The organism is Marinifilum sp. N1E240 (assembly GCF_009295825.1).
In the GTDB taxonomy this organism is placed as follows: Bacteria; Bacteroidota; Bacteroidia; order Bacteroidales; family Marinifilaceae; genus Marinifilum_A; species Marinifilum_A sediminis.
On sequence record NZ_WHKF01000006.1, the window covers coordinates 1 to 57,671 of the forward strand.

General features: G+C 33.7%; 61 protein-coding genes (1 of these 61 running past the window's edge). 39 read left to right on the top strand and 22 right to left on the bottom strand.

Annotation, left to right across the window (positions count from 1 at the left end; translation table 11 throughout):
- Positions 1-142 precede the first annotated feature (142 nt).
- On the top strand, positions 143-655 hold the full coding sequence (locus GCQ56_RS14610; protein WP_152735237.1) for a hypothetical protein: 513 nt from the start codon (positions 143-145) through the stop codon (positions 653-655).
- A gap of 610 nt (positions 656-1,265) precedes the next feature.
- Here GCQ56_RS14610 and GCQ56_RS14615 read toward each other — a convergent pair.
- Together GCQ56_RS14615 and GCQ56_RS14620 are read right to left on the bottom strand one after the other, a co-directional pair.
- Complete coding sequence (locus tag GCQ56_RS14615; protein WP_152735239.1) at positions 1,266-1,976, bottom strand: LytTR family DNA-binding domain-containing protein; 711 nt, start codon at positions 1,974-1,976, stop codon at positions 1,266-1,268.
- 4 nt (positions 1,977-1,980) lie between these two features.
- The gene (locus GCQ56_RS14620) at positions 1,981-3,024 is read right to left on the bottom strand and encodes a sensor histidine kinase (protein WP_152735240.1); all 1,044 of its coding nucleotides are present in this window, start codon (positions 3,022-3,024) and stop codon (positions 1,981-1,983) included.
- Positions 3,025-3,256: 232 nt separating this feature from the next.
- Here GCQ56_RS14620 and GCQ56_RS14625 point away from each other — a divergent pair, with 232 nt between their 5' ends.
- Both GCQ56_RS14625 and GCQ56_RS14630 read left to right on the top strand, forming a co-directional pair.
- Positions 3,257-4,162 carry an ABC transporter ATP-binding protein gene (locus GCQ56_RS14625; protein ID WP_152735242.1) on the top strand — a complete coding sequence of 302 codons (906 nt, stop codon included), beginning with the start codon at positions 3,257-3,259 and terminating at the stop codon, positions 4,160-4,162.
- A gap of 83 nt (positions 4,163-4,245) precedes the next feature.
- Positions 4,246-5,025 carry an ABC transporter permease gene (locus tag GCQ56_RS14630; protein ID WP_152735243.1) on the top strand — a complete coding sequence of 260 codons (780 nt, stop codon included), beginning with the start codon at positions 4,246-4,248 and terminating at the stop codon, positions 5,023-5,025.
- Positions 5,026-5,113: 88 nt separating this feature from the next.
- Here the strand turns inward: GCQ56_RS14630 and trpA are convergent, their stop codons facing one another.
- The 6 genes from trpA to GCQ56_RS14660 form a co-directional block, all read right to left on the bottom strand.
- The gene (gene trpA / locus GCQ56_RS14635) at positions 5,114-5,863 is read right to left on the bottom strand and encodes a tryptophan synthase subunit alpha (RefSeq protein WP_152735245.1); all 750 of its coding nucleotides are present in this window, start codon (positions 5,861-5,863) and stop codon (positions 5,114-5,116) included.
- Positions 5,864-5,918: 55 nt separating this feature from the next.
- The gene (locus GCQ56_RS14640) at positions 5,919-7,826 is read right to left on the bottom strand and encodes a bifunctional phosphoribosylanthranilate isomerase/tryptophan synthase subunit beta (RefSeq protein WP_366139716.1); all 1,908 of its coding nucleotides are present in this window, start codon (positions 7,824-7,826) and stop codon (positions 5,919-5,921) included.
- Positions 7,792-8,586 carry an indole-3-glycerol phosphate synthase TrpC gene (trpC, locus tag GCQ56_RS14645; RefSeq protein ID WP_152735248.1) on the bottom strand — a complete coding sequence of 265 codons (795 nt, stop codon included), beginning with the start codon at positions 8,584-8,586 and terminating at the stop codon, positions 7,792-7,794. The genes GCQ56_RS14640 and trpC overlap by 35 nt, the downstream gene beginning before the upstream one ends.
- A gap of 7 nt (positions 8,587-8,593) precedes the next feature.
- A complete protein-coding gene (trpD, locus tag GCQ56_RS14650) occupies positions 8,594-9,580 on the bottom strand; it encodes an anthranilate phosphoribosyltransferase (protein WP_152735250.1) in 987 nt (328 codons plus the stop codon).
- A gap of 77 nt (positions 9,581-9,657) precedes the next feature.
- A complete protein-coding gene (locus tag GCQ56_RS14655) occupies positions 9,658-10,227 on the bottom strand; it encodes an aminodeoxychorismate/anthranilate synthase component II (RefSeq protein WP_152735252.1) in 570 nt (189 codons plus the stop codon).
- A 3-nt stretch (positions 10,228-10,230) separates the two neighbouring features.
- Positions 10,231-11,631 carry an anthranilate synthase component I family protein gene (locus tag GCQ56_RS14660; protein WP_152735254.1) on the bottom strand — a complete coding sequence of 467 codons (1,401 nt, stop codon included), beginning with the start codon at positions 11,629-11,631 and terminating at the stop codon, positions 10,231-10,233.
- A gap of 960 nt (positions 11,632-12,591) precedes the next feature.
- On the opposite strand from GCQ56_RS14660, the gene GCQ56_RS14665 reads away from it, so the two are divergent.
- From GCQ56_RS14665 to GCQ56_RS14705, 9 genes are all read left to right on the top strand, one after another.
- A complete protein-coding gene (locus tag GCQ56_RS14665; RefSeq protein ID WP_152735256.1) occupies positions 12,592-13,746 on the top strand; it encodes a pyridoxal phosphate-dependent aminotransferase in 1,155 nt (384 codons plus the stop codon).
- A 93-nt stretch (positions 13,747-13,839) separates the two neighbouring features.
- On the top strand, positions 13,840-14,736 hold the full coding sequence (locus GCQ56_RS14670) for a prephenate dehydrogenase (protein ID WP_152735258.1): 897 nt from the start codon (positions 13,840-13,842) through the stop codon (positions 14,734-14,736).
- 116 nt (positions 14,737-14,852) lie between these two features.
- Positions 14,853-15,941: a bifunctional 3-deoxy-7-phosphoheptulonate synthase/chorismate mutase type II gene (locus GCQ56_RS14675; protein ID WP_152735259.1), complete on the top strand. Its 1,089-nt coding sequence runs from the start codon at positions 14,853-14,855 to the stop codon at positions 15,939-15,941.
- Positions 15,942-16,020: 79 nt separating this feature from the next.
- Positions 16,021-17,079 carry a 3-dehydroquinate synthase gene (gene aroB, locus GCQ56_RS14680; protein ID WP_152735262.1) on the top strand — a complete coding sequence of 353 codons (1,059 nt, stop codon included), beginning with the start codon at positions 16,021-16,023 and terminating at the stop codon, positions 17,077-17,079.
- Entirely contained in the window at positions 17,076-18,353 is a 1,278-nt protein-coding gene (aroA, locus tag GCQ56_RS14685) for a 3-phosphoshikimate 1-carboxyvinyltransferase (protein WP_152735264.1), read from the top strand. The genes aroB and aroA overlap by 4 nt, the downstream gene beginning before the upstream one ends.
- A gap of 12 nt (positions 18,354-18,365) precedes the next feature.
- The gene (locus tag GCQ56_RS14690) at positions 18,366-18,785 is read left to right on the top strand and encodes a DUF523 domain-containing protein (protein ID WP_152735266.1); all 420 of its coding nucleotides are present in this window, start codon (positions 18,366-18,368) and stop codon (positions 18,783-18,785) included.
- Between the two features lie 17 nt (positions 18,786-18,802).
- Positions 18,803-19,351 (top strand): GNAT family N-acetyltransferase, encoded by a 549-nt coding sequence (locus GCQ56_RS14695; protein ID WP_152735268.1) that lies wholly within the window; start codon positions 18,803-18,805, stop codon positions 19,349-19,351.
- A 34-nt stretch (positions 19,352-19,385) separates the two neighbouring features.
- Positions 19,386-20,369: a chorismate synthase gene (locus GCQ56_RS14700; RefSeq protein ID WP_152735270.1), complete on the top strand. Its 984-nt coding sequence runs from the start codon at positions 19,386-19,388 to the stop codon at positions 20,367-20,369.
- 612 nt (positions 20,370-20,981) lie between these two features.
- Entirely contained in the window at positions 20,982-21,908 is a 927-nt protein-coding gene (locus GCQ56_RS14705; protein ID WP_152735272.1) for a CsgG/HfaB family protein, read from the top strand.
- A gap of 55 nt (positions 21,909-21,963) precedes the next feature.
- Here the strand turns inward: GCQ56_RS14705 and GCQ56_RS14710 are convergent, their stop codons facing one another.
- Together GCQ56_RS14710 and ppgK are read right to left on the bottom strand one after the other, a co-directional pair.
- Positions 21,964-22,593 carry an NUDIX hydrolase gene (locus GCQ56_RS14710; RefSeq protein WP_152735274.1) on the bottom strand — a complete coding sequence of 210 codons (630 nt, stop codon included), beginning with the start codon at positions 22,591-22,593 and terminating at the stop codon, positions 21,964-21,966.
- A gap of 50 nt (positions 22,594-22,643) precedes the next feature.
- Entirely contained in the window at positions 22,644-23,384 is a 741-nt protein-coding gene (ppgK, locus tag GCQ56_RS14715; RefSeq protein ID WP_152735276.1) for a polyphosphate--glucose phosphotransferase, read from the bottom strand.
- Between the two features lie 141 nt (positions 23,385-23,525).
- Between ppgK and GCQ56_RS14720 the strand changes: the two genes are divergently transcribed.
- The 9 genes from GCQ56_RS14720 to GCQ56_RS14760 all read left to right on the top strand — a co-directional run bounded on the left by GCQ56_RS14720 (position 23,526) and on the right by GCQ56_RS14760 (position 28,599).
- On the top strand, positions 23,526-24,062 hold the full coding sequence (locus GCQ56_RS14720; protein WP_152735278.1) for a DUF1697 domain-containing protein: 537 nt from the start codon (positions 23,526-23,528) through the stop codon (positions 24,060-24,062).
- Between the two features lie 90 nt (positions 24,063-24,152).
- Entirely contained in the window at positions 24,153-24,467 is a 315-nt protein-coding gene (locus GCQ56_RS14725) for a hypothetical protein (RefSeq protein ID WP_152735280.1), read from the top strand.
- Positions 24,468-25,043, top strand: coding sequence for a hypothetical protein (locus GCQ56_RS14730; RefSeq protein ID WP_152735282.1), 576 nt, complete (start codon positions 24,468-24,470; stop codon positions 25,041-25,043).
- 28 nt (positions 25,044-25,071) lie between these two features.
- Entirely contained in the window at positions 25,072-25,353 is a 282-nt protein-coding gene (locus GCQ56_RS14735) for a DUF3634 family protein (protein ID WP_152735284.1), read from the top strand.
- Between the two features lie 84 nt (positions 25,354-25,437).
- Positions 25,438-26,340 (top strand): hypothetical protein, encoded by a 903-nt coding sequence (locus tag GCQ56_RS14740; protein ID WP_152735286.1) that lies wholly within the window; start codon positions 25,438-25,440, stop codon positions 26,338-26,340.
- 47 nt (positions 26,341-26,387) lie between these two features.
- Positions 26,388-26,879, top strand: a complete 492-nt coding sequence (locus tag GCQ56_RS14745; protein WP_152735288.1) for a hypothetical protein — start codon at positions 26,388-26,390, stop codon at positions 26,877-26,879.
- 114 nt (positions 26,880-26,993) lie between these two features.
- On the top strand, positions 26,994-27,533 hold the full coding sequence (locus tag GCQ56_RS14750; protein ID WP_152735290.1) for a hypothetical protein: 540 nt from the start codon (positions 26,994-26,996) through the stop codon (positions 27,531-27,533).
- A gap of 34 nt (positions 27,534-27,567) precedes the next feature.
- A complete protein-coding gene (locus tag GCQ56_RS14755; RefSeq protein WP_152735292.1) occupies positions 27,568-28,116 on the top strand; it encodes a hypothetical protein in 549 nt (182 codons plus the stop codon).
- A 30-nt stretch (positions 28,117-28,146) separates the two neighbouring features.
- The gene (locus GCQ56_RS14760) at positions 28,147-28,599 is read left to right on the top strand and encodes a DUF3795 domain-containing protein (protein WP_152735294.1); all 453 of its coding nucleotides are present in this window, start codon (positions 28,147-28,149) and stop codon (positions 28,597-28,599) included.
- 98 nt (positions 28,600-28,697) lie between these two features.
- Here GCQ56_RS14760 and GCQ56_RS14765 read toward each other — a convergent pair whose 3' ends face one another.
- On the bottom strand, positions 28,698-29,330 hold the full coding sequence (locus GCQ56_RS14765) for a hypothetical protein (RefSeq protein ID WP_152735296.1): 633 nt from the start codon (positions 29,328-29,330) through the stop codon (positions 28,698-28,700).
- Between the two features lie 1,161 nt (positions 29,331-30,491).
- Between GCQ56_RS14765 and GCQ56_RS14770 the strand changes: the two genes are divergently transcribed.
- The 18 genes from GCQ56_RS14770 to GCQ56_RS14855 all read left to right on the top strand — a co-directional run bounded on the left by GCQ56_RS14770 (position 30,492) and on the right by GCQ56_RS14855 (position 45,690).
- Positions 30,492-30,683: a hypothetical protein gene (locus GCQ56_RS14770; RefSeq protein ID WP_152735298.1), complete on the top strand. Its 192-nt coding sequence runs from the start codon at positions 30,492-30,494 to the stop codon at positions 30,681-30,683.
- Between the two features lie 99 nt (positions 30,684-30,782).
- A complete protein-coding gene (locus GCQ56_RS14775; RefSeq protein ID WP_152735300.1) occupies positions 30,783-31,238 on the top strand; it encodes a DUF6756 family protein in 456 nt (151 codons plus the stop codon).
- 261 nt (positions 31,239-31,499) lie between these two features.
- Positions 31,500-32,366: a hypothetical protein gene (locus GCQ56_RS14780; protein WP_152735302.1), complete on the top strand. Its 867-nt coding sequence runs from the start codon at positions 31,500-31,502 to the stop codon at positions 32,364-32,366.
- A gap of 327 nt (positions 32,367-32,693) precedes the next feature.
- Positions 32,694-33,317: a hypothetical protein gene (locus GCQ56_RS14785; RefSeq protein ID WP_152735303.1), complete on the top strand. Its 624-nt coding sequence runs from the start codon at positions 32,694-32,696 to the stop codon at positions 33,315-33,317.
- Positions 33,318-33,552: 235 nt separating this feature from the next.
- Positions 33,553-33,849 (top strand): SEC-C metal-binding domain-containing protein, encoded by a 297-nt coding sequence (locus GCQ56_RS14790; protein ID WP_152735305.1) that lies wholly within the window; start codon positions 33,553-33,555, stop codon positions 33,847-33,849.
- 318 nt (positions 33,850-34,167) lie between these two features.
- Entirely contained in the window at positions 34,168-34,638 is a 471-nt protein-coding gene (locus GCQ56_RS14795) for a hypothetical protein (RefSeq protein ID WP_152735307.1), read from the top strand.
- Positions 34,639-34,890: 252 nt separating this feature from the next.
- The gene (locus tag GCQ56_RS14800; protein WP_152735308.1) at positions 34,891-35,337 is read left to right on the top strand and encodes a hypothetical protein; all 447 of its coding nucleotides are present in this window, start codon (positions 34,891-34,893) and stop codon (positions 35,335-35,337) included.
- A gap of 152 nt (positions 35,338-35,489) precedes the next feature.
- A complete protein-coding gene (locus tag GCQ56_RS14805; protein ID WP_152735309.1) occupies positions 35,490-36,083 on the top strand; it encodes a hypothetical protein in 594 nt (197 codons plus the stop codon).
- Between the two features lie 208 nt (positions 36,084-36,291).
- A complete protein-coding gene (locus tag GCQ56_RS14810) occupies positions 36,292-36,981 on the top strand; it encodes a DUF2695 domain-containing protein (RefSeq protein WP_152735310.1) in 690 nt (229 codons plus the stop codon).
- A 389-nt stretch (positions 36,982-37,370) separates the two neighbouring features.
- The gene (locus GCQ56_RS14815) at positions 37,371-38,243 is read left to right on the top strand and encodes a DUF5694 domain-containing protein (protein WP_152735311.1); all 873 of its coding nucleotides are present in this window, start codon (positions 37,371-37,373) and stop codon (positions 38,241-38,243) included.
- Positions 38,244-38,347: 104 nt separating this feature from the next.
- Complete coding sequence (locus tag GCQ56_RS14820; protein WP_152735312.1) at positions 38,348-39,169, top strand: DUF695 domain-containing protein; 822 nt, start codon at positions 38,348-38,350, stop codon at positions 39,167-39,169.
- A gap of 552 nt (positions 39,170-39,721) precedes the next feature.
- Positions 39,722-40,093: a VOC family protein gene (locus tag GCQ56_RS14825; protein ID WP_152735313.1), complete on the top strand. Its 372-nt coding sequence runs from the start codon at positions 39,722-39,724 to the stop codon at positions 40,091-40,093.
- A gap of 139 nt (positions 40,094-40,232) precedes the next feature.
- The gene (locus tag GCQ56_RS14830; RefSeq protein WP_193323799.1) at positions 40,233-42,050 is read left to right on the top strand and encodes a serine hydrolase domain-containing protein; all 1,818 of its coding nucleotides are present in this window, start codon (positions 40,233-40,235) and stop codon (positions 42,048-42,050) included.
- Positions 42,051-42,221: 171 nt separating this feature from the next.
- On the top strand, positions 42,222-42,545 hold the full coding sequence (locus tag GCQ56_RS14835; protein WP_152735315.1) for a hypothetical protein: 324 nt from the start codon (positions 42,222-42,224) through the stop codon (positions 42,543-42,545).
- A 516-nt stretch (positions 42,546-43,061) separates the two neighbouring features.
- Positions 43,062-43,529, top strand: a complete 468-nt coding sequence (locus GCQ56_RS14840) for a hypothetical protein (protein WP_152735316.1) — start codon at positions 43,062-43,064, stop codon at positions 43,527-43,529.
- A gap of 16 nt (positions 43,530-43,545) precedes the next feature.
- Positions 43,546-44,268: a hypothetical protein gene (locus GCQ56_RS14845; protein WP_193323800.1), complete on the top strand. Its 723-nt coding sequence runs from the start codon at positions 43,546-43,548 to the stop codon at positions 44,266-44,268.
- A 17-nt stretch (positions 44,269-44,285) separates the two neighbouring features.
- Complete coding sequence (locus tag GCQ56_RS14850) at positions 44,286-44,678, top strand: hypothetical protein (protein WP_152735317.1); 393 nt, start codon at positions 44,286-44,288, stop codon at positions 44,676-44,678.
- Between the two features lie 424 nt (positions 44,679-45,102).
- Entirely contained in the window at positions 45,103-45,690 is a 588-nt protein-coding gene (locus GCQ56_RS14855) for a porin family protein (protein ID WP_152735318.1), read from the top strand.
- Between the two features lie 69 nt (positions 45,691-45,759).
- Here the strand turns inward: GCQ56_RS14855 and GCQ56_RS14860 are convergent, their stop codons facing one another.
- The 11 genes from GCQ56_RS14860 to GCQ56_RS14910 form a co-directional block, all read right to left on the bottom strand.
- The gene (locus tag GCQ56_RS14860; RefSeq protein WP_152735319.1) at positions 45,760-46,215 is read right to left on the bottom strand and encodes a 3-oxoacyl-ACP synthase; all 456 of its coding nucleotides are present in this window, start codon (positions 46,213-46,215) and stop codon (positions 45,760-45,762) included.
- A gap of 134 nt (positions 46,216-46,349) precedes the next feature.
- Positions 46,350-48,746, bottom strand: a complete 2,397-nt coding sequence (locus GCQ56_RS14865) for an exopolysaccharide transport family protein (RefSeq protein ID WP_152735320.1) — start codon at positions 48,744-48,746, stop codon at positions 46,350-46,352.
- 36 nt (positions 48,747-48,782) lie between these two features.
- On the bottom strand, positions 48,783-49,913 hold the full coding sequence (locus GCQ56_RS14870) for a sugar transferase (RefSeq protein ID WP_152735321.1): 1,131 nt from the start codon (positions 49,911-49,913) through the stop codon (positions 48,783-48,785).
- A 19-nt stretch (positions 49,914-49,932) separates the two neighbouring features.
- The gene (locus GCQ56_RS14875) at positions 49,933-50,760 is read right to left on the bottom strand and encodes a hypothetical protein (RefSeq protein ID WP_152735322.1); all 828 of its coding nucleotides are present in this window, start codon (positions 50,758-50,760) and stop codon (positions 49,933-49,935) included.
- A complete protein-coding gene (locus GCQ56_RS14880; RefSeq protein ID WP_152735323.1) occupies positions 50,753-51,859 on the bottom strand; it encodes a peptidoglycan bridge formation glycyltransferase FemA/FemB family protein in 1,107 nt (368 codons plus the stop codon). Before GCQ56_RS14880 ends, GCQ56_RS14875 begins: the two co-directional genes overlap by 8 nt.
- The gene (locus GCQ56_RS14885) at positions 51,856-52,950 is read right to left on the bottom strand and encodes a glycosyltransferase family 4 protein (RefSeq protein WP_152735324.1); all 1,095 of its coding nucleotides are present in this window, start codon (positions 52,948-52,950) and stop codon (positions 51,856-51,858) included. The genes GCQ56_RS14880 and GCQ56_RS14885 overlap by 4 nt, the downstream gene beginning before the upstream one ends.
- Before the next feature lie 5 nt (positions 52,951-52,955).
- Positions 52,956-54,107, bottom strand: a complete 1,152-nt coding sequence (locus GCQ56_RS14890; RefSeq protein WP_193323801.1) for a glycosyltransferase family 4 protein — start codon at positions 54,105-54,107, stop codon at positions 52,956-52,958.
- A 47-nt stretch (positions 54,108-54,154) separates the two neighbouring features.
- A complete protein-coding gene (locus GCQ56_RS14895) occupies positions 54,155-55,435 on the bottom strand; it encodes a hypothetical protein (RefSeq protein WP_152735326.1) in 1,281 nt (426 codons plus the stop codon).
- The gene (locus GCQ56_RS14900) at positions 55,428-56,507 is read right to left on the bottom strand and encodes a glycosyltransferase (RefSeq protein WP_152735327.1); all 1,080 of its coding nucleotides are present in this window, start codon (positions 56,505-56,507) and stop codon (positions 55,428-55,430) included. The genes GCQ56_RS14895 and GCQ56_RS14900 overlap by 8 nt, the downstream gene beginning before the upstream one ends.
- Positions 56,508-56,538: 31 nt before the next feature.
- Positions 56,539-57,609 carry a glycosyltransferase gene (locus tag GCQ56_RS14905; RefSeq protein ID WP_152735328.1) on the bottom strand — a complete coding sequence of 357 codons (1,071 nt, stop codon included), beginning with the start codon at positions 57,607-57,609 and terminating at the stop codon, positions 56,539-56,541.
- Positions 57,610-57,618: 9 nt separating this feature from the next.
- Positions 57,619-57,671, bottom strand: partial view of a lipopolysaccharide biosynthesis protein gene (locus GCQ56_RS14910; protein ID WP_152735329.1) — the end only. 1,408 nt of this gene lie beyond the right edge of the window; the window shows 53 of its 1,461 coding nt (coding positions 1,409-1,461); the start codon falls outside the window, past its right edge; the stop codon is at positions 57,619-57,621.

Consider the following 57,671-nt stretch of genomic DNA (forward strand, 5'->3'; position numbering starts at 1 on the left):
TTTGGCTCAAATAAGAACCTCAATTCTATTTCAAATTAAAAGGATTTTCAATTTTTATGTATCCTTAAAACTGCTATATTTAAAGCTTAATTGAGCAGTTTAATCAGTTTTTAGACAAACTGCCGTTACCTACAAGCTTTAAATGACAAAACTTAAGCAAAATAAAATTCTTGGATTTACACTCTTACTGTTCCTAATCCCATCCGTTGTATTTGCCAATGCAGGCTCACCGATGATGTGGTTTGGTCTTCTCCATATATTAATATTGAATGCTTTTATTGGAATTATTGAAAGTGCTATTATTAAGAAGTTTGGATTTGAAAATAAAGATTGGAAAATAATCGTGGGCAATTATGTATCAATGATCATTGGGCTTTATTATATAGCGCCATATTTTTCAAAAGCCTTCGGTAATAATGATTTTTGGGGTGGACAGACTTATTACGGTCATTATGATCTTAATGGTTTCGTTGCAGGAATGATAATTTCATACTTTGCAACTCTCATTATTGAATATCCTTTCTCTTATTGGGCGCTAAAAAATAAAGAGAAAACACAAAAATTTACAAAAGCATTTTTGATTGCCAATACAATTACAAACGTTGTGATGTTTTTAATTTATTTTTGGATTAATAGTAGTGGTGGACATTGGTAGTTGAAAAGCCAGTAGGTAACATACGCTATATACCATAGGCGGGCAGCGGGTTTGCGAAGGTTTTGTGCTTTTAATGATCAACGGCAAGGTAGCAATTTTAGAATAGTTATAGTTAAATGTAATCCTAAAATAGCTACCTTGCCTTTTTATAAAATTTAAAACATAAATCAACTAAGGCGCCTACGTTACATAGCGCCATCCGTTACAAGCAAGCTTGGTATGGTAAAGGGACATAGTTTACAAAGTTAAAGGCACATAGTTTACACTTTTTAGGTTGTAATTTGGGTTAAAAACAAATTGCTATGCCTTACAAAGAAATAACAATTATGGAACAAGAAGAAATAGTGAAAAAGCTGGTACCCTTTGCAAAACAGAATAAGAATCCATTTTATTCTTGTTTCGACAATGAATACAAATTTCAAATAAAGCAAAGGTAATGCACTAGGGAGACGGAATTTGCGGTATCACATGTCAAACATTTTGAAGATGCTAGACATGTTTAAACTAATATTGAAAAAACTGCAAGCTTGAATAACTTCCATCTTTTCTTATCTAAATCGATCCAAATAATCGGCAGTATTCCCCTGCTCTAGTACTTTTATAAAGTGATTTACACATGAATTTGTTGAAAGAACTCTTCTTTATAGGTATCACCTATTGGGATGTATTTGTCATCAATTCTAATTCTGTTTTTCTCGATACAATCTATGCTATTCATGCTCACAATAAAAGATCGGTGAACGCGAAAAAACTGTTTTTGAGGCAGTAATTCTAATATATTCCTAAAACTCATTAGTGTTAAAATGTGCCCCTCTTTTGTTACAATTTTAAGATAATCTTTTAACCCTTCAATATATAGCACCGAATCGGTCTTAATCTTCACAATTTTATGCTCCGATTTTACAAAGAAGAAATTATTGGCACTCTCCTTTACAGGATGTTCTGCTATTACATGTCTATCCTGATACATTTCTAAAATTTTGTTTATGGCCTTGTAAAACTGATCGAAACCGAATGGTTTAAGCAGGTAATCCATGGTTTTAAATTCGTATCCCTGAATGGCATATTTATCGTAAGCTGTTGTAAAAATAACAAAGGGTTCCTTGTTGAGAATTTTCAGAAAATCTATTCCATTTAAATCTGGCATTTGAATATCTGTAATAATCAGATCAACACAATTGTCTTTCATATACTTAAGAGCTTCAATAGCTGTTTCAAAAGTTTGTTCGAGTTCTAAAGATTCAATCTTATCGGAATAATCCTTAATAATATCCAGTGCAAGAGGTTCATCATCAATTGCTATTGCTCTTATTTTGTTCATATTATCAAACATTTTCAATTTTTAACTCCACACTGTAATCGGTATCGCTTTTTTCGATGTTTAATTTGTGCTTATCAGGGTAAATTAAATCGAGTCGGCGTTGAACATTGTTTAAACCTATACCCCCACATGAATCAACCGATTTGTACTTTTCGGATAACTTATTGCTAACCTTTAAACTGATAGTTTCTGAAGTGAAGTTAATATCAATATCGATAGGTTGTTGACTGGCTGAATGCTTAAAAGCATTTTCGACAAATGGCACAAATAGCATGGGTGCAATTTTTAAACTGTCGTAGTCGCCACTTACCTTATAATTAATCAGGTCTTTGTTAACCATTCTGAGCAATTCAAGTTCAATATAACTGTTCAGGTAATTGATCTCATCTTTGCAATCTACAAAATCGGTATTGCTTTCATAGAGCATATATCGCATAATTCCCGATAATTTAAGAATAGAATCAGCCGTATTATCTGACTTTTTATAAGCCAATGAGTAGATGTTATTGAGTGTGTTAAATAAAAAATGAGGATTAATTTGCTGTCGCAGCAGTGCCATTTCACTTACAAAATTCTGATGTTTTAGTGCATCTTTCTGTTTCTCACTTCGGAACCATTCTACAATAAAGCGGGTAATCACACCGATAAAAGCGAACAAACCTGTTTTAAAAAATGTTAAGAGTGCAAAATCTGAAAACTTTATCTCGCTAATGTTCTTAAATAGTATAATGGAATCATTAAAAAGATATTCGAATAAATAGGCAATAGGAACTTTAATAATCATTAATGTGACTAATGCCAAACTGGAATAAACTACAAAGAGTTTAAAACTTCGCTTTCGCAAAGCGACATTCATAATAAAAATATAATAGAAGTAGATCTGGAATAAAGTAAAGCTAAAGCTTATGATCTTTTTCACATCCCAATAGTAGGTAATGCTTCTATTCTCATCAAGTAAGAGGTAAGGTACTATCATCACCATTAAAATAGCTATCCACACAATAATATGGACCAATATTTCATTCTTATTCCGTTTAATGATATTCATTCTTCTAGCCTACTACTGTTTTATTAAATATTTCTGTTTACCAGTAACAAAGCTAACATTTGCTATCATATTATCATGATATGATCAGATCAAATCTACCAACTCCCTTTTTTAATCTACCAACTGGCAACACCTATTTTGTCGATAAATTATGACCCTTGGTATATCATTTTTTCAGATGGTTTATCAACATGATATACTTGCATAAAAAATAACCAACAAATCATCTTCAATGGAATATTTAATAGAAACCAAAGAACTTAGCTATAGCTATAAAAACAAAGAAGTACTGAACAATGTATCTATACAAGTACCTAAAAATAGTATTTATGGTTTTATTGGTGCAAACGGAGCTGGTAAAACAACGACTATACGGATTCTGCTTAGTCTGTTAAAAGTATCGCAAGGTAAAGTGTCCATATTTGGAAAAGATATCACCTCAGATAGAATCAATATTCTATCACGTATTGGTGCTCTAATCGAAGAGCCATCGGTTTACCAACATTTATCGGGCTACGACAATTTAAAGGTGACTTGCAGGTATTTGGGATTACCCTATTCAAGAATAGATGAAGTGTTGACCATTACTGATTTACTTGCTGATAAAAATCGTAGAGTAAAAGAATATTCCTTAGGAATGCGTCAGCGTTTAAGCATCGCAATGGTTTTGCTTAACGATCCAGACCTGTTGATTTTAGATGAGCCAACCAATGGTCTCGATCCTTCGGGAATTCATGATATGAGAATGCTAATGCAACGCCTTTGCAAGGAACATGGTAAAACCATTTTTGTATCCTCACACTTGCTATCGGAATTGGAAAAAACGGTCACTCATATCGCCGTGATTCACAACAAACAAATTGCATTCCAAGGCTCTATTGATCAGCTCCAACATCAAAGTGAATCGAACCTTATTATTCGAACGTCGAATAATAAGAAAACGCTTAAAACACTTGTTGATTTTGGATATACCGTATTTCTAACTCAGGATGATACATTACGTATCAGTCCCAATTCCGACAGTAATGCCAGTAAAATTAGTAAGGCTGTGATTGAATCTGGCATTGATCTGTATCAATTAACTCACCATCGCGACAACCTCGAAGAAGTCTTCATGGATATTATTGGTCAGAAATAGATAAGCAATAACATTATAAACAACCAAATCAAATACAAATCCTGTCTGAATACAATCGCTAAGACAAGTAAATATAAAATCACATGAAAAATATATTATTAGATATAAGCAGAAGTTACAGAGCCGATTTATTAAAGTTTAAAAATTCAAAAGTTTTATTTATTGCACTTGGCGCACCCCTATTTTTGGTTGCATTATTTTTCACCATCTTACTCTTTAAAGCCAATCAAATAATAGGCGATGCCGACAATGGTTGGATTGTAATGCTCAATCAACTTACAAAAACGGGTTTGGCTCTTTTTTTTCCTCTGTTTATTGTTCTAATTACCTCGTTAATAAGTAGAATTGAATATGATGCCAATGCCTGGAAACAAATTTATACTCTTCCTCTGCATCGAGGAGCTATCTATCTGAGTAAAGTACTAATGACTTCTTCAATAGTTCTGCTTAGCCTGATCTCATTCGGTATATTTTACTATCTGTTTGCCAGTATTCTAACTTTTATTTACCCTGAGATGTTCATCTATAAACCTGAGGTTTTATCCACCTTAATCAATGTTTTACTAATGAGTGGCATAACATCAATCGCTTGGGTTGGCATTCAATTTTGGGCATCCTATCGTTGGAAAAATATGGTTTTACCTCTTGCTTTGGGTATAGTTGGTTTTGTAGCGGGTGCCATTTTATTCAGATGGGAACATGCTACTTACGTGCCCTTCACTCATCTTCTATTTGCATCGAAAGCATTACAAACCGAAACATTTACCTTGATGAACAAAGTCTCCTATTTAAGTGTTGCCTACGGTTCTCTGTTTTTATTAATTGGTTATTTGGAACTAACATTTAAAAAGAGATTTAGCTAAACGTAGAAGTGTTTCCACTATCCGAATAAACAATTGCTCAATATAAACTTATTAACAAAAGCCACCTCTCGGTGGCTTTCTTCATTTCTTAAAACAATGCATCAATAAAGTCCGCAGCATTCCCCTGCTCCAATGCTTTTATAAAAGCAGTGCCGATAATCGCACCATTGGCAAAGCGTGAAGCATGCTGAAAACTGGCTTTATCGTGTATACCAAAGCCAATTAGAGAAGGTATATCTAGCTGAGATACTTTCTGAAAATAGGATTCTCGCTCTTTGCTAGCTTGCAATGCACCACCTGTTGTTGCAGCTGTTGATACCATATACAAAAACCCAGATGCAGCTTTCTCTATTTTCGCCAAACGTTTGTCGGTAGTTTGTGGCGTAACCAACAAAATGTTGTGTACACCTACATCCTCAAATTTAGTTTTGTAATTCTCCTCATATTCCTCCAATGGCAAATCAGGTAAAATTACCCCATCAATTCCCACCTTTTGACATTGTTCCAAAAAGGCATTTACCCCAAACTTGAACACGGTATTCCAGTAGCCCATGAGTATAAGAGGCATTGTAACAGATTTTCTAGCATCCAGTAACTGCTTAAACAAAAGCTGAAGATTCATACCCTTGTCCAGAGCTTGTTTGGCAGCCATTTGTATCACTGGTCCATCGGCCAAAGGATCGGAAAAAGGAATACCAATTTCCACCAAATCCACTCCTTTATCTTGCAAAAGTTGAAGGTTCGGTACTGTATCATTAAGATTCGGATATCCTGCAGGATAATAAATGGAGAGAATATCCCTTTTTTTATTTTGAAATAGTTGATCAATTCTGTTCATAGTTATATTTGTTAGAGACGCACTGCCGTGCGTCTGTACAAAATCCAATTTGCAATTAAGAAAAATGTTTCATGTAGGTTTCCATATCCTTATCGCCTCGCCCAGATAAGTTAAGCACAACGACATCATCGGATTTGAATTCCATTTTTTCAAGAACAGCGAGGGCATGCGCCGATTCCAATGCGGGGATAATCCCTTCCGTTTCAGCCAATACTTTTGCAGCATCCAGTGCTTCCTTGTCGGTTGCCGATAGAAATTCTGCTCTTCCTGATACCGCCAAATGAGCATGTAAAGGACCTACTCCCGGATAATCCAGACCTGCAGAAATGGAGTAAGGTTCGGTAATTTGTCCGTCGTCATCCTGCATCAGCATAGTTTTACTGCCATGAATAAAGCCCACATCGCCAATGGTAATGGTAGCAGCAGTTTCACCACTCTCCACTCCCATTCCTGAAGCCTCAACAGCAACCAGCTTCACATCTTTCTCATCCAGATAATGATAAAATGCCCCGGCAGCATTGCTTCCACCGCCTACGCAGGCAATCATATAGTTGGGATTCGGATTACCATTCTCTTTTTCCAATTGCTCGCGAATTTCTTCGGATATAATGGATTGCAAACGAGTTACCAAATCAGGATATGGATGCGGACCCACCACGGAACCAATCAGGTAAAAGGATTCCGGATTGGCAATCCAGTCACGAATGGCTTCGTTAGTAGCATCTTTCAGGGTTTGATTGCCCGAAATTGCAGGAACTACCTTCGCACCCAGCATTTTCATGCGAGCCACATTTGGTGCCTGACGTTCCACATCTAAAGCACCCATATAGACAATGCATTCCAGGTTAAAGAGGGCACAAACCGTAGCGGTTGCAACACCGTGCTGTCCTGCACCTGTTTCCGCAATAATACGTTTCTTACCCATGTATTTAGCCAGCAAGATTTGCCCAATGGTATTGTTGATTTTATGTGCCCCGGTATGGGTTAAATCTTCTCGCTTCAGGTAGATATTTGTTCCATATCGTTTTGACAAGTTCCCTGCTTTAGTCAATGGAGTTGGTCGTCCCACATAATTATCAAGCAGTCGACTGTAGTCCTTTTTAAACTGCTCCGAGTTTAAAATCTTCAGGTAATTCTCTTGTAATTCATCAACATTGGCTCTCAACAATTCGGGAATGTAAGCTCCACCAAACTCTCCGTAATATCCTCTCTCGTCAACCGCATATTTTGTTTTACTCATCTTAATATTTTCTATTTTCTCTACGAATTTCTCTAGCTGCTCGGCATTCTTCACTGCTGGTTGAATTTCAAAACCTGAGTTCACATCTAAGGCATATAACTTATCGTGAGTGAATTTATTGATTCGTTCATTGTCCTGTGCACCGATTCCACCACTCAGGAAAAATTGGGTCTTCCCTTTGTAATTCTTTAAAATATTCCAATTGAATTTTCGCCCACTACCTCCGTAATTTTTTGTCTTAGTATCAAACAAGAAATAATTGCAGCCCTCTTCATATGTTTTCAAGTTCTCAAACTGAAAGTTCTCATCCACCTGAAATGCTTTAATCACCTCAAAACCTGCACTTTTTACTTGCTTACAAAATTTAGGGGTTTCATTACCGTGTAGTTGTATGGCATCCAGCTGATACTGCTCTCCTATTTGTAGCAATTCATCCAATTCCGTATTCACAAACACCCCAACTTTATGAACGGACTTTGGCAATGCACTTGCACTCTCTGTATTGAATTCAGTGCCAACATATCTCGGTGATTTCGGATAAAATATAAAGCCTGCATAATCGATTGGCAATTGCGACAACTCCTGAATGTTCTTCTTGTATTTTAAACCACAAACTTTAATTTTCATTGCTTTTGATTTTATATGGACACGACATGTCCTATTTTTGAGGACACGCCGTGGCATGTCCCTACGAAATTTGTTTGATGAATTCGGTGCAGGCATCACCAGGTGATTCCTGTTTCATAAAATGTTCGCCCATTAAAAATGCATGGAAACCTTTATTTCTCATTTCTTTTACGATTTTGGCACTGCTCAATCCACTTTCTGCTACTCGAATCATATCTTCGGGTAATTTTGCTGCCAACTGAATCGATTTTTCAGTATCTACGGTAAAATCCTTTAAATTTCGATTGTTGATTCCAACCAAATCGACAAACTTATTGACATGCTCCAACTCCGATTCATCATGTAATTCCAAGAGAACTTCCATGCCCAATTCTTTAGCTATAAAAGCAAAATCCTTACATCGTTGCGGACTTAAAATGGCAGCAATTAACAAAATCACATCGGCACCCATAGCTTTTGATTGATAGATCTGATAAGGATCTACTATGAACTCTTTTCTCAGCAATGGAATGTTCAATTCATTTCTTGCAGCGCTGAAATCCTGAGGTTTAGCACCGAAGAAACTCTCATCGGTCAATACTGAAACCATTGATGCACCAGCTGCCTGGTATTTCTCTACCACATCCTTTGGTTTCGAAAGTCCATTAATCACACCCTTTGATGGCGATTGACGCTTGAATTCGGCTATCACACCTGATGCTCCTTTTTGAGTAATCGATTTCTTTGCAGAATAGCATTTGCGTTTGAAGTTTGGCTCCGTCATCAACTGAAAAATAGGATTTTCCATCTTCTCCACTGCCACTTCAGCCAGCTTACGCTGCACAATTCGATCTAATATATTTGGCTTACTACTCATCACTCTCCTAATTTGTCAAATTCTTTAAAACCTGGTAGGCACTTCCCGAATCCAAGGATTCAACAGCTCTACCCATAGCATCTTCGCGATTGATCTCGGGATGCAAACAATGAATGGCTAATCCTGCATTTCTGGTCACCACAGCATTCTGAGCTTCGTTACCATTCCCCTTCAGGATATCCGTAAAGATTTTTGCCGCCTCTGCAACTGTTTCTCCACCATACAATTCCTCTGGTTGCAACCTTCTTTTCCCCAAATCCTCTGGCTCGAGTAACTCTTCAATTCCATTTCCAATCAACTTTACCTTATCGGTCAGGGAAACCTCATCGTAACCATCAATTCCGTGAATAATCATATACTTTGAATCGGTCTTCTGTAAAAGATACTGGTATAATCTGGCTAGCTCCAAATCAAATACGCCAACAATCTGATGCTTTGGATTTGATGGATTCACTAGTGGTCCCAACATATTAAAGAAGGTTCTCACGCCCAAATCGCGACGAATGGGCGCAATATTCTTCATAGCAGGATTGAACAATGGTGCATGCAAAAAGCAAATCCCAGACCTATCTAAATCACGCTTTAAATCTTCTTCCTTGCTCTTGAATTGATAACCCAAATGTTCAATTACGTTTGATGATCCACAGAATGAAGAAACACCATAGTTACCATGCTTAGTCACCATCTCTCCTGCTCCGGCAACTACAAATGATGCTAGTGTTGAAATATTAAAGGTATTTTTTCCATCACCTCCGGTTCCACACAAATCCACACCATTGTATTCCGAAAGATCTACTGGAATACACAGTTCGAGCAAAGCCTCTCTAAATCCTGTTAGTTCATCAACCGTGATACTTCTCATCATGAAAACGGTTAGAAAAGATGTGATTTGAAATTCGTTAAATTCTCCCTGAGCAATTTGGATCAGCACTTCTTTGGCTTCTTCTCTTTTTAAGGTTTTGTATTCGAATAGATGTTGTAATATATTTTTCATTTTAATTCTAGATTTTTAGATATGAGATTTGAGATATAAGACTAAAAACTTGAAGCTTGAGATTTGGAGCTTGAAGCTTACTTTTTCATCCAATTCTCCATCATCTTCATTCCATCAGGGGTTAACACCGATTCAGGATGAAACTGAACGCCTTCTACATCCAATTCTTTGTGCCGAATTCCCATAATTGCTCCTTCCGAATCACGACAAGTAATCTCTAAACAGTCTGGCAAGTCTTTTTCAACTACATTCCAGGAATGATATCTACCTGCTTTAAATTCAGGTTCAATTCCTTCCAAAACTCCTTTATTCAATTCTGTTCGGTACACCGAGGTACTCACTCCATGATAAACCTGATTCAAATTCTCTATGCTTCCTCCAAAAACCTCAGCTATTGCCTGTTCTCCCAAACACACACCCAGTATCGATTTCGTAGCTGCGTATTCACGAATCACATCTTTCAACACACCAGCTTCATCAGGAATTCCAGGTCCGGGTGATAGCAAAATCTTGTCATATTTAGCAACTTCTCTCAATTCAATTTCACGGTTTCGATACACATCAATATCCTTAGCTCCAAGCTTACGCAGATATTCCACCAAATTGTAGGTAAACGAATCGTAATTGTCTAATACCAATATCCTCATAGCTTAAATGTTTTGTGCCAATTCCATTGCCTTGCGCAATGCAGCCAGTTTGTTACTCACTTCGTTTAACTCACTCTCTTCGTTCGATTTTTCAACCACACCAGCCCCAGCCTGATAGTAAAGTGTATTGTCCTTGCTCATGAAACTTCTGATCATGATGGCTTGGTTCACTTCACCGTTAAATCCCATGGCACCTATACAACCACCGTAAAATCCTCGAGCTGTTGGTTCATATTTATCTATCAGCTCCATTGCGCGGTATTTTGGTGCTCCCGATAAGGTTCCTGCAGGAAAAGTGTCTCCCATCAATTGGAATGGATTGTAATCTGCTGGCAGTTCTCCAGACACCTTAGAAACCAGATGAATCACATGCGAGAAATACTGTACCTCTTTAAAGGTCTCCACTTTAATATTTTGAGCATCTCTACTCAAATCATTTCGAGCCAAATCCACCAACATAACGTGCTCACTTTGCTCTTTTTCATCATTCAATAATTCTTGAGCCAATTGAGCATCTTTTACCGAGTCGCCGGTACGTTTAAAAGTTCCGGCAATAGGATGAATGTAGGCTTTCTGATTTTTGATTTCAATCTGAGCCTCAGGAGATGAACCCATAATTCGGTAAGAACCATAATCGAAATAAAACAAATAAGGCGATGGATTTACTGATCGCAAAGCACGATACAAGTTAAAATCATCACCTTTATAGTTCTGTGAAAACTGACGAGATAAAACAATTTGAAATACATCACCTCTTCTGCAATGCTGTTTGCCCTTGCTTACCATTTCCATATACGATTGATCATCCATATTCGATTGCTCATCACCTTCCAAAGCAAATGTGAAAGCAGGTAGGTTTCTATTTCTCAACAAATCAGAAACTTCACGAATACGCGGCTCTTCCCCATTAGTAACCAACTCAATAATCTTCAAGGTATTGTTGAAGTGATTCACCTCAATAATAAAGCGATACAATGCATAACGCATTTGTGGAATACCTGACTGTTTTTTCTCGGTATTGAATTTTAAATCTTCAAAGTAAGGAACAGAATCATAGGTAGTATAGCCAAAAAGAGCATTGGCTTTCGAAACTTTCTCCTTGTCTTCCAAATCAAATTGATTCACAAAGTTTTTCAGTCTGTTCGAAACAAATCGTTTGCCTTTTCCTATTGCGTCAATATTTGTTTTATCACCAAAGATTTCCTCAGTAAGTATTCCATCTTTCAACTGAATGCTGGCAATTGGATCGAGAGCGATAAATGAACTTGCATTTTCGGGACTATGGTAATCAGAACTTTCCAAAAGAATCGCTCCAGGAAAGCGATCTCTTAATTTCAGATACATACTCACCGGTGTGATGACATCGGCAAGAAGCTCTTTTTTCAGGTATTTAAACTTTATCATGGCTAATGGTTATTTTCAAAATTTGGTATAAAAAAAGCGGTCTACTGAGTTTCAGTAGACCGCTTGCTAGTTCTTTATGTATTTTCGAACTAAATTTTGCACATACGGAGGACACTTCTGCTCATGTTATTTGAGAGATTACAGATGTGCCACCAATATTTGCTATTCAATCCGAACATTATTTTCCGTATTTGTCTTTACAAATCTAATGAATAATTTTTCCAATTTCCAAACCCAATTTTGCAAAACCTACTATTTCATCTGAATTAAACTTAGCTTAATCCATTGATTTTACTGAACATTCAAGACAATATTTTTTTTTTGTAAATTCATTATTTTACAAGTTTCATATCTGTATAAGATAATAAAAATTACCTGGTCTAATGAGGGGTGTGATTTTTGAAAATAGCATTTTTACCATCCTACCATCTCAGATTAGCACCTATTCTAATTATTTTTTTATAAATATTCCGAACACCCTCTTAAGCCCCATGTCAACTGAGAATTCAGATTCTAAATAAAAACTTCTCAAACGTTAACATTACATTAAGATCAAAAAAGAAATTTGCTGGTTAAGAAATAATTCATACATTTGGAACAGAATTAACGCACAAAACAGCGATGAATACAGTAACTACATACATTTCTAACTTTTATTATTTCTGGTTTTACTTTTATCCAAACAGATAACGGCAAGAATTGATATGTAAGGAAACGAACAAAATAAATCAAAAGGTCTTGCCAAACAGGTAAGACCTTTTTTTTATATAAAAAACACTATGAGCAGTACAGCATTCGCATACCGATTTTATTTTTATTATTTCTGGTTTTACACAAATCGGGCGGGATGCCTTATACCTAAACTCAAGTAGAAAAGTATAAAAATCCTGCCCATAACGAGCAGGATTTTTTTTTGATATTAACCACAACCGAAACCAAAATTTTTAACAAAAAAATAAAATGATTCAACCCGCAAACAGAACCCAGGGAGTTAAGGAGTACTATTTCTCAGTTAAACTGAAGGAAATAGCGCGCCTTAACGAGGGGGAAGTAAAAGTTCTCAATCTGGGAATAGGTGATCCGGATCTATCTCCTTCGGAAGATACATGGAACTCATTAAAAGAAGCATGTGTTCATCCAAAGAGTCACGGATATCAAAGTTATCAGGGAATTCCAGCCTTACGTGAAGGTTTTTCAAAATGGTACAAGACGTATTTCGATGTGGAAATCAATCCAGCAAATGAAGTTTTGCCATTAATGGGCTCGAAGGAAGGTATCATGATCACTTCATTGGCATATTTAAACGAAGGCGACGAAATATTAATTCCTGATCCATCCTACCCGACTTATAAGTCTGTGACCAATTTGTTGGGTAGTAAAATTGTTACTTACTCTTTAAATGAAGAGCAAAAATGGCAACCAGATCTGGAAGCTTTGGAACAAAGAGACCTGAGTAAGGTAAAAATGATGTGGATCAATTATCCACACATGCCAACCGGAGCGAGAGCTAGCAGAGAATTATTGGAAAGAATTGTAGCCTTTGGTAGAAAGCACAACATTTTAATTGTAAACGACAATCCTTACAGTTTCATTCTGAACGATGAACCTATGAGTATTATGAGCATTGAAGGAGCAAAAGATTGTTGCCTAGAGCTTAATTCGTTAAGCAAATCACACAATATGCCGGGTTGGAGAGTTGGAATGATTTGTGGAAGTGCTGAAATGCTGGAACCTGTATTGAAAGTAAAAACCAATATGGACTCAGGCATGTTTTATCCGGTTCAACAGGCAGCCATCAAAGCTTTAAATCAGGATAAATCTTGGTACGAAAGCATCAATAAGGTTTACAAAAGCAGAAGAGAATTGGTTTTTAAGCTAATGGATTTAATAGACTGTAAACCGAGTGAAGACCAGAGTGGCATGTTTGTTTGGGCTGCCATTCCCGAAAAGTACAAAGATTGTTACGAGCTAAGTGATGACATTCTGAACAAAGCTAAAGTGTTTATCACACCAGGAGGAATTTTTGGAGAGCAAGGATTAAAGTATATCAGAGTTTCACTTTGTAGTAGTGAAGCAGTACTTGAGGAAGCAATAGAAAGAATTAAAAGAATGTAACAAGCCTCAAGCTACAAGTAACAAGAAAACAAAATATTTTCGCTCTTGAAACTTGACGCATGGAACTTGACGCTATAAATAATAATAATAACAATGATAGTATCAGTAATAGGACTAGGTTTGATAGGAGGATCGATTGCTCTTGATTTAAAGAAAAATGGATTCGCTGATAAGGTGATTGGAGTTGACAACAACCCAATGCATGCTCATACTGCAAAAAAAATGGGTTTAGCTGATGAGATTCAGGATTTGAAAACCGCCGTTACATCATCACATTTGGTGATATTAGCTGTTCCTGTAAATGCCTGTATCCATAGCTTACCTGAAGTTATGGATCTAATTGATCAACAAATTGTAACCGACTTGGGTTCTACTAAAGAGCAGCTGATCAAAACCATAGCCAATCATCCCAAAAGAAAGCATTTTGTGCCAGCCCATCCTATGGCGGGAACAGAATTCTCGGGACCGCAGGCAGCTCACTCAGGATTATTCGATGGGAAATGTTCCATCATCTGTAATCCTGAAGATTCGAACAAAGAAGCAGTAGATATTGTAACCGATATGTTTCATACACTAAACATGAGATGCGTGTATATGGATGCAGAAGTCCACGATAGACAGACAGCATATGTTTCGCACCTGTCGCACATTAGTGCTTTTGCATTATCTTTAACAGTTCTGCACAAAGAGAAGAAAGACAAACACATTTTTGAACTGGCAAGTGGAGGTTTCGACTCAACAGTTCGTTTGGCAAAGAGTTCCGCTGAAATGTGGACTCCTATCTTTCATCAGAACAAGAAAAATGTAGGTAAAGTATTGCAGAAATATATTGATAGCCTTCAACAGTTTAAAGATTTGATTGAAAATGATGATCACGAAGGGGTTGATGATTTAATTAATGAAGCAAATGGTATCAGAAGAGTTTTGGATCAAAAAGAAAGAAACGAACTGGAAACTCTAAAGAACGCGAAAAAAATAAGAAGGGCTTAGATCAAAAGGAGAAAGCAATAAGAACCAATCTTCAAGTATCAAAACTCAAGAAAAAACATAAAAACCAAATAAACCAAATTTTTAATCACTCGACAAAGAGTAAATAAGATTGTAACATGAGCAAAGAATTAAATATAGCAGATCTAAGTAGCTGGCCAATCGAAAATGTGGACAGACCTCTAATCATAGGTGGACCATGTAGCGCTGAAACAGAAGAGCAAGTTTTGGAGACTGCCAAAGGAATTAAAGCAGCTGGAATTCCAATTTTCCGTGCTGGTATCTGGAAACCACGTACTCGTCCGAACAGTTTCGAAGGAATTGGAGCACAAGGGCTAATCTGGTTGCAAAAAGTAAAGGCTGAGACCGGAATGCTAACTGCAACTGAGGTTGCCAATGCAAAGCATGTAGAGTTGGCACTTGGTGCTGGTGTTGACATTCTTTGGATTGGAGCAAGAACCACCGTTAATCCGTTTGCTGTTCAGGAAATTGCTGATGCACTTAGAGGAAAAGATATTCCAGTTTTAGTAAAAAATCCGATCAACCCGGATTTGGAACTTTGGATTGGTGCTATTGAACGTTTAAGTGCTGTTGGAATTACCAAATTGGCTGCCATTCACCGTGGATTCTCAACCTACCAAAAACTGAAGTACAGAAACGATCCTCAGTGGCAAATTCCTATCGAGATGAAACGTAGATTGCCTAATTTGCCAATGTTCTGCGATCCTAGTCATATTACTGGCGACAGAAGTCTTTTAGACGAGGTGACACAAAAGTCCATGGATTTGAACTATGAAGGTTTAATCATTGAATCACACTGCAATCCAACAGAGGCATGGAGTGATGCAAAACAACAGTTAACGCCTAAGTCACTTGAAGAACTTTTAGCTAACTTAGTACTTCGTGATCCGGAAGCTGACAATGAGGTGATCAATAATACATTGGGAGAATTGAGACACTTAATTGATGATTTCGATCAGAAATTACTTGAATTGTTGGAAAACAGAATGCAGGTTGCCAAAACAATCGGACATTACAAAAAGGAAAACAACATTACAGTATTACAAAACAAACGTTGGGGAAATATTCTTGAAAAAAGCCTTGATATTGGAAAAAAGAAAGGATTCAGCGAACAGTTTATCAATAGCTTGTTCAAAGCAATTCACCAGGAATCAATCAACCAGCAGGAAGATATAATGAACGCATAAGAACAGGAACAATGGATATGGGATTCGAGATCAATTCTCCAATCTCATATCTATAATCTGACATCTAAATCTCTTAAGAATGAAAAGCATACACATCGAAAATCAGAACAGTACTATTTTAATTGGTGAATCGTTCCAAAACATTAAAAAGTATTTACCAGAGAAAAAATGTTTCTTGATTTGTGATGAAAATATCTATCATCATTACTCCGATTTCATCAATCAATTCGATTACATTATAATGGGCTGTGGAGAAGGCATTAAAACATGGTCATCTGTAGAGATGATTGCAGAAAAATTGCTTGACAAAGGTGCCGATAGAAACAGTTTTTTGCTTGGAATGGGTGGCGGACTGGTTAGTGATGTAACTGGTTTTGTAGCTTCTATTTTTATGAGAGGATTAGAGTTTGGGTTTATATCAAGTTCTCTGCTATCGCAAGTGGATGCCAGTGTTGGAGGCAAGAATGGGATCAATTTCGGAAAATTGAAAAACATGATTGGCGTGTTTAATCCGCCAAAATTTGTGATTTGTGATCCAATGCTACTTCAGACACTTCCAAAAAGAGAGGTTCGCAGCGGATTTGGAGAAGTAATCAAGCATGCCTTTATCAAAGATGAAAATCTGTTTCAGTTTTTGAAGGCAAACAGAGAAGCTCTACTGAATTTGGACGCTGATTTAATGGAAGATCTGATTTATCGTGCAGTTTCAATCAAAACCAATGTGGTTGAAAGTGATCCTTTTGAAAAAGGAGAACGAAAGAAATTGAATTTCGGTCACACCATTGGTCATACCATTGAGAACAACTCTGATTTAACACACGGAGAAGCAATATCTGTAGGAATGATAATGGCTACTCAACTTTCAGAGAGCATGTGTGATTTATCAGAAGCTGACTCTAAAGAAATTCGAGACATGTTGGAAAGTTTTGAATTGCCTGTTACTACAGAAGTTACGGCAGAAACTATTAACGAATATCTGATTAAAGACAAAAAGAAAAATCGTTCCTCTATCGATTTTATCCTTCTGAACCAAATTGGAGAGGCATGTATAAAAACCATTCCAATTGAAGAACTAAAAACCAAAGTGATTCGCCTTTGTGCCGATCAAAAAAACAAGCCAATAACCACAAAACCATGAGAGTACGAATTCAATCCTCAAAAATAAACGGAAACCTCACTCCTCCCAGCTCCAAAAGCATGATGCAAAGAGCCTTGGCTGCAGCAGCTCTAAGTAAGGGAACTACCATTATTCACAATCCTTGCAAATGCGAAGACGCTGATGCGGCAACAGGAATCATTAAAAAGATGGGTGCTGAGGTCATCAAGGAAAATAATACAATAAGAATAAATAATAAGCAATCTTCCTCACCTTCGAAAGTAATGGTCGGAGAATCTGGTCTTTCTTTGAGAATGTTCTCCCCAATTCTGGCATTAAATCCTGAACCAGTTGAAATCACAGGAAGAGGCAGCATATTAAAACGACCTGTACACAACATTTTAGAGGGGCTGGAGAGTCTTGGTATCGAGTTCGAAAATCCTGGTAAAGGATTACTTCCCTTCAGTTTAAAAGGTGGATACAAAGAAACAACTGCTATCATTGATGGATCATTAGGTTCACAGTTTTTAACTGGTTTACTGATGGCACTTCCTTGTAGAAAAGAAGATACGATATTGGAAGTTAAGAATCTCAAAAGCATTCCTTACATCAACATGACCATTGATCTGTTAAAAGAATTCGGCATTAAGATTGAACATGAAGAATACAAAACCTTCCGAATTAAAGGCAATCAGGAATACAAGGCGGACGAATACACAATTGAAGCGGATTGGAGTTCAGCTGCACCACTGCTTGTAGCAGGTGCCCTTAAAGGAAAAGTTACTTTGAATCATTTGAATCGCTATTCTTATCAGGCTGACATAGCAATTCTTGATGCATTAAAGAAATGTGGCGCTTCTATTCACTGGGAGAAAGATAGTTTAACGGTTCAGAAAAAAGGCTTAAACAGTTTTGAATTTGATGCTACTCATTGTCCGGATTTATTTCCTCCACTGGTTGCACTGGCAGTTCATTGTAATGGTGATAGCAGAATAAAGGGTGTTCACCGTTTGGAGCATAAGGAGAGTAACCGAGGAATTGTATTGCAAAAAGAGTTCGGGAAAATTGGTGTTCCAATTCGAATTGAAGGAGACGAAATGATTATTCCTGGCGGAAGAGTTCGTGGTGGTTTAACCAATAGCAATAACGATCATCGAATTGCAATGGCATTAGCTGTAGCCGCTGTTGGGTCGGAGTATCCCGTAGAGATTGGTCAGCACGATTGTGTCGCAAAATCTTATCCTGATTTCTTTTCAGATTTAAGAAAATTAGGAGCTGGAATAGCCGAGTTCTATTTCAAAAGTCAATTCGTTTAAATTCCAAAACAAATGATAATAGTAAGTGCATGTCTGGTGGGAATCAATTGCCGCTACGATGGAAATGACAATTTAATTCCTGAAATTAAAGAGCTCGTTCTAAGCGGAAATGCAATTGCTCTTTGCCCGGAAGAATTAGGCGGATTGCCTACTCCACGTGTTTCGTGCGAGATTTGTAAAGGTAAGGTGGTGAGCAAGTTGAATGACGATGTTACGGCAGCTTTTCAAGTGGGAGCCGAAAAGGTATTGGCAATAGCCAAAATTTTAGATACCAAAACTGCCATTTTAAAATCAAACAGTCCATCGTGTGGATATGGAATGATTTACGATGGAACATTTTCGGGACAAAAGATAACAGGAAATGGCTTGACAGCAGAATTGTTAGCAAGCAATGGAATTCAAATAAAAAATGAAACTAATTTCAAAGAATAATAATAAATCACGGTTCTATGGAAATTCTGCCGTCATTACATAAAACAAAATCCGGAAAACAAATCCTAATCCGGGAAGCTGTCAAATCAGATGCAAATTCGTTACGAAATTGTATTCTCTCCTATATAAATGGGGTAACTATTCCATTTACAAGAGATGAATTTGATAAGTCTGATACGGAAATTGAGCATTGGATTGAGGAACTGAATTGCAATAAAAACAGTTTATTACTTATTGCCGAAATTAATGGAGAAATTATCGGCAATATTGATGTAACATCCAGCAAAAGAAGTATGCTTAAACATACCGGATACATTGGTATGGGAATACATGAAGACTGGCAAAATAAGGGCATTGGTTCTCTCCTTTTTCAGAAAATGATTGAATGTTACGAAAGAAATAATGAAATGGAGCTTTTATGGCTTCAGGTATTCGGAACCAATACTGCAGGATTGCATATGTATCGTAAATTCGGATTTGAAGAAAGTGGCAGACAAGAAAAATTTATTAAAAGAAATGATGGTAACTATATAGATAATGTTATCATGACAAAAAAATTAACTTAATTTTAAGGCACATAACGATTAACTATCATATTACATGAACAATTTCGGAAGAATTTTCAGACTAAGCATATTTGGTGAGTCGCACGGAAAAGGCGTAGGTATTACTATCGACGGTTGTCCTGCAGGAATATCACTTACAGAGGAAGATTTAATGCAGGATTTAAGCCGGAGAAAAGCTGGTGCTCGTGGTACGACGCCAAGAATCGAAAAAGATTTACCTGCCATATTAAGCGGAACTTTTGAAGGAAAAACTACAGGAGCTCCTTTAATCATCTTGTTTCGTAACAAGAATACCAAATCAAAAGATTACAGAAATTTATTAGATAGTCCGCGTCCTGGTCATGCCGATTTTGTAGCACAACACAAGTTTGGAAAGAATAATGATTATACGGGCGGTGGACATTTTTCGGGACGAATCACCTTAGGAATCGTTGCAGCAGGAGTTGTTGCTAAAAGAATATTAGGTGATGTTACCATTGATGCGAAACTAACTGAAGTTGGTGGCAGAACCGATTTTGATGCTGCCATAGAAGATGCATTGCTTGAGCATGACTCTATTGGAGGAATCGTGGAATGTAAAGCAAACAATTTACCAATTGGCTATGGAGAACCATTTTTCGACTCGGTAGAATCCATGATTTCACATATGGTTTTTGCCATTCCTGCAACAAAAGGAATTGAATTTGGATCTGGCTTTGCTGCTGCACAAATGAAAGGATCGGAACACAACGATAATTTTATTGATGAATCCGGTAAAACCGAAACCAATCACGCGGGTGGTATCAATGGAGGAATCACAAACGGAAACGAATTGGTGTTCCGTGTGGCAATCAAACCAACCTCATCGATAGGTAAACCACAGAGCACAATGAATTTTGCAAAAGGTGAAGTAGAAAGCCTACTGATTGAAGGACGACACGACGCCTGTATCGCATTGCGTATTCCGGTAATCATCGAAGCTGCTGCTGCCATTGCTTTGGCTGATTTAAAATTGTTAGATCAAGCAAGAAGATATTAGGTCACTGCATGTTATATTAGACCTATATGTTTCAATCAATGAAAAGAGATGCCTTTAGGTGTCTCTTTTTTCTTGTTTGGAGCCCTATGTTATCCCCAGGTTAAAACCCGGGCCAAAAGATGATTCTTGCAAATCTTTTTCCAATCTCCTCTGATTTAGCTAAACACATAATAATAAAAAATCTCCATCCTTTTCTAAACAAACTCCTTTTATAGCCTTGGGTTAAAACCCAAGGCAGAGGATAATACTTACAGATTATCATCTAGTTGCTAAGCAACTTTAAAGAGAGATTGTTGAAATCAACTACTAATATGTGTTTTAAGCTTGTTTCCTAAGGTGGGTAAGTGTCGACAAATTGAAGGATATTTTTCTATTAGCTTACGAATTACACCCCTCCCATTGTCTGATTAAATTCAATCATTTTCTATATCCTGGGTTAAAACCCAGAACAAAGGATATTTGCTGCAGATCTTTTTCTCATCCCCTCTGCTTTAGCTGAGGGGTAGGTAAAAGAAATACATCAACACAAATCCTCTTTACAAGCTCCTCATTTTTCCGTAACTTACTTTTTACCTGTTGATTTTTAGAATATTAACTAAAATTAAACCTAAAATGAAGAATTACGGAAATTTATGGAAGTGGTGCGGATTGATACTCTTATTTTCATTTATGGCAATGAAATTATCAGCACAAGAACCACAAGTAAAAAAGAGAATAGCAGTTTTTGTTTTCGAAGATAAAACGGATAAAAGCTGGAGATGGTGGAACAATAAAGGAGTTGGTGCAGGCGTAAGCGATATGTTGACCACTGCCTTGGTAAAATCGGGCAACTACAGGGTAATGGAACGCGCCGAATTGGATAGAATCCTTAACGAACAGGATTTCGGACAAAGCGGAAGAGTAACCCAACAAAGTGCTGCGAAAATTGGACAAGTTTTAGGTGTGGAAATTGCCGTGATAGGTTCTGTGTCGGAATTTGGATACAAAAAAGGAGAAACCGGAGGCGCCATAAAAGGCTTGGGAATAGGAGTTTCCAATCAACAGGCTGTTGTGGGTGTTGATGTAAGAATGGTAAATACAGATACAGGCGAAATTATCACTGCAGAAAATGTTCGCAAGAAAAAATCAGCAAAAGGAATCAAGCTGCGTACCAACAAACTGGCTTTTAAAGATAGGAAAGATTTCGACGAATCTTTGGTTGGTAAAGCTGCCCGTGAAGCCATTGAAGATGTAGTTTCCATGATCGATAACAGTGCCAATAATATTCCATGGCAAGCCAAAGTGATTACTGAAAAAGGTGGCATTGTTTTCATCAACTCAGGAGAAGCTGATGGCTTAAAAGTGGGTGATGTTTTTGCCGTTTACAGCAAAGGTGAAGATTTAATCGATCCCGACACGGGCATATCATTGGGTAGTGTTGATTCCAAAATTGGAGAAATTAAGATCACCGATGCCACAGTTGGTAATGGTAAAGCCTCAAAATGCAGTATTGTTCAGGGATCTGGCTTCGTTAAAGGGAATTTCGTAAGATTAAAATAAAAATAATATACCGTAAGGACGTTGCATGCAACGTCCCTACAAAAGGTATTTGTACTTAATCAAAAATAGGTTCCAACTCCTTATTTCGATACAGTTCAAACATCTTAATGATCTGTTCCTTTGTGACTCGCCTTACAGATAATTCGGGTAAGTTGTCTATTGAGAAAAAGCCCACATCGCTTGTCTCAATTCCAATTTTAGCTTCTCCACCAATAATTTCACATTCCATGAACAATTGATACAAATCAAAAGGAAAAGGTTTGGATTGATGCTTGTTGTAATCAATTAAGCCAAGAATTCTAATGGGCTTTACATCGTAACCCGATTCTTCTTTCACTTCATTCATAACAATCTCGCTGGGCGTCATTCCGGTATCGGCATAGCCACCAGGTAAACACCATTTATCATCCATTCTTTCCTTCACCATCAGGATTTTATCCTCACGAAAAACAACTGCCCTCACCCCTACTTTTGGCGTTTGATATCCAATATCTCTATTGAAAACAAAATCGAGTTTTTGGGTATCAATATCGGTGATATTATTTATGATTTCAATACTTAACTGTTGCAATTCAAGGTATCGTTCCTTATCGAATTCATCCTTAGTAAAAGTAAGCCCTGCCTGGGCAATAGAGTTAATCTTCTTGGCTATTGTTAGCCAATGATCGGGTGTAGTATTTGTCATTTTTATTATTTAATTATATCATGTTTACAATGACATTGCATGTAAAGTTCCTACGGCATTCCATTTGCAGACACCGTAGCGCCAATTATCCCGGCGAAATTTTGATATTCTGCAACCAAAACCGGAACATCCACATCAATTTCCGCTTCGAATTTTTCCAATTTCTTACTTGCACCACCTCCAATAATAAAACATTGAGGCGCACAAATCACATTCACATGATGAAGAAATTCGTTGAATCTTTTTCCCCAAACCTGGAAGCTTAACTCTTCTTTCTTACGCACCGAATCGGCAGCATATTTTTCAATAATTTCGCCGTTGGTATAATTGAGTTGTCCCAATTCAAAGTTTGGCAATAGTTGACCATTAAAAAACACACCAGAACCTAAGCCTGTACCAATGGTAACCATCACCACCAATCCTTTCTTATCCTTGCCAACACCATATTTCATTTCTGCTAATCCTGCAGCATCTGCATCATTAACCACCGTAAAATCAAGACCGGTTTTTTGACTGAACAATTCATCTATTTGAACACCAAGCCATGATTTATGCATGTTACCATGAGCCATTGCCTTACCATTTGATATGATGGTAGGAAAACCACATCCTACGGCTCCTTTCCACTTGAAATGCTTGACCAATTGTTGAATAACTTCCGTAACATTTTCTGGAGTGGATGGTTGAGGCGTTGGTATTCGGTGTCTTTCGCTAATCAATTCGCCTGTTTCAATATTAACAATCGCTCCTTTTATTCCTGATCCTCCTATGTCGATTCCTAGTATTTCCATGCTTCAATTTTGTAGTGGGGTTTCTTTAATGCCATTAAAATTATAAAAATTCTATGAGTTAGCTGAAATGAATCAAAATCTTATACGCATGAAATAAATATCTGGAACCAATTTTCCTATCTTACACATAAAAAAAAGCAAATGAAAAGATACATCTCTCTACTAAGAGGCATTAATGTTGGCGGCAAACGAAAAATTCTGATGGCTGACCTCAAGGCACTCTATACCGAAATGGGCTTTAAAAACTGTGTTAGCTACATACAAAGTGGCAATGTAATTTTTGAAACTCAGGAACATTCAAATCAGGAATTGGCAAAGAGCATTCAGGAAGCAATATCAAAAAAGTATGGCTTCGATGTACCTGTAATTGTACGAACCAAAGACGAATGGGAACAATCCATAAAAGCAAATCCTTATGCTGAGAATTGTGATACAGCCAGCTTACACCTGACCTTTTTAAGTGAAGTACCGAATGCAGAACTGATTAAAGTAGCTAAAGACAAAGACTTCTCACCCGACGAATTTCAAATCATAAATCATGATGTTTTTCTGCACATTCCCGGGAAATACCATCAAACCAAAATCAGCAATCAATTTTTCGAAAAAAATTTAAAAGTAAGCGCCACCACACGCAACTGGAAAACAGTAATGAAGCTTTGGGAGCTGGCAGAACAGTAAAATCTCACTACACTTTATTATTAATACTGTACAATAGTTAGATATTTATCGTTAGATTTAAAACCCTAATTTCTTTTTCAAATCTCAAGGATGAATATTTTAAATGCCTTTTTTATTTGCCAGGTAACTAAAACCCCTATTAAAATAGGTGAATTGTGGAAAGCAAATCGAAGTGTGAACAATTTTGATAGCTATATACAAGCCATAGTAACTTTAAACAAAGCAAATATTACCTATAGCAGAGAGCATTTTAACAAATGTTATTTAGAGGGAAGAAACATTCGTAACATCTCATTCGGTTTAGTTGCAGCTAAAAACAATAAAATAGAATTGTCATTGGCTGAGGCTATTCAAAAAGATAAAGAAAAGGTTGATTTGCTAGAAATGTACAGTAAAAACAAATAGATGCGAAAGATCATCACAATACTCTTAGTATTATCAAATTTAGGACTTGGTGCTTTTCTTATTCTGACCTTTGTTAAAGATAGAGACCCCATCTCCCATCCTTTTGATGTGAACTTTAATATGACAAAAAAAAGTTTGCTTAAAAATGGGTACAAAACTATTCCAGAAGATGTCCCCTTACTAGGTAAAAGAATTGGTGATACCTTTATTTATTATCAGTTCGATGAAGAATATGATATCGAAACTGAGCCGGTTAAAGTTATTTCTGATGGAGATACCGTAATAGAAAATTGGTCGACAGAAAAGGTGTCGAATTATAGATTAACCAATATTAGATGGAGGCATTGTGAAATTAGGATTAATAATCCTGACAGCACACAAATTGAAGAATTCATAAGAAAATACAATGGCTATATTATCTCAGATTGGAACATGGAAAATCCAAGATTTTTTGTACGAAATAAAAATAACAACCTGATTTACGACTGCTCACTTCAGAAAGATCAAGAATTTATAGATGTATTAGCAATATCACTGTTCTTTCCTAAAATACAAGCAGAAAGACAAATACAATAATCTACAACCAAACGAAACCTCTAAAAACATGAACAAACTGCTTTTATACGTAAGCCTATTTTTTATAAACCTAAGCAAAAACCCAAACTTTGTAATTGAAATAAAGAAGGGAACAGCATCTCTTAAATCAGGTAAAGTTTCTAAAAATTTTATCTCAGATTGCCAGGATGTTATTATGTACGAGAATGCTCAATCAGGATTTATTTATGGGGTAAAAGGCCAATACGGAAAACAAGTAATTAAAGCTTCTAGTGATATCTCTCCAGTTCAGCTACAAAAAATTCGAAACTTATGGAGTTTTTATTCCTAACAATCGACTTAATGAGTAAAATATAAATAAGGAAATCCTTCGATATCACCCGACACTTAACAAACTCCTGTAAACCAATTAAACATGAATATCAGCTATAGCATTCAAAAAGTTAATTTCTTTGCAGATCAATTCGAAGACAAAGGAAAAGTGAACGAAGAAGAATTGATTGATGCATTCTATAATTTTCCCTTTGTTGAACAGTTTGAGGAAGCTAAAAATAGAAAATTGACATCCTGTTTTCCTAAAATTATTTTTAAGAGTGATTGTGGACTATCTCTAAGTATTTGGGCAGAGAGTGAAGAAGGTTTTTTCTTAAAATATGAAAACGAATCGCAGGAATCAGAATTTTATATTTCAAACGAATTCAATGCAAGTAATGATGGATTAATTGTTGAGAATATCATTGAACTTTTTAGCAAAGGAAAAATAGAAAACCTTTTAACATTACGTCCAAAGGAAAATGCCGATCAACTTGCCGCTTTAAGCAAGAAGCTGAAAATTAGCAATAATGATCAAGCGAAAACCTATAAATATAAGGAAAAGAAGAAATTCAAACATTTTACCTGGCTAATTATCTGCCTTATCTCTACCCTTATCTTTTCTTTCTTTTTAAAAGGAAGAGATTTTGATATTGCATGGAAAATATATTTGTTCTTTAGTATGTATTGGTTACCATCACTGCTACTTTATTTTAGTTATTGGCTTAAAAATGAGAACACCACCATCCTTATAGATCGTGAGTTAAAAACCATTACTTATGAAAAAGATGGAACAAGAATTAAGCTTAATCGTGCTGACATTTGTGATTGTTCATTGATCGAAACCCGATCATCCAGAAGATTTGTACACTCTTTTCGTTATTTATCAATAGAGCAAAATAATGAAAGGAACTTTGTTATTACAAATATAATTGTTGAACCTGAACTGATTATTGAAGCACTTAATTTGCATTATAGAGTGAAAAGAAAATTTTTACCTTTTTAATTTTGGTATAGATACAATTGCTAACAAAATCATAAATCATTTGAAAAATGAAAGCATCTTTTAAAACTTTACTAATTATTTTATTAATTCTTATTGGCATGAACAAAATACAGGCGCAAACTACAGAGACAAAACTTGATCAAGTTGAATTAATGAAACAGTTTATTGGAAGCTGGAAGGGCGAATTTGGTGACAACTCCGTATTTGTATGTGAGAACAAACAGTTTGCAAACGGGATTATATCTACTAGCCAAATTACTATCAATGGTGAAATTATTGAGTCGGTTGCACAACTTTATGGATATGATAATAAAACAGACAAGTTTATTATTGCAGAACTTAAAAGATCTACCTCTGTCATAGAAATCTGCTCAACCTGGTTTACATCTAAAAATACAGGTGAGATTATTATTACCAACCCGGATAATGCTCCTTTTAGATTTAAATTTGAATTCAAAACTCCGGATATACTTGAGCAAACAGCGATACAGGATGATAAAGTGGTCAATAAAATTATACTTGAGCGAGTAGTAAATTAAAAACATTTCAAAATCAGCATTATCCCCTTTTTGAGAAGAATTTAAAAGTGAGTGCAACTATTCGTAACTGGAACAGTTGTAAAGCTGATGGAGCTGTTAAAAACATGAGTCACTATGAAAAAAACTGTTATATATTTAATTATTATTTTTAGTTGGCTAAGTGCTTATTCTCAATCTGATTTAGATAAATCATTAGATAATGTTAAATCAATTGAGTTACCTATTATTGATTCGATAGGACATATATTGAATTCTCAATCAATAGTTATTGATTCCACAAGCTGGAATAATCTAGAACTTGATACTTTAGAAAAGTTTAATGAGCAATTTAATTATTCAATAAGAGGTTATTGGAAGATTCAAAATTCCAAAATTCTATTAATTAAAAGAGCGTCCACGGAAGAAAACATTCATTGGGTTGTTCTTTTTTATGAAAATACTTTATCGGATTGGTTGATGACAGCCTATGATAATTCAGAAGGTTTCTTAAGTATTAATTCTCATATAAATTGGGATAGAGTAATAATACATTCATGGAATGAATTTGCGGATAGTAAGCGAATTATTAAAGAATATCACATAGAATATACTGAGAAGAATAGCATCAAATTTATTGAAAGGAAAACAGTTTCTGAAGATCTAATTGAAAAATAGATAAATGTTAATACTTAAATCGCAATAAATTAAAATGAAAACATATACTTTAATATTATTTGCATTAGTTATTTACTCTTGCTCATCACCTAATGAAGATAGTCGAATTCGAATATTAAATTATTCCGTTGGAGACTCATTGGTAAATAACTACGACACGATTAAAGAAATGGATAAACCATCTATTTATGCTCGAGATACTAGGGATCCCAGGATAGAGTTTAGCCTAATCGACAAATACATATCCAAAATACGCTATAAAAACCTTACCAATAAAGAAATCGAAGATTTTACAATTGAAATCACTGAAAAATTAAAGCAAAAACCAAAATATCAAAAAGATATAAAGGCAAGTGGGGTTATTTTTTATGGAGAAGATTATAAATGGATAGATTCAATAAGCAAGGATCACATTTCAATTTTTATACCTATGAAAAATGGTAAAAAGTTAAAAGGAACCTTATCTATATATAATGAAAAAATATATAAAAACTTAATTCGAAAATTTGATCCTGAATATTATGCTGATTCAATAAGAATGCAAGAATTGAATAAAAATAGATCACTAACCAAACCACAATAAAGACTCAATAAGAATTAAACATCCTTATAAATGAACTACGAATTTATAAAAACCCGATTAGCGCCTTGCGGTTTGCACTGCGGAAAATGCTTTGCTTTTAAGGATGGTGACATTGCCAAAAAGAGCCAGGCCCTGCAAAATGACTTGGGAGAATTCTCGGTTTATGCCGAGCGATTTGTAGATTTACTGAACAAACCAGTATTCGAAAAATATCCCGACTTTAAAGAGATGCTGGATTATTTCTCTCTGGCAGAATGCTCGGGTTGCCGAAACGAAAAATGCAAACTGTTCGCAAATTGCAAGCTACGCTCCTGTTCCGAAGAAAAAGGAGTTGACTACTGTTTTGAGTGTACTGATTTTCCTTGTGGCAACACCGGGTTCGATGAACACCTAAACCAACGCTCCGTAAACATCAACAAAAGAATGAAAACCATTGGTGTAGAGGAGTATTACCGGGAGATTAAGGACAAAGCCAGATACTAAAAAAGCCCCAATAAAGGGGCTTACCAAAAATTATGAATTCTTCAATTACCAAAGGTAAATGTGAAAACTAACTTACGAACATTCTAAAATATATCTACTTAATCCAGTGCTTCTAATGTAATTTTTATGCCTTTGGAACGTAAACCAACTTCCTTACCGTTCTTCATAAAATAAGCATAATATTCACGAAGCTCAGCCTGAGTAGCATCTCGTCTCTCTCGAGTATCATCGAAATATGGATGAGCTACTACGCATTGAAAATCGTAAGGACCTCCGTTAATTCTACTGTACAAACGAATGCCTTCGAATGGTGTTTTTTCATAGGTAATGTGAGGCACTCCAGCTACCATTTTTACATGTAAATCCGGCGCTTTGGTATCCGTATCAATAATTTTTACTGTATTATTCATACCCAAGTCTTCCAACATTTCGGGAGTACAATTTGGACTGGCTTCCACCAATTTCTTGAAATCCCGCACTATCTTCTCTGTTGGCTTACGATTGGTTTTATAGTTTATCGTTGCTGCCTTGGAAGCCATTCTTTTGGCTATTTTATCCTCTCTAATATCCGATAAGGTTTTTAGAGCATCAAGTACGGCGGCCACCTGTTCAGGTGAAATACCAAGCGTTTCAGCATACAAATTAATTTTTCCACTAAAATTATTTGATTTTAGTTCAAATCCTTCTTCTGATTTCTCAACAAAGTCTTTTGTAATTGTTATTTGACTCATAATAGCAGTTTTATGGTTTAACATTTTAGTCTTAATTAAATTTAGCAAATCACAAATCATATAAGCAAGACATTTCCAATTATTTTGACGAAAATAAGAGCATAAAAGTCTGTAAGTCTTTATTTATAGGACTTTTATTTTTTAAAAATATTCCATTTTTCACTTCTTAAACTCTCTTTTTTTAGTCATTTTTTCTTCTACACTTTTTAGAAAAAGACTATGTTAATTTAAAATTTTATTTATACGTTTTATTAGTCGATTTTTTAATTGGCAAAACTCTTCAACACCCCTTATCTATCCTACTCTTGGCATAAAAGATCAAAATTACCTTCCAAGTTTCAAAAAATGACGTTCTAATTTTTTGTTTCATATTCGTGTAACACACTTAGCTCTACAAGTCTTATTTATTGGCACATCAAGAACACTATTAACTATTTTAAACTAACACATTCATAATTAAAATGTAAAACATTTTCTCAAATTCTGAGAAGTAGAGCCCACATTCTCAACTTCTGAGAATGTAAATTTGACATCGAAACATGCATTTTTGAGGTGTAAATTTGTATTCTACACTGTTCAGAATGAAATCAAGAGGTTTAAATGACTGTCTCTATTTTGTAGAATTCATTCTCATTGTTTGAGAATGCAGATCCTAAAGTGTAGAAAACTATAGTGACAAGGAAGATTAGAATCTGAAACTTATAAAATGAATGGCAAGCTGTTAAAAAATGTGGAACAATAGTATAGAAGTTTACAATAGAATCTGGTTTTTGCTTTACCTAAAACAAACGCCTCTACCCTTCCAATTTATAAAATCTTCTCCAATTATCCTAAGCATTAAAATTTCATAATAAATACGATACAATACTTATTATTTATCATTAGATTTATACTTTGTATTAGCAAGAGAGGAAATTCTCAGCCAATGGCTAAAAAAACTCTTGCAAAAATAAAAAGTCAGTTAGGTATAATTTTAACCGACAACACAAAGAATAACAATAACTTACAACAAACGTCACATAAGTGGTATAAGTTGCATTGCAACATATACATACGTTGTGCTTCATGCAGGGAAACTTCAGACAATGAGTATCCTTGATTATTTAGAGTGAATTCTAAACAAGAAAAATTTATAAACGAAACCAAAAATAGAATTTAACTATGAGAAAATTTAGGATTGGATTAATAATTTCTGCTGTTGTTGTCATAGTAGTACAACTTGGCGTTGTTGAATACTCCGATTTAAGTTGGTCAGTAAATGCAGGAAGTTATTGGGGAATAATATCGATGATTTTATTAATAATAAGTATGATTTACTCAAACCGATACGAAAAGAAAAATCAGACCAAATAAAATGCTAGAATTTAGTAGTATACAGACTTTTGAAATAACTATCAGATGCTAACTATAAATGAATCCATTTAAAATTATGGATTAACAACAATATCATTGATGGGAGAAGTAAGCCAAGAAATATTAAATGCAATTAGGATATTTAAATCTTCCGCTGAACAAATTAAGAAATTGGATTCTAATTCGAATAAACGTGTTTTTCATGAGCTTCTCAACTATTTCGTGAAATCTGGTGACCGACGCTGGTGGTGGGAAGACTTTAAGCAAGATTCATTTGATTTTGTTGATTATGAAAAGCCATTTGAGCATTTGAACGACATTATACCTGATTTAACCAAGAATGTTTGGCTAATGATCGAAGATGACCAAGAAGATTTTTATCCTATTTATGACTGTAATCCATCAATCATTGGAGATATTATTGGCGAGTGTTTTGGTTTTGAATATTATGTCTTTGACAAAAACAAAGAGTGGGTGATTTGCGAGAATCATCACAATAGATTAATAGGTATTGGACAAATACTGCAAGAGAAAAATATTGATAAAATTAAATAAAGCACGAAAGCACAACACGCGCTCATATAACATAGGCGGGTAGTGGGTTTTCGAAGGTTTTGTGCTTTTAATGAGCAACGGCAAGGTAGCCATTTTAGAATTGTTATAGTTAAATGTAATCCTAAAATGGCTACCTTGCCTTTTTATAAGATTTGAAACATAAATCAACTAAGGCGCCTACGTTACATAGCGCCATCCGTTACCATGCATTATGCCTCGTCCTGGAATATGCATATATAATATTTGATAATTTTTATATAAATGACAGACTCTGAGATAAGACTGTATTCTTTAGATGATAATACACTTGATGGTATTAAAGAATTGTCAGAAGATACATTTGAACAAATTAAAAATGACATTAACATTATAAATAATTATAAATCACATTTTTTAGTTTTTGAATATTTTCAATTAAACTTACTTGAATTTGACAAGTTAAAAAAGAAGTTATATAATGTCCCTGTTACTAATATTGACATTAAAACTATAGAAAGTGCTAAATTTCATCTGGAAATAAATAGAGTAGCATTTAACTTATTGTCGTCTTTTAGATTTTTTTTAGATCATGCTGAAACACATATCAAAAGACAATTTGGCAAAAAATCAAATGAATCGAAAGACTTTAAAACTTTGACAAGTTCTTTCTATGATGAATATTTTAGCTATAGATTTCTATATAAACTCAGGAATTTTTCTCAGCACCTTGGTTTTCCAATAGAAAGAACTCACTATAAAACCATACATAATGAGATCAATCCTGAAAAATCACAAGGTAATTTTAAACTAATTGTAGGAAAAAGTACTTTGTTAAAGGAGTCTGATTTACTTGGAGCTTTAAAAAATGAAATTGAAAGTATGGAGGGTGATATTGATATAATTCCTTTTGTATATCAATTGGGGAAACTGGTAGGTAGACTTGAGAAAAGAATCTATTCTTTTCATAGTTTGCAGCTTGTGGAATCAATATCAAATTTAGAATTATTTGCAGGTAAATATAAAACCTCAACGAATAATATTTTAATCATATTTGATAGCAATTTACAAGAAGGACAGTTTAATACGCTAACAATACCATTTGATGAAATTAAAGAAATAGAAAGTTTTAAAAATTGGAACTGGAATTAAAACGCATGGTAACAAAAGTAACCGTTGCGCATCCACATAAAATTAGATTGATACAATCTAAAAGCCTTAAAAGTTTGTCGATTGGCTAGCTTTTAAGGCTTTGTTTATTTTTTCAGTTGTTGAAAAAATAAAATTATTAAGGAATTAAATCAGATCAGCAGCTTAAAAAGAAAAATAGAATTTGGAAGGTCTATTACAGAAATGTATTTTTAGATAGGCTAAGGAAAATAAAGTAAGATCAAAAGAATCATCAACAAGGGTAAAGACTAATTTGGTGTAAAGTCTAATCTTTAACTTGTGTGAAGGAAGTGCCTTTACGAACATACTATGAAAACATTAAAAATAAACATATTACTACTGTTAATTCCGTTTAGTTTAATTGGACAGAATGTGACAGTAATTCATAAAGATGATAACTCCTCTGCTCCGATTAAAACTAAAATATTAACAATGGACAATCATTTGGCAGTGATTTTTCCTAAAGAATATGAGCCTAAATTCAATGTTGAATATTTAAAAAACAGGTTTACCCCAGACAGTTTGATCATTAAACATGTTGACAAAAAAATAGAAGAGCTATACATAGATGCAACTAAAATGTATTTAAAAGCTGAATGGAAAACTTTGGAACAGAACAAATCCTACTATGATTGGGATAAATTGGTGGAGAATAAGAAAGAAAGAGAAAAAAAACTTATTTCAGCAACATCTAAGAAAAGGAAGAAGCTTGCAAAAATGGATAGACAATATCTAGGTTTAATCAATTCCAAAGGAGAAAGGATTATTTTGGTACAGTTCATAAAATTAAAAAAGAATGATTACAACTTAAGGACTTCTATTAAAGATGAGTGGATTGTGGGATGTGGAGATTGGTTTGAAGAGAATACAGAATCTTATGAATATGTTATTGATAGAGATAAGATGTATTTATTTGGTTGGACAGAAAGATGAATCGTAAACCCCATAACAAAAGTTAAAATTAATGGGAGGTGACGCTCAACTTGATAATGTAACAAAAACAATAAACTTTTAAAATATAGAGAAAAGAGTATTCGGTTAACAGACCACATAGTGTAAACTATGTGACTTGTACAACTGTAAACTATCTCCCTGTACATACATAACCTAATACACCTGATCTTACTTAGGATAACATTCTTGTTTAAAGTGAAAAAGGTACAAATTAATGAAGACTATTATTAATCACATTTTAAACTTTTTCTCATCTTCTGACAAAGAAGATGAACATTTAGTTGAAATCCAACGGAATGATAAATGCTACTGTGACAGCGGTAAAAAATATAAAAACTGTCATTTAATCAAATTGCAAAAGAAAGGAAAAATTGCACTTTATTCCATTGACAAGAATGGGATCAATAAAAGAGTGGAGATACTTTCAAAGAGAAAATATAAGAACCAATCTATTCGCTTCAGAACAAACTTAACTGGTAAAGACATAGGAGGCGGTGGAAATCTTGAATAACACAACGCGCTACAACAAAAGTAACCGTTGCGCATCCACATAAAATTAGATGAATAGAATATAAAAGCCTTAAAAGTTTGTCTTTTGGCAAGCTTTTAAGGCTTTGTTTTTTGCTTTTAGTTAGTGAAAAAGTAAAATTATTGAGGTCTTAAACCAGATCAGCAGCTTAAAAAGAAAAATTGAATTTGGAAGGTCTATAACAGAAATGTATTTTTAGGATAGGCTAAGGAAAATAAATTAAGATCAAAAGAATTATCAACAAGGGTTAACTTGTATAAAGGATGTGCCTTTGCGAACATTAAAAAAAACAACGTAGAAATGATTGTTTTCAAATCAAAAATATATTCAAATAAAGATAAAGTGTTTAATGAAAGGTCTTTAAAACAAAGATTATTGACCCCTTATAAATCTCCAATTTATATATTTCCAATCTGTTTATTCTCAAAATCGTTTTATCATGACTTAAAACAATCAAATGAGGGTTTATTCAGTGGGGAAATAATCGATGGACAATTTGAACTATCGCGCACAAGCAAAATATTTTCAACAAGGACCTGGCTACCTGTGATGGCTAAAGGAAATATTGAAGATAACGAGATGGCAATAAAGTATCTAATACCTAATTACGTTCTATTTTCAATACTCTTTTTAATCCTTATCGATTTAGTTTTTATTACAAAGACAAATGAATTTGACAACATTTTATTCTTTGTTACTGTAATAATCCTGTTTGCATACATTTTGAAAATTATATGGCTACAATACATCTTTAAAAGAATATGGAATTAATGGAAAAGAGGTAATCAACTGGCTATAACAAAAGTAATCGTTGCGCATCTACATGAAATATAATAAAAAGATTCATCAACAAGTGTAGAGGCTAATTTAGTGTAAAGAATGTGCCTTTACGAATATTTTTGCTCCTGATCTAGACATTAAATGAAAAATAGAAGTTACAAAAAAACATATATTCTGTTGTTGGCGATAACAATTAGTCTTGTATCAGCTTGTTCCTCCTGGAGACTTCAGAATAATTTGAAAATGACCGACGAGCAATATTTTTCATATTTAAGGAAAGATACTTCAATTTGTGAAATTCCTGAATTGAAAATCAAACATACATTTTTTGAAATCCTTGACACAATTATTTTGACAAAAGCCAATTTCAATATTGACCCAAATCCTTACATACTCAGCATTGAAATAAGTAATAAAAATGAAAATCTTATTTACAAAATTCAGACTTTATATTCGACTTTGAATCTCCCCTATTATTACCAAGGAGCTTTTAAATATAAGAATGAAATATTTGTTGTTTCGAAAGCATCACAGCTAACCTCAGAATTTTATTCTGAAAGAAATCCTAAACAAGTAAAAATTCCATTTTGTGGAAGAATACATCATCCAAAATTTAATTTTGTTGCAATAATTAAAAATAGAAACGTTGATTTTGAGTGGATTGAAAATGAAATAATAACAATAAAATAAAAACGGCTTTTCAACAAAAGTAACCCATGCACATCCTCATAGAATATGATCAAAAGAATCATCAACAGGGATAAAGACTAATTTAGTGTAAAGTCTAATCTTTAACTTGTGTAAAGGATGTGCCTTAACGAACACCACAATATAAAACATTTATGAAACGATTTTTTCTAATATTAACATGCTTAACTCTACTATGTAGTATTGAATCATTTGGACAAAATCAGAGATATAAATTAATCAATGGAGTCGAACAAAATTTGCTTAATGATTTAAGTACTACATTTCAAGATACAAGCATTTCTTTTGTTGTTGCGCCTCTAATCACACACACGATTACATTTTCAGACATTGACATTCCTAATATTGTAAATAAATATGACTTTAATAAAAAGCAATTTATTAAAAAGTCAATTGACACACTTTCTATTAAAAACAATAAATGTTTCACAGTAATTGACCAAGATTCATTACTTAAATACAATAACTTAGTATTTGATACTGAATTGTGCATTGAAAAGGGAATTGATCCATTGCAGTCTCCCATACTGTACTATGTTGAGAGAGAATATAACAAAGGAGGTATTTGTTATTTTTATAAACCAGTATTTTCAACAAGTAGATCTTATGCAATAGTTGAGTATTGGATTCATTGTGGTTTTTTGTACGGCTGGGGAGAATTAGTTTTAATGAAAAAAATTGACAATAAATGGATCATTATTGAAACGTTAATGTGTAATGAAAGTTAGGTGGTAGCCCATAACAAAAGAAAAATATCTTGGGGTTAAACATAAAGGTAATGAAATTTGGAAGGTCTATTACAGAAATGTATTTTTAGGATAGGCTAAGGAAAATAAATTAAGATCAAAAGAATCATCAACAAGGATAAAGACTAATTTGGTGTAAAGTCTAATCTTTAACTTGTGTAAAGGATGTACCTTAACGAACATTTAAGAAATGACGATATTAACAGAAAATCAAGTAACTGAACTTTGTGTTTTTATAGAAAATCGAATTGAAAAAATCGGTTGTGACCACTCGTTGAAATACACTTTTGAATGGGCTGAAAAAAACGGAATTGATAAGTCTGACTTAATTGACGTTTTGGAATCGAATGGTGGATTTTGTGATTGCGAAGTAACATTTAATTTACCAGAAGATTGTGATTTAGAGTTAGAGTCAGAAAACAAAGAAATGGACTTTAAAAATCCTTTCAAAATACCGCTGAATTTTCAACCGACCGAAAATAAAGTTTATACAAAAGCAATATTTTCGAGTTTTGAATACGACCATAATAACTACACGAAAAGCGGAGAATTATTAATTCCAGCACCTTTTGGTTTTAAGCCAAAAAAGCGAGTTAGAAAAAGTATGCACTTCTTTAACGGAACTGAATCAGAATTGCCATCTGAAATTGGAGTTGTAAAAGAAATTGAACCGATAAGCGGAAAAGAGTTCGCTAAAAGAATTCGAGATTTGAAATTGGACTCTTTTTCAAAGTTTTCAGAAAGAGATGCAGATTATTATTTTTCCAGAATAGAAAAAATTGATATCGGAAAACCAATGGGAACGCATTTTATGGAAGGAACCGGAATTGGCGGAACGAAAATTGAATTAAAAGTCCATAAAGTAATATTTAGGAAATAAAAACTATGGCTAACAAAAGTAACTGTTGCGCATCCACATAAAATTAGATGAATACAATATAAAAGCCTTAAAAGTTTGTCAATAGGCAAGCTTTTAAGGCTTTGTTTTTTGCTTTTAGTTAGTGAAAAAATAAAATTATTGAGGTATTAAACCAGAACTGCAGCTTAAAAGAAAAATAGAATTTGGAAGGTCTATTACAGAAATGTATTTTTAGGATACTTTAATGAAAATAAATTAAGATCAAAAGAATCGTCAACAAGGGTTAACTTGTATAAAGGATGTGCCTTTACGAACATTACGTATTGTAAAAAAAAATGACAACATATAAACCATTAAAATATTTAAGTTATTTCTACGTTTGTCATAAAACACAAAAAGCACATTAAATTATGAGAATTTATATTACAATTTTACTTATCTCAATCTACGGGATAACTTTTGGACAAGTGAATGGGTTTTCAGACCCAGATTCCCTATTGGTTACAAACAAGTTGTCACCTAAAGTTTTATTAGTTGGAAGCTGGCACTTTAGCTATCCAGGACTTGATGCTCATCAAATAGAAGAAAATAATAGAATCAATATTTATTCTGAAAAAAGGCAAAAAGAACTTAAGGTATTACTTGAGTATATTGCATTATTTAAACCTACTAAGATTTTGGTTGAATCTAAAAACACAAGTGTCTCACGCTTTATTAAGAACTACAAGGACTGGAAAGAAGGTAAACAGCAATTATACGCAAATGAAATAAGTCAGATAGGTCTGCGATTAGCTGACCAGTTTGAATTGGATACTATTTATGGTGTAGACACTTGGTCATTCTTAGAAGACCACTTTTTATCTCGTGACACATTAAAACCAAAAACTTATATTGACAGTATATATGACAGGCATTATTTTGGTGGACAAGATGATATGTCAATCAAATACTCAAAATTCTACGCTTACAAAAATAAAATGACAGTTGAAAAACCACTTTTAGAAAGCTTTCTCTATTTTAATTCGGAGAAAGTGCTAGATAGAGGATTTGGAGCCTATATAGCAGGAGGACAATTTGAATCTTCGAACTTTGAAGGAGCGGATGCCCTTTCAATGTTTTGGTTTAATAGAAATTTGAGGATTTTTAAAAATATTAAAGATATAGGATATAATCAGGATGATAGAATACTCGTTATTTTTGGCGCTGGTCACGTTTCGATACTGAGATATCTTTTTAAATGTTCTCCTGAATTTGAACTTACTGACTTTGATAAATTGAAATAACTAACTACTACCAAAAAAGGTTCATTAAACATAACTCACTGCCGCAGGCGCAACACAGAGAGTTACGTTTCATAGCCCAAACGTTAGGTATAATTTTAAACAACATGAGAAAATTACTCATAACATTTTTGACAATCTTAATTTCCAATACTCTAATGACTGCTCAAAACTTTGGAGAACAATGGGACACTTACATCGCTTCATATGAAGATGGTAAACCAGGTTCAACGACTTTAAGAATGGATTTAATTAATACTTCTCCAATCAAAAATTTTGACTTTGTATTAGTTACTGGTCTAACATATGAAACTTCAAACGAAAACGGATTTCCTGAAGGAGAAACCTTCAGTATACTTCATAAAGTTGGAGATGAGTTAATAGAAATAATCAGTCAAGAAACTGAATTTATATTCGTTGGCTCTTTTATGTACAATAAAGAAAGACTCGAATACTTTTATATCAAAGACACTAAGAATCTTATCTTTAAAATTGAAGAGTTTTATAAAAATAAATATCCAAAATATGAATTCTATCTCAATATAAAAGAAGATAAAGAATGGAAATATTATAAAGAATTTCTTTATCCAAATGAAGAAACGCGAAATTATATGGCGGATCAATCCATTTTACAAAATTTAGAAGAGGCAGGAGACAAATTAACCAAAGCGAGAAGAGTTGACCATTGGATTTACTTTTCTAATGAGATAGAAATGAACAAATGTAAAGAACAGCTAGTTAAGCTTAAATTTAATATTCAATCGTCAGGAATTAATAAAGAAACTAACCTGCCTTTTGAATTACAAATTTGGAGAATAGATAAGGTGGATATTAATTCTATATATCCAATTACTTCTAATCTAAGAAAAGAGATCAAGAAGTATAATGGAGAGTATGACGGCTGGGAAACTTCCGTCGAAAAAGAATAAAACTATACCTAACAAAAGTAACCGTTGCACATTCCCATAAAATAAGATAAATACATTATAAAAGCCTTAAAAGTTTGTCTCTTGGCTAGCTTTTAAGGCTTTGTTTTTTGCTTTCACATTTTGAAAAAGTAAAATTATTGAGGACTTAAACCAGATCAGCAGCTTAAAAAGAAAAATTGAATTTGGAAGGTCTATTACAGAAATGTATTTTTAGGATAGGCTAAGGAAAATAAATTAAGATCAAAAGAATCATCAACAAGGGTAAAGACTAATTTCGTGTAAAGTCTAATCTTTAACTTGTGTAGAGGATGTGCCTTAACGAACATTTGGTATGGTAAAGGGACATCGTTTATAAAGTTAAAGGCACATGGTTTACACTTTTAAAATTGTAATTTGCTGTAAAAAACAAATTGCTACGCCTTACCAAATAAAACGTATTTAAGATGCAAAAAACAAATACTTTCTTAATTCTTTTAGTTGCGTTAACTTTATTCATCTAATGAAAACAAAGTCGTAGAAAAAAATACTATAAATCAACTAAAAACTGATAAAATGAAATTAGGAGCATTTTCAATTAGTCTTAAGGTTAAAGATCTTGAAACATCAAAACAGTTTTACGAAAAATTAGGATTTACTGTTTTAGGTGGAGATATGAAACAAAATTATCTGATAATGAAAAATGAAAATTCATTAATTGGTTTGTTTCAAGGAATGCTTCCATCAAATGTTTTGACTTTTAATCCGGGCTGGGATGAAAATGGACAAAATATAGAATCGTTTGATGATGTAAGAAAAATTCAGGAACATTTAAAATCGGCAGAAATTAAACTTGATTCTGAAGCTGATGTGAACACTAGTGGACCCGCTAGTCTTATGCTAAAAGATCCTGATGGGAATGTAATCTTTATAGATCAACATCGATAAAGAATCTGTGCCTAACAAAAGCAAACACTTTTAAAATATAAGAAAAAGTCTATTTGGAGATCTCTTGGTCTAAATCATTTGACATTAATAGATGTACACTTTTTCTTTACATCCAAACAGTAAACTAAAACAAATCCGTATGAAATTCAAGCTACTAGTTCTTTTATCGATAAGCCTTATTTTATCCTGCTCAGAGAAAGCATCCAATTCTGATTCTTTTGATCCTAAAATTTCTGAAGTAGAAAGCAATCTTAGTTCGCCAGTTTACATTGAAGGAGATTCTACATGGACCATTGAAGCACGAATGAAACATTATGGTGTTCCTGGAGTGAGTATCGCCGTGATAAATGAAGGTGAAATTGCATGGGTGAAAACTTATGGAATTATGGATAAAGAGAGTAAGGCTCCTGTAACAAAAAACACCTTATTTCAAGCTGCATCCATTAGCAAACCTGTTTCGGCTTATGCTGCCTTAAGATTAGTAGAGCAAGCTAAAGTTGACTTAAATGCAGATATCAATACTCAATTAAAATCCTGGAAATTAGCTGATAACAAATTCACATCCGAAAAGAAGGTAACTCTTAAAAATCTGCTGAATCATTCGGCGGGAGTTACGGTTCATGGTTTTTTAGGATATAGCCCGGATTTGCCAGTACCTAGCTTACTACAAGTATTAAATGGAACACCTCCTGCCAATTCAAGTGCTACGGAAGTGAATAAAGTTCCAGAGGAAAGTTTTCGATATTCTGGTGGAGGATATAATATAGTTCAGCAAATGATGATTGATGTGGAAGGCAAGCCATTCCCTGAAATTATGAAAGACCTGGTTTTACAACCCTTAGGTATGCAAAACAGTAGTTTTAATCAGCCACTTACTAAAACCCAATTAAGCATGGCAGCAACTGGCTATTTACCAGATGGTAGAATGACCAAAGGAAAACGACATACCTATCCTGAAATGGCACCGGCGGGACTTTGGACTACACCTGAGGATCTTGCCAAGTTTGCAATCACTATTCAAAAAACACTAAAAGAGCAAAGCAAAGTGGGTTTGTCTAAAGATTTAACAAATCAAATGTTAACTCCCTTTGTAGAAGACTTTATAGGCCTTGGCATATTCGTTAATAAGAAGAAGGATCAGATTTACTTTGGTCATGGCGGTTGGAACGAAGGTTTTTCGAGCGAAATGATTGCCCATAAAGATAAAGGATACGGAGTAGTTGTAATGACCAATTCCAATCATCCGAAGTTTATTTCCGAACTAATTCGTTCTGTTGCACTGACCTATGAGTGGGATGATTTTATTCCTATCTATAAAGAAGTAGAAACAAATAGTGACTCATTATCTAAAATTACTGGTAAATATTTGGTTGGCGGATATTCTTTTCTTGAAGTACTGGAAGTCAACAATCAGTTGATGTACAGAGATGGTCCGGAAAAAGAACTCACAGAACTAATTAAAGTATCGGATAGCACTTTCGTTGTAAGAGATTTTGATGCAATCTTTCAATTCAAAGCAAATGCAGAACAAAATTTCATGGACATACATGTTATCAATTCAAATACCATGAAAACCAGGTCTGTTTATAGTCAAATTACAGATGATACAAAGTTACCACTGGAAATGATCATGGATGGAGATTTCGATCAGGCGCTGGCATCCTACAAATCTTTACTAAAAAAAGATAAAAATGATCCTAGCCTTAACGAAAACAATTTAAATAATCTGGGCTATCGTTTTTTAGGAACGGATAAAACTAAAGTAGCTAAGGATCTATTCAAGATGAATATGATACTCCATCCTGAAAGCTTTAATGTATATGATAGTTATGCCGAAGCATGCCTGAAAATGGGCGAGAAAAAACTTGCTATCGAATACTATCAAAAATCATTAAATCTAAATCCTCAGAATGCAAATGCAAAAAAGCAAATTGCGGAATTAGAAAGGGAAAACTAAATGATCATTTGCATTCACGCTCAAATTAATTGTTTAGTGCAAAAAATAAAAACTAATAAGCCAGGTAAAGTTGCTCTCCTACTCTATTAATAGATTCAAGATGTTTAAATGATCTTGCTCTTACTATTAATGAGTACATTTGCTTCCTTATTTATATACAAAACGAAGAACATGAAAAAAAACGCAATAAAGCCAACTCCTGAAGCTAAAGCTCTTTCACTTTTTTTAATGGCTTACAAAACAATAGATCCTATTTATAAAGAGAAATCTAAACGAATTAATAGATTGTGGGATCTTGTGAAGGCTAGAGAATTAAGCAATAATGACTATATGGAAGAGGTGCAAAATATGTTAGCATCCTATGGTGGCTATTCTGAAGTCATCGAGAAAACAGTTAGGTATTACATTGAAAAAACTGGTGAATGGAAATTAGAGGGTGATGACAAATATTGCCAGGACGCGAAACAAATTGCTGATAAGATATTGAAAAAGTAGGCGCTTTTATTGCCAAGCTAGGCAAGTAACAAGTCTTGTTATATAATTTTTATCAAATAGGTACGTGAAGTAGTTCGCGTACCTATTTTGCTTATCTAATTATTGAAATATTCAATTAAAAATAAAACACCACTCCGTATAAGCGAAATTTTCATATTCAAAATATAAATCGATACATTAAGATCATAAGAATCATTTACAATGAATCGAGACTTATTTTGTGTAAAGTTCAATCTTTAACTTTTGTAATAAAAGTGTCTTAATCAGCATCAGGTAAGATCAAGAGGCAAAATTGACAATCGATCAATACACCTGGTTTACACTTTTAAAGTCGCAATTTATGAGAAAGAATTGTGATAACTTAGCAAATTACATCAACTTCCCTACAATTTAATAAGAACTTACTATCCTATTTAAACCTATTCTTAATTTAACAATTTTATATTCTATAATGAAATAATATGTAAATTTAATCGATTTATATATTGTTATTAATTAAGAGCTAAATCATTTAATATGGAGTATTATAAAGACTTGTTAAAAGAAAAACAACAATCGAAGCTAAGATTATATATCGGAATACTTTTTTTTGCAGTTTCAATTGCCTGGATAACAATGAAAATGATAGAGAATAAACCTATTGAAACATTCGATTGGGTATACTCTGGAATATTTCTTTTAAATGCTTTAATTCACATCTTAGGTGCTGTAGGATATCCTTTTGAAGGATTATTTGGTAAGGCTTTTATCCAAATCGATAACAGATCAATAAGAATAAAATCATGGATATTCGAAAAAGAGCAAAGTGCAATTTGGGATGATATTCAATCCATCGAATTTAAAATGAATCAACTATTACTCTCAGAAAAAGATGATTCATGTACATCCATCAGTTTATCAAAGCTAGAATATCTATGGGTTCAAGAAATAAAGGATACCTTAAGAAATCTGGCAAGTAAAAAAGACATTCACATTAAAGAGTAAACTCAATCTATTAGAAATGAAAGAATCCATTATCCTAATTGTTATAACCTCTATGATAATCATCGTAATCCTGGTTATTTTCTTTAGCAATAAGGCAATAATTAAAAGAAAACTTAAAAACTCAAATTACAAAAGGATCGCCAATTTTAAAGATGGTGAAATTGCTAAGATTGTTGGTTGCATAGAAATAATTGGTAAGCCCTTGTACTCTCCCCTTTCCAAACGTGAATGCTCTCATTACTATGTGCATGTAGAACAAGAAAAATCATCAGGAAAAAGTTCTACCTGGGAAACTATTATTGAAGAAGAAGTTACAAGTAGATACCTCATTAAAGATGGAATTCGATATGCAATTATCAACGACAAAAAGTTAAAATCCTATATCGTTCAGGATGCGAAGTTTTCTTCAGGATTTTGGAATGATGCTACGGAAAATCTGGAAAACTATCTAAAAAGCAAGGGAGAAGAGAGTGAAGGATTTTTTGGATTCAACAAAACCCTACGTTTTAAAGAAGGAGTTCTGGAGAAAGGAGAAGAAATTGCTGTTCTTGGTAAAGGCAATTGGAAAGATGCCACAAGCTTGAATTTACCAGAAAAATATGGGGAAGTTTTAGAAATAACGTCAACCAATGAACAGGCTATTTACTTAAGTGATGATACTTGTACAACAGAGAAAATCAGCAAGCCAAATCCTTCATCTGACAAAAGAACTATTACAAAAAAACGCTACAAAAAATAACAACACAATAATTTAGTATGAAAAAGATCAATTTATTAATTCTATTAACAGCAATAGCTTTTGTAAGCATAGGTCAAAACAAAAAGGTTTTTGTAGAAAAATCCTTTTCTAAAATTGTAACAACAGAAGTTAAAGCGAAAAATTATAAAATTAAACCTATTGAAACCGCTTACGATTTAGCATTAAATTTTAGTTACTTAAAGCACTTATCTATTGACTCTCAAAATAAACATCTGATACTTCCAGTTGTGGTAATTAACAATAAAACCATTGATGAGAAATCTTTACAAAGCATTAAAATAGCTGATATTGAAAATTATGAATTCAACTCTGGCGAAATAACAACTGCTTTGTATGGTACAAGAAGTGCATATGGTCTTTTAAAGCTAACATTGAAGAAGAAATACTAAGCCACCCAATCGGCGGTTTGACTCCCCTTTCATTCCATCTTAAAAATCTCAAATGAAACCAACACCAAAACAATTCTTCAGATCGGAACACTTAGGTTTGCGTGTATTATACCTAATTGCTTTTGTTTGTTTTCTTATTCATTGCTATTCTATTTTCTTCGAATCCATAGTTAAGTATAAATTTTTCCCAATATTAAGCTATGGTGTTATGGCAATATTTTGGTTCCGTTACGCATATAAAACCAAACAAAAATATTAACAATTCAACATTATTTATAAACTGAACATTAATCATTATACAAATATCACTTATGTATATATAAAATCATTTTGTCAATTCAAACGTATTTTCAATCTGTAAAAATTCAATATAACAGTACAATTTTGTATGTTTAGTTTTTAATTCTAACAAACCCACTATTACATGAAAAAATTTTTACTATTTGTAGCAATAATTGCACTTTGTTCATCAACATTTGCCCAAGATGTAAAATTCGGGCTTAAAGGCGGTTTAAACTTTGCTAACTGGGCTGGGGATGATGTTGAAGATACTGATATGAAAACAGATATCTTTATTGGAGCTTTCGCTAGATTTGCTATTAATGAAGACCTTGCTTTTCAACCAGAAATGGTTTATTCACGTCAGGGAATGAAAATGGAAGAAGGAGATGAAGAATTGAAATGGAAATCGAACTATTTAAACATTCCATTACTTTTAAGAGCAAAAATGTTTGGAGCTGATAATTTCCATGCTATTGCAGGTCCTCAAATTGGTATTCATCTAAGTTCAGAAGCTGAGGTTGAAGCAGGTGATTTATCAAATAGTGCAGATGCTGATGATCTTATGAAAGGTCTTGATTTAAGTTTAGCATTAGGATTTGAATACGATATCACAGAAAAAGTTGCACTAGGTCTTCGCTATAATCTTGGAATGTCAAAAATCATTGATGACGAGCAAGATCCTAAGGTTAGAAATTCTGTATTTCAATTAGGTGTTTCAATGGCATTTTAAACAATTCAGATTTATAAAATATAAAACCTGTCTTTTCGGACAGGTTTTTCTTTTATGTACATATAAGATCTAGATTACATCCTTAATTTGATAGTGTTCTCCTTTAAATTGTATTTCATCACCTTTCTTAGCTCCCAAAAAGGCTTTTGCTATTTCAGAATTCATTGAGATAAAATAGTATTTATTCTTATCAAGCGTATATTGTCCTAGAGCTGCCATAATATAGAATCGAATTTTATCTGTAATCACCAAAGCTCCTAATCCAACTTTATTCATCTGCTCTTCTGGGCTTAAGCGATCAAAAACTTTTCTTAATTTCAGATTGTTTTGCAGCTGACGATTTACTTTTTCCTGCTCTAAATGCATCATAGCACGACCTGTTTCATGCTTATCTCCGGCCGTACTTTTACTTTCACTTCCAACCGATTCCTTTAAATCAGCCAAAGCTTTTTTGTTTTCCTCAATTCTATAGGTAAGCCCCTCTCCCGCTAATTGGTAGAGTTCTTTTTTAAGATCAGTATTCATTCGTATTATTTAATTTCGCACCAATTTAGTAATTAAGATTCTAAGAGGGATATTAAATATGATCATATTTATATGTTGGGCAAAAAAAGAGATATTACTTTTGTAATATCTCAAACATAATTAAGCCGATAATATTATTTTAACATTTTGCCATTGGGTGCAAAATTATCATTGTAATAGCCTCTTTTGTATCCTAAACGTAAGAAATCAAATCCATTATATTTGAAATCATTTAAAATCAGCGAAATATTCTTAATTGAACCCTTTTCACTAATTTTGTTAATGTAATTAATTTGTTTCTTATTGCTGTATCGTTGTCTTAAAACAAACAGATTAAGGTCAGCGTATTTTCCAGTTAATAAACCATCGGTAACAATAGAAACAGGAGCGCTATCCATAATAATATAATTGAATCGTCTGCGAACAGAGTCCATAAATCGATTAAACTTCCCATTTGCTAATAATTCAGCTGGATTTGAATGGGTTGTTCCTGCAGGAATAAAACTTAAATTCTCAATCTGTGTCGGATAAATTATTTCATTAAAGTTTTCTTCATCTTGCAAATACTGACTCATGCCACAAGTAGAAACACAACCAAATATTTTACTCAATCGTGGTTTTCTCATGTCGGTTTCCACCAACAATACTTTACGATGATTGAGTGCTAAAACTGCTGCAAGATTTACACTAATAAAAGATTTTCCTTCACCAGGCATAACAGATTGCACCGTTACCACCTTATTCTCAAAAGTTGATAAAACCTGTTCCAAATCAGTTCTTAAGCTCCTGAAAGTTTCTGTAATTCCCGCATTTGGTCGTTTTGATACAATAAAATCTTTACGATGTCTATTGTGCATGATGACTCCAAGCACAGGTAATGTGGTTTCACTTTCCAAATCATTTACATTTTCGATTGTATTGTCGAAATAATCGCTCGTTTTAATAAATAAAAATGGAATAATAAGACCTAAAATTGCACCAAACAACATATTCAATAAAAATTTTGGACCAACTTTATCAACCGACATTATGGATGCCTTATCGACTATTTGTGAATTTGGCACATTTGAAGCAATAATAATTTCAGCCTCTGCCCTCTTCTTCAACAAAAAATTGTACAAATCATTATTTAGATCATACCTCCGTTTTATATTGGTAAAGTTCTGCCCAAGTTTAGGCAAACTATTAATCTGTTTTTTTCGTTCTTCCAATCGCCTAGAAATACTTGCTAGATCGTTCTCAGCTATTATCATTGAGTTTGTAAGATTTTCATATAAGCTTTGCCTGATATGATTAATTTCTTTTTCCAGTATCAGCATATTCGGCTCATTCTCTTTAGCACTGTACGAAAGCACTTCTTTTTTGCGAGTTAATTCATCAAGTTTCAGCACCAAATTGTTTAATACCGGATCTGAAAAATCTGAAATGGAAGGAGCTACGATAATTTGTCTTGACGATTCTTCACCAAATTTATCTTGTAGGTTTTTTTCTATTTTCTCGAATTGAGTAATATCATTTAAGTACTTATTAAGACTTTTGTAATAATTTACTTTTCTGTCAGCAACTGAAAAATCCTCTTCCAGTTTTTTTAAATCTAATCGAATAAATTCCGCCTCATCTCTTGGATCAAGCCCTGTTGTTTTCGATTGGAAGTCACTATATAAATTACCTGTATGTGTCAAAGAATCAACTACTCCATCTAATTGCATATCAATAAATTTGACTGTATTTACAGAAAAACGATTTTTTTCTTTCAAACAGTAATAAATATATTCTCTGCTCAATCCATTAACAAAATCCACTAATCGTTGAGAGTGCTGACCGATCATTTTAACAATTATGAGATTGCCATTCATATCATCCAAAGTTATATCCAACTGATTAGATAATTTTAAAGCCAAATGCTCAGAATTATTAAATTCGAAAAAGTATTCACTATTCTCAGGAAGAATTAAATCAGATTTTTTTTCCAGAATAAATTGAAACATATCATTTTGAAATACCTTTCCAAACTCTCCTTTTTGCTCAAATCCTATTAATTCATCGGTATGCTCAACGCGTATTGTATATGTGCTATCGGAAATCGTTTGAATAAAAACAGGAATATTTGTAGGGTTCTCAAATCCTGTTTCTTGTATCTTAAAAGATTCATTGCCATATAAATCATGATTGTAAAACATCATTTGCTGATACCATGAGGTTCTCCAATTTAAATTATTAACCACCGCATGGCTTAAACTATGAGATTTCAACACACCAATATGATCCTGAATATTAAATCCTTTACTGTAAATATCATCTTGAAAAAACTCCTTGCCTTTAATAGAATTAGACTCATTCTGAACCAAAATGGTACTTTCAGCCCGATAATTCTCAGGTGAATAATAGCTTATGAAGTATCCAATAAGAAGCCCTAAAATGCTAAACACAAAAAACCAATACCATTTAGATATCAGCTTATTTTGAAATAACTTAATACGTTTACGTTCCTCTCTCATCATTTTTTCGATGAAATTGTCAGATTCAGTCATAACTAAAATTTTTGATCGGTAAACTATTTATTAGAATTACTTACTTGTCAATCTTTTAAAAAGTATATTCCCAAGAGCCTTAAAAAAATAGTTGCAATCGGTTCGAATTGGCTTTTGCAAATAACTGTTGATATATTTTCTTTCCGATTCCTGTATTTCTTCCAGTGTTTCTGGTAAATCAACATAAAATGGAGGGATAATTCCTGGCTTAACCTTTTCCCTTAAGCTTTGCAATTCAGGAGAGTACAGCGAGAGATATTGCTTGCTTAAGGGTCTAACTCCAACAATTTTCATCTCCCCTTTTATCAAATTTACAATATTAGGTATTTCATCTATCCATAACTTTCTCATGATTTTACCAAGAGTTGTGACACGAATGTCATTGCAAATTTTACCACCCTTGTCCAATTGGTTTTTTTGGACAAATTCCTCCTGTAAATATTCAGAAAAAGGAACCATGGTTCTCAATTTGTACACTTTTATCTCCTTTCCACCTTTTCCTATGCGCTTCATTTTAAACAAAAGTCCATAAGATGAAAATTGATCGAAATACGCTTGCCCTTGCTTTTTGACCGTAAAATAGGTAAAGTTGTCCGCCTGATATTCTCTATGAACTCTAAAACCACCGGCATTTAATCTACCATGCATCTCTAATTTTCGAATGGATCGGTTTTTACCTTTGGTTAGTTTGAAATATAGCTTTCTTGTGAGACTAAGCTTTGGAAATACTCTATGGAATAAATAATGCTTACAAAACATTATTTTATTAATAGGAAAGATATATTTGTTAATTAGATTTTTCTCTATAACAGACTGAGGCACAAATCGGCAAATAAATGTTCCATCGGATTCCAATTTGGTATTTACAGCTGCAAGAAATTCATTAATACTTATCAAGTTGTTAAGAGGTTCCGAACTAACAATTAATTGATATTCATTTCCTGATAATAAATTGATATCATCAGGATTCGTTGAACTAATTAAGGCATGCTTTGGATTAAGACGATCAAAATATCTTCCTATAATTTCGAATCCTTTGCTTCCTAGTCTGTTTGCTAAATCAGAAAAATCGTTCAAAAAGACAACGAAACTTGAAATTTTCCCAATATTGGATTTTCGTTTGATATCTTTTCTTACAAAGTCTTTTATTTTACTCTCATTTTCCATGATCGCAATTATTAAACTGTTAACTATTTGTATTTTTTGAATCCCTTATCTTAACAAGAATTCTTTTCAAGGGATTTTTACAATATTGAGAGATGAGTTCAGAATACCAGGTCAAATTCATTGCATTCCAGCGTTGAGGATGAAATGTCATCATTATTTTCTGCGGTAATAGTTGTTGATTTAAGGCTTCTAATATCTCGAACGATGATTTAAAAACCATTCCTTTCTCCGTCCAAACCGATTGGTAACCATTAATCTTGTCACGTAAGCTCACATTGTGTCCATCCCATCTTCTTCCCGTGTCAGTCAGATAAAACACTTCATTAAAATCCAGATCGATATAAGGTTCTCCTATTATTCCAAATTCACTGTAATCATATTTTTTCCATAGATCTTTACTATTGAATTTTGATAATGGACTTCCATGCATACATATTGTCTGAATAGGTACTATTTCCCTAAATCGCTTTAAGTGCAAGTCAAAATCTTTAATTCCCTTTTCGTAAATTTTCGAGATATCTTTACTAAATGGTGACCTACGAGACACAGTTGCTAAATTTTCATAATGGTATCCTATTTCGTGTCCCAGCGAGGCAATTTCCTTTATTATCTCCCGCTTCATGCAAGATTTTACAGCCCTAAAGTAAAAGCTACCTCTAATGCCCAAAGAATTCTGTATTCTAGCTAAAATTATTGCATTTTCAGGTCTTTTGTCAATATCATAGCGCAATAAAACCACCTTATCTTTTGGATCCATAAGATATTGTGAAAATGTCTGAAATATATATCCGTTAGCTTGATATCCGAGCAATAAATTCTTGAATACACTCAGTGTAAAATCATACATGAAAATTGATTCTCTTTGTTAAGGACTTGACATTGTCATTGATTTTCCTCAGCCATTGCCAAACATAAAATCCGAATTTCACAACTTTAAAAAGCTGAGGACGATACTCTTTCTCATATCTACCTGGATATATGATAGTTCCACCGAACTTCATTTTATAATTTCTAACGCCATAAGCCTTGTTGGGATTACCTGCACCTGCAAAATCAAACACTTGATACCCTTCTCGTTTTCCCCATAGCATGAGTTCCCAATTCATTAAATCATTTACACATTTGTTATTGTATTCTTGTAATGCGCCGGCATAAAAGAGATAAAGCCGTTGATTAAAAGCCAGAATTAATCTCGTGGCAATTACTTTATCTTCATATTCAGCATTATATATCAGTAATCTTGCATTATCAGATGATTTTAACCACAAGTTTGCGAAGAATTCAAATCTTGGAATGGGTAGTTTTATCTTACTATAAACTTGTTTCAATACATGGTAAGAATCAATTAAGCCAAATTGATGATCTTCAAATCTACAAGTAATGTTCTCTCCATTTGCTTTTCTGATTCTATTTCTTTTGGTTCTTTTCATATTGAGCCAAAGCTGTTCTTCAGGCGGTTGCAAATCAATCAGTATGTTCATATGCTCCATAAACTGATATTCATGATCTTTAAAAACATTCTTTATTTGAGAATTTTCTGTCCAATTTCGTACTTGTGTGTACATTACTTTCCGCTTCACAAAAGAATCATACTGCGTTAAAATCAGATCCAAGATTTCTTTCTCGGAATCTGCTATTAATGGTCCTCCTTTAATTATTGACCTTCTGGTAAATCTACCTGCAATACCTGTGACTTCTGTTTGAATTACAGCCAACATTAATCCTTTAATTAAATCACCTTCTAAAATGGCAATAAATACAGGATCAAATCCAACGGTAGCACTATATACTTCATACATTTCCGGCATTTGAAATATATTACCATCTGGATGATTGGAAACAAAATCGCTCCATACTTTCATCTCTACTTCACCAGCATTGGTGACAATGGTGAATTTTTCCCGCTCAGCCAGTAATTTAGAAGCTGTAATTACATTTGGTATCATCTGAAAAATTTCTCAAAAACAATTTTATACTCTTCTGATATTTTAGACCAGAGGTAATCTTTAGTCAATCGCTGATAAGCTTTATCAGCGAAATCATTCATTATTTCAGGATTTTTTGATGCATAAGCAATTTTATTAGAAAGGTCCCTTACATCATTTACCTTAAAAAAGAGTACCTCAGTAGCATTAAATACATCTCTGTTTTCTGAAATATCCGAGCAAATAATTGGAACTTTTAAAGCCGCCACTTCCAACAGCATCATAGACATGGACTCATTAATGGATGGAAATACAAAGAATTTACTACCAGCAATTAACTCATATAATTCTTTCTTTACCTTGATTAGTCCCATAAAACGAATTCCTCCAATTTCTTTTTGAAGCTGAAGTAATTTCTTTTCATACTCAAGATCCTGTTTGATATCTCCTATTAGGATTGCCTTTTCTTTTTCCTCCAACAAGCCCAGTGCTTCAATAAATGTATGACAGCCCTTATCTGGAAGCATTCTACCCGCTGCAAAGGATATATAATCTTTCTTATCAACAACAATCTCCAGATTCGGATTAACGCCATTGGGAATATATTGAATTTTCTTTTCCGGAATTATACCCGAAACGATGCGCTTGTCTTTTAAGGAAACTGTGGTAACGAAATCAGCATGCTTAAGAAAATGGCGATCCTCAAATTCAAAAAAATATTTATAGCGAACCCACTTGGATGTAAGCACCATCCCGTGAGTGGTAACCACAATCGGAAACCTTAGCTTTAAAATGGGTACAACAAAAGTTGCATCTCGATGGTGCAAATGTATAAGATCAAAATTCTTGAACAGTAATGCATGCAAAGCTGAACGTATGTAATAGAAGAGCGTATTGATTCTTCTCAGCGGAAGTTTCCTGAATACAACGTGAAAGCAATCCTTAAAGTATCCCGATTTTAAGTTGGTATGAGAGCTAACTGAATAAATGGTAAAATCAAATTGATCCGTTAGATTGGCTATGATATTTTCTCCAACAGCTGCTGCTCCACCATAAGCAGGAAGACCTTTTAAACCAATAACCCCAATTTTACGTTTTTCACTAACCTTCATAAGCTCTATGAACCTGCATTTTTCATTACTGTTTGATAAAATTCAATTGTTTGTTGGGCAACATTTTTAGGATGAAATTTCAGTTTTGCCTCATCATTTGCATAATTTGAAAAAGCGTTGTAGTTAAATTTTTCACTAAATGCCTCTCTTAAATATTCTCCCAACTGATTAAAATTATTAGACTCAATTAAAAATCCAGATTTTCCTTCTGTTATCATTTCTGATACTCCTCCTACATCAGTTGCAATTACAGGCTTACTGGCAGCCATGGCCTCAGCAATACTTACCGGTAGTGACTCCTGAAGTGATGGCAAAACAAAGAGGTCCACCTCACTATAAATTTTGAGAATTTCTGATTGCGTTTTCCAACCCAAAAAATGAACCCGATTCTGTAAATTGTTATTCGCTATAAATTGTTTTATTTTTTGCTCATATTTAGCATTTGTAAATCCACCAACAATCATTAGTTCTGCATTCTCCATTGAATTCCTGACCTGATTAAATGCCTGTAACAAGCACATCAAATTTTTTCGTGGATTGATAACTCCCACATAAATGATCTTTTTTGTTCGTCCATTCTTGTTCTTCACATCGAAGAAAGAAGGATTCACCGGATTGTAAATCAATTCGCCTGTGATATCCTGTATTTGCTTTTTTTTTATTAAAAATTCACGATTCTTTTCTGATATGAAAGTGAAATTGGTAAAACTTGTAAAGTAGAATTGTTCAATTAATTTCTTAATCCAGAACTTTAACTTTCCTTGGAGGGAAGCTTGGTATTTAATCTCCTCTGCCATAATCCCATGCTGGGTAATGATTAGGTTTTTTCTGTTTATTCCTCTTAAACTTAGCAATATTGGCGATGCTCCTTGCACATGAATTATATCAGGATTAAATTCCATAATAGAATTCCGAACCTGTTTTGAAGCCTGAAAGAGATAATAGAATAAATTACCTCCTGGTATTCCCGATTTACTCAGATAGTGAATCGTAATGTGATCGGTAATTCTTTTCGTGTAGTCCTCATTAGATTTTCCCAAGGACAAAATTCTTAATTCAAGATCTTTAAAGTATTCGAATCCTTTTATTAGATTTATTACCACAGCATCCACTCCGCCTTGAATGGCATCCATATTCGTCGATAGAGAAGTAATCATTAACACTTTCATTTAGAGGAGTATTACAAGCAGTAATATTGATACTATTAGAATAGTAATAACTTTGAATAATACTGGGTTTGGTATTTTTTATCCAACAAAATCAATCCAAGTATTACAAAGTATAAACCTTTTAGATACTCATAACGAAGAAAAACATTTGAGTACATAATAGTATCAATAAAAAATACGATGGTAAGAACTAAAAATGAGAGATAAATGGGATTGCTTTCGTGCCTATTTTTAACATAAGCAAATAGTCTCATAAAGAAACACAAATAAAGTATTGTTCCCAATAACCCAACCTGTAATAATAACCACACAAATCCCATTCTTCCACCATATCGTACACCGTATTCACTACTCATCGAACCATCCTGACTATTAAACTTCGATTCTATTAGTTTACCAGCTCCATCACCAAATATCATTTTATTAGGTGGCGCTTCGAGAGTGTAATTGATAAAATAAATCAAAGCACCTTTTCGCCTCATCTGATACTTGTTGTTTGATTCTGAACTTGTGTATCGTTCAATATAGCTAACAATGTATGGAACATTAAAACTTCCCCAATTACTATTTTCTGGATTTAATGTTTTATTGGTTCGGGCTGTGAAATAAAATATTGCAATACATAATCCTACCAACAAAATTAGTTTATTAGTAAGACCTTTCATAAAATATCTCTTCTCGAGTTTAATAAATAATACTCCACAAATGAGTAGTACCAATGGAATAAATAGAATAATTGCTCTCTTATCCCCAACAATACCAATTAAGCTGAAGCAAGCTATAAGAACCAGGTATTTTAACTTTCTTTTATACAAGTAAATCGAAAACAAAATGGCTATAATAAATATTGGAAATATAGTTGAAACACTTCCTGCATTAACCGACAAAGTTCCGATTCCTCCATGTTCCGATTGTCCAATCAACAAATACTTAACGATTATTGCTGGCACCTGTAGAAGAATCAGCAGTTTTATAAATGAAACCACTCTGGATATTAATAAATTACTATCCTCATTAATTAATACTATAAAATAGGCATATGATAATAGTGTGTAAATTAAAAAATAGGCTAGTGAAAAGGAATCAACTTGATTAAGGTATGAACTTACAACTGCCACTATACCAAAGCCGAATACCCATGCTAAAAATGGAAATTTTAATTGATTTCCCTTAGTAAAAAAAGAGTAAGCAAATAAACCTGCACTTACCAATGGTATTCCAAGCTTGTAGATTCCCGAACTCAATCCAAACAATTGAAAAATTCCGGTTAAAAAAATAAGAATCCAATATGTATAATGGAATACAGTTCTAATCATGCTCTATGATCTGGTTCAGATAAGACTTTAAATTGCCGTTTACTATTCTATCCCATGTATGATTTGACAAACTTTCAATTACCAATGAGTGTTGATAAGACTTTCGCTTCATGTAATATTTTTCCAATGCACGGCAAAAAGACTCAGCAGAATCAGCACATAAAATCCCATTATTCTCATTAATAATGTTTGAATTTTCGTAAGTTGAAGTGCCTATACAAATCATCCCCGCGAGAATATATTCGAACGTTTTTGTGGGTGGTTGAAAATTAAAATATGGCGTAATTGGAATATAACTTACTCCAATATTTGATTCTTTGTAATAGTCGAGAATTTCATTTATATTTTTTCTACCATGGAATTTGACAATCGCACCAAGTTCCTGTCCTTTAATGGAATTATTCAGCAAATCTTCTTCTTGGGGAGTTCCATACCCAAAAATATTATACTCGCAGTGAATCTTTCTACCATACTTTTTATAAAACTGATAAAATCCATCAATGGTTTCATGAATTTTGCGATGATTTAATGTACCAACATACAATAATTTAATTCGATCATAGTTTTTGTTTCCACTCTCCAGTATTTCTGCGCCCAATGGTAAGTAGTGACAATTCTTACTTCTTAATTTCAAATGATTGATCAAACCCTCAGAAATAATTGTAATATAATCAAACACCGATGCTTCCAACCTGAGTCTTAGGTTCTGAAGATAATTCCTTAATCGATTTTCTTTTACCGATCCAGTTCTGATATCAAGTATTATCTTTCTATTGGTAATTAATTTTATTACTGAGCAATACTTATAACTGTATGAAAAAACGATATCATATTCCGATTCTTTAATTTCAGTCAACACTGATAGTAACCAACGTAGATAACGAGTGAACTTATTGCCTTTTAAAGAAGTATACTTTACTTCAACGCCAGATAAAGTAAGCTTTTTAAATTGTTGATCAAAACAAAGAAATGTAATATTGAATTCGTCCTTTAAATATTTGCAATAAAAGTAATAATCCGTAAGGTAGCCGAATTGACTCGGAGAAATAATCAACAATTTTTTCTTTTCCAATATCGTTCCTAATTAACTGTAAAATATAGATTTATTTTAAACCTGAACATCTTTTCAGATACGGTTCCAAATTATTTAAAACAATATTTTTCCATGAATATTTTTCAACGGCTCTCTTTATTGTCGCTGAATCATAATTCCATCTTTTTTCCGCTAGTTCTGATAATCCTTCGGCAAACGACTTGGGAGTGTCCTCAATTAGAATCCCATTGCTATCGTTCACAATTCGTTTCATTTCATCAGTTTTTGTAGCTATTACAGGCATACCATTAATCAAATATTCTAGCGTTTTAAGAGCTGGTTGACACTGATAGCATCGAATCATAGGAACGTAAGCAATACCTATATTTGCATTTACGAAAAAATCTTGTAATTCTTCAATTGTTTTACGTCCATGAAAGAAAACAATATTCGAAAGGTCAAGCTCTTCTATTTTATTTTTGACGTTCTGGATTGTCTCTTTCTCTCCAAATCCAACTATATCATATCTAATTTGTTTTTTCAGAGCATATTTATTTCTAAATAAACTTAATCCCTCTAATGTTTCTTCTATTCTTCTTTTATCTAATGTACCTATGTAAAGAAGTGTGAGGTCATCGAAAGTTTTTGAATCTGACACTCGATTGACTGCTCCAATTGGCAAGCAATCATATTTTTTAATATTGAGTTCCTCTGCCAGACTATGTGTGTTTATTAACTTGTACTTAAAAAATTTAGATTCGAAACGAAGCTTTGCATTTGTTTTTGCTACTTTTTGAGGAACAGTTCCAATTGATCCGGTTCTAATATCCAAAACTAATTTTTGAAATGGCAATAAGAACCTTAATAGAAAAGAAAATCTAAAATAACTTAATAAGGTCACATCAAAACGGTTCGTTAAACAGATTTGTAAAGTCTTCAAGTAAAACGAAATCAAACCCAAATGTTTATTCTTATACGGTTTCAGGTAAATGACGTCAACACCTTTAATACTGACCTTCTCAAAACCTAAATCGCATGACAACACTTTAAGTTTATTATTAATATTTAGGTATTTACAGTAGTAATAATGCTCGGTAATATAACCGAATTGACTACCCATTGTAAGAATTAAGATATTCATAAAAACTGCTTATTTTTTCAATAATTGTGTAGATAAAATTGTTCCTCCAAAGGATTTCATCC

Bases quoted from the DNA above. Each gene is read 5' to 3' on its own strand.
- GCQ56_RS14610 (WP_152735237.1), top strand. From the start codon at position 143: ATGACAAAACTTAAGCAAAATAAAATTCTTGGATTTACACTCTTACTG.
- GCQ56_RS14615 (WP_152735239.1), bottom strand. From the start codon at position 1,976: ATGAACAAAATAAGAGCAATAGCAATTGATGATGAACCTCTTGCACTG.
- GCQ56_RS14620 (WP_152735240.1), bottom strand. From the start codon at position 3,024: ATGAATATCATTAAACGGAATAAGAATGAAATATTGGTCCATATTATT.
- GCQ56_RS14625 (WP_152735242.1), top strand. From the start codon at position 3,257: ATGGAATATTTAATAGAAACCAAAGAACTTAGCTATAGCTATAAAAAC.
- GCQ56_RS14630 (WP_152735243.1), top strand. From the start codon at position 4,246: ATGAAAAATATATTATTAGATATAAGCAGAAGTTACAGAGCCGATTTA.
- trpA (WP_152735245.1), bottom strand. From the start codon at position 5,863: ATGAACAGAATTGATCAACTATTTCAAAATAAAAAAAGGGATATTCTC.
- GCQ56_RS14640 (WP_366139716.1), bottom strand. From the start codon at position 7,826: ATGCCTGCACCGAATTCATCAAACAAATTTCGTAGGGACATGCCACGG.
- trpC (WP_152735248.1), bottom strand. From the start codon at position 8,586: ATGAGTAGTAAGCCAAATATATTAGATCGAATTGTGCAGCGTAAGCTG.
- trpD (WP_152735250.1), bottom strand. From the start codon at position 9,580: ATGAAAAATATATTACAACATCTATTCGAATACAAAACCTTAAAAAGA.
- GCQ56_RS14655 (WP_152735252.1), bottom strand. From the start codon at position 10,227: ATGAGGATATTGGTATTAGACAATTACGATTCGTTTACCTACAATTTG.
- GCQ56_RS14660 (WP_152735254.1), bottom strand. From the start codon at position 11,631: ATGATAAAGTTTAAATACCTGAAAAAAGAGCTTCTTGCCGATGTCATC.
- GCQ56_RS14665 (WP_152735256.1), top strand. From the start codon at position 12,592: ATGATTCAACCCGCAAACAGAACCCAGGGAGTTAAGGAGTACTATTTC.
- GCQ56_RS14670 (WP_152735258.1), top strand. From the start codon at position 13,840: ATGATAGTATCAGTAATAGGACTAGGTTTGATAGGAGGATCGATTGCT.
- GCQ56_RS14675 (WP_152735259.1), top strand. From the start codon at position 14,853: ATGAGCAAAGAATTAAATATAGCAGATCTAAGTAGCTGGCCAATCGAA.
- aroB (WP_152735262.1), top strand. From the start codon at position 16,021: ATGAAAAGCATACACATCGAAAATCAGAACAGTACTATTTTAATTGGT.
- aroA (WP_152735264.1), top strand. From the start codon at position 17,076: ATGAGAGTACGAATTCAATCCTCAAAAATAAACGGAAACCTCACTCCT.
- GCQ56_RS14690 (WP_152735266.1), top strand. From the start codon at position 18,366: ATGATAATAGTAAGTGCATGTCTGGTGGGAATCAATTGCCGCTACGAT.
- GCQ56_RS14695 (WP_152735268.1), top strand. From the start codon at position 18,803: ATGGAAATTCTGCCGTCATTACATAAAACAAAATCCGGAAAACAAATC.
- GCQ56_RS14700 (WP_152735270.1), top strand. From the start codon at position 19,386: ATGAACAATTTCGGAAGAATTTTCAGACTAAGCATATTTGGTGAGTCG.
- GCQ56_RS14705 (WP_152735272.1), top strand. From the start codon at position 20,982: ATGAAGAATTACGGAAATTTATGGAAGTGGTGCGGATTGATACTCTTA.
- GCQ56_RS14710 (WP_152735274.1), bottom strand. From the start codon at position 22,593: ATGACAAATACTACACCCGATCATTGGCTAACAATAGCCAAGAAGATT.
- ppgK (WP_152735276.1), bottom strand. From the start codon at position 23,384: ATGGAAATACTAGGAATCGACATAGGAGGATCAGGAATAAAAGGAGCG.
- GCQ56_RS14720 (WP_152735278.1), top strand. From the start codon at position 23,526: ATGAAAAGATACATCTCTCTACTAAGAGGCATTAATGTTGGCGGCAAA.
- GCQ56_RS14725 (WP_152735280.1), top strand. From the start codon at position 24,153: ATGAATATTTTAAATGCCTTTTTTATTTGCCAGGTAACTAAAACCCCT.
- GCQ56_RS14730 (WP_152735282.1), top strand. From the start codon at position 24,468: ATGCGAAAGATCATCACAATACTCTTAGTATTATCAAATTTAGGACTT.
- GCQ56_RS14735 (WP_152735284.1), top strand. From the start codon at position 25,072: ATGAACAAACTGCTTTTATACGTAAGCCTATTTTTTATAAACCTAAGC.
- GCQ56_RS14740 (WP_152735286.1), top strand. From the start codon at position 25,438: ATGAATATCAGCTATAGCATTCAAAAAGTTAATTTCTTTGCAGATCAA.
- GCQ56_RS14745 (WP_152735288.1), top strand. From the start codon at position 26,388: ATGAAAGCATCTTTTAAAACTTTACTAATTATTTTATTAATTCTTATT.
- GCQ56_RS14750 (WP_152735290.1), top strand. From the start codon at position 26,994: ATGAAAAAAACTGTTATATATTTAATTATTATTTTTAGTTGGCTAAGT.
- GCQ56_RS14755 (WP_152735292.1), top strand. From the start codon at position 27,568: ATGAAAACATATACTTTAATATTATTTGCATTAGTTATTTACTCTTGC.
- GCQ56_RS14760 (WP_152735294.1), top strand. From the start codon at position 28,147: ATGAACTACGAATTTATAAAAACCCGATTAGCGCCTTGCGGTTTGCAC.
- GCQ56_RS14765 (WP_152735296.1), bottom strand. From the start codon at position 29,330: ATGAGTCAAATAACAATTACAAAAGACTTTGTTGAGAAATCAGAAGAA.
- GCQ56_RS14770 (WP_152735298.1), top strand. From the start codon at position 30,492: ATGAGAAAATTTAGGATTGGATTAATAATTTCTGCTGTTGTTGTCATA.
- GCQ56_RS14775 (WP_152735300.1), top strand. From the start codon at position 30,783: ATGGGAGAAGTAAGCCAAGAAATATTAAATGCAATTAGGATATTTAAA.
- GCQ56_RS14780 (WP_152735302.1), top strand. From the start codon at position 31,500: ATGACAGACTCTGAGATAAGACTGTATTCTTTAGATGATAATACACTT.
- GCQ56_RS14785 (WP_152735303.1), top strand. From the start codon at position 32,694: ATGAAAACATTAAAAATAAACATATTACTACTGTTAATTCCGTTTAGT.
- GCQ56_RS14790 (WP_152735305.1), top strand. From the start codon at position 33,553: ATGAAGACTATTATTAATCACATTTTAAACTTTTTCTCATCTTCTGAC.
- GCQ56_RS14795 (WP_152735307.1), top strand. From the start codon at position 34,168: ATGATTGTTTTCAAATCAAAAATATATTCAAATAAAGATAAAGTGTTT.
- GCQ56_RS14800 (WP_152735308.1), top strand. From the start codon at position 34,891: ATGACCGACGAGCAATATTTTTCATATTTAAGGAAAGATACTTCAATT.
- GCQ56_RS14805 (WP_152735309.1), top strand. From the start codon at position 35,490: ATGAAACGATTTTTTCTAATATTAACATGCTTAACTCTACTATGTAGT.
- GCQ56_RS14810 (WP_152735310.1), top strand. From the start codon at position 36,292: ATGACGATATTAACAGAAAATCAAGTAACTGAACTTTGTGTTTTTATA.
- GCQ56_RS14815 (WP_152735311.1), top strand. From the start codon at position 37,371: ATGAGAATTTATATTACAATTTTACTTATCTCAATCTACGGGATAACT.
- GCQ56_RS14820 (WP_152735312.1), top strand. From the start codon at position 38,348: ATGAGAAAATTACTCATAACATTTTTGACAATCTTAATTTCCAATACT.
- GCQ56_RS14825 (WP_152735313.1), top strand. From the start codon at position 39,722: ATGAAATTAGGAGCATTTTCAATTAGTCTTAAGGTTAAAGATCTTGAA.
- GCQ56_RS14830 (WP_193323799.1), top strand. From the start codon at position 40,233: ATGAAATTCAAGCTACTAGTTCTTTTATCGATAAGCCTTATTTTATCC.
- GCQ56_RS14835 (WP_152735315.1), top strand. From the start codon at position 42,222: ATGAAAAAAAACGCAATAAAGCCAACTCCTGAAGCTAAAGCTCTTTCA.
- GCQ56_RS14840 (WP_152735316.1), top strand. From the start codon at position 43,062: ATGGAGTATTATAAAGACTTGTTAAAAGAAAAACAACAATCGAAGCTA.
- GCQ56_RS14845 (WP_193323800.1), top strand. From the start codon at position 43,546: ATGAAAGAATCCATTATCCTAATTGTTATAACCTCTATGATAATCATC.
- GCQ56_RS14850 (WP_152735317.1), top strand. From the start codon at position 44,286: ATGAAAAAGATCAATTTATTAATTCTATTAACAGCAATAGCTTTTGTA.
- GCQ56_RS14855 (WP_152735318.1), top strand. From the start codon at position 45,103: ATGAAAAAATTTTTACTATTTGTAGCAATAATTGCACTTTGTTCATCA.
- GCQ56_RS14860 (WP_152735319.1), bottom strand. From the start codon at position 46,215: ATGAATACTGATCTTAAAAAAGAACTCTACCAATTAGCGGGAGAGGGG.
- GCQ56_RS14865 (WP_152735320.1), bottom strand. From the start codon at position 48,746: ATGACTGAATCTGACAATTTCATCGAAAAAATGATGAGAGAGGAACGT.
- GCQ56_RS14870 (WP_152735321.1), bottom strand. From the start codon at position 49,913: ATGGAAAATGAGAGTAAAATAAAAGACTTTGTAAGAAAAGATATCAAA.
- GCQ56_RS14875 (WP_152735322.1), bottom strand. From the start codon at position 50,760: ATGTATGATTTTACACTGAGTGTATTCAAGAATTTATTGCTCGGATAT.
- GCQ56_RS14880 (WP_152735323.1), bottom strand. From the start codon at position 51,859: ATGATACCAAATGTAATTACAGCTTCTAAATTACTGGCTGAGCGGGAA.
- GCQ56_RS14885 (WP_152735324.1), bottom strand. From the start codon at position 52,950: ATGAAGGTTAGTGAAAAACGTAAAATTGGGGTTATTGGTTTAAAAGGT.
- GCQ56_RS14890 (WP_193323801.1), bottom strand. From the start codon at position 54,107: ATGATTACTTCTCTATCGACGAATATGGATGCCATTCAAGGCGGAGTG.
- GCQ56_RS14895 (WP_152735326.1), bottom strand. From the start codon at position 55,435: ATGATTAGAACTGTATTCCATTATACATATTGGATTCTTATTTTTTTA.
- GCQ56_RS14905 (WP_152735328.1), bottom strand. From the start codon at position 57,609: ATGAATATCTTAATTCTTACAATGGGTAGTCAATTCGGTTATATTACC.